This window comes from Dendronalium sp. ChiSLP03b, from assembly GCF_034531165.2.
Classification (GTDB): domain Bacteria; phylum Cyanobacteriota; class Cyanobacteriia; order Cyanobacteriales; family Nostocaceae; genus Dendronalium; species Dendronalium minutum.
The window spans coordinates 1-57671 of sequence record NZ_JAVRBR020000105.1 but is presented as its reverse complement, the minus strand read 5'-3'; the positions used below and the strand labels follow the sequence as shown (position 1 = coordinate 57671).

Sequence of the window (57671 nt, the reverse complement as noted above, 5' to 3'; positions counted from 1 at the left end):
AGTCCTACCACAGTAGCTACACCTCTTTTAATATCACTTGTAGACCTACTACATTTCTGTCAGTCTGATATACATACTTCGGGAAATTTGTGAATAGTAAGACTTAAATTTTTGGTAAATTTTGGAAAATCAAATATTACCTTACTATATTTACTTTTTTGTGCTAATATTTTCTATTAGACAACTCATGCGGATGTGGCGGAATTGGTATACGCGCACGTTTGAGGGGCGTGTGGCTTTGCCTTGCGAGTTCGAGTCTCGCCATCCGCATTTTTTAGAGACGCGATTAATCGTGTCTGTGCAAGAGTTAGGATTTCTCACCATTTCCTAATCAGCCTATCTCCTTCTTCCAATAGGAAGCATGGTTTTTGTGCTTTTATAGAGATAGGTGAACTTTTGTAAAGAACATTGACTGCAACTTTTACTCCCAAAGAAAACTCAACACTGCCAGCAGCGTGGCATCGTCTGACTCCGATTTGGCAAGGTGGTGAGGAAGTAATTCAACAGAGTTTGCCTCACACTCATCTAGCACCGACTTGGCAAATGCTGCTTTTGGGTGACGGTTCGCCGACAAGGCACTTAGAGTTGCTTACAGGCGAGCCTACAGAAGTAGACGTGATTGACATGTCATTGATTGGCATGGACTCAGATGCTGCCCCCGACCTGATTCAAGCTGTACCAGGGCCGCGATTGCGACGACAGGTGTGGCTGCGTACCGCCTCTGGTCAGCGATTGGCTTATGCTACTTCCTGGTGGGAAGCTAGTCATGTAGATGAGTACTTGCAAAATCGTTCATTGCCAATTTGGGCGAGTTTAGCGCGTCTCCGCACCGAGTTGTATCGGGATGTGCGAGGAATTTACCACGGTTACTCAGCTGCGCTCCAGTCAGGTTTTGAAGTGCCTGGGCCTTTTTGGGGTCGTCACTATCTGTTTTGGCATCACGGACAGCCCTTAACTCTGATTTATGAAGTTTTCTCGCCTTATTTAACCAAATATTTAGGACCGATGCAGCTGAGTTCCACTAATGGAAAGGTTTAGTAGTGAGAACAGGGGAAGCAGTGTGTTGCGGAGCCAGTCTCATGGGCGGCTCTGCTTGAGAGAACTGGCGTGGAGATAAGGAGAAAATCCAGAAATCGAATTAGGTTTTAGATTTACCTAGATTATGGAAAAGAATTAAAATATTCCACAAAACTTAATATGTAACTGGTTGAGTGGGTTATTTTTAGATCTCAGATGCAAATATCGCCATATAAGCATTATTTAAGCCGAAAATCTTGATACATTGCAAATTATTTTGATTTTTGCTCGCTCTGAAAAAAATTGCGATCGCACATCCTAAAAATCACAACTGCTGTTTTACATACAAAAAATGTAGTGGCAGAAAGAGGATGATTAAATATAGTATGTAACTGTGAAAATTGCTTATCAATGCTCAAGTCTAGAAGTTCATGACTTGAAATTTGACAAATTAAATACAACAAATATAAGTTTTGTCAACAGAAGGCAATACAGGTTACTGACGACTTGCAGCTTTCTCAAGTTAGTTATATTCTCAGATTGCTTGAAGTGATGGATTCATCTGCCAGGGAATTACTGGCAAAGGAAGCCATGATAGAAAGTGACCTGCAAAATTTAATAAAGCATGTTAAAAAGGTTAACTAGCTATAAACGCAACGCTTTTGCATAAACAAATCCAGCAAATAATGAGTTTGCAAGTATGACGTAGAGGTGTCAATGGCACTGCCTGTTGTGTCTGTTCCCATGAAGAAAAAAAAGAAACCATCTCTGGTGTTGACGCTCTCGGTTGCTGGGTTATTGATTGGTGTGGGGAGTGCTGCATACTGGTTTTTAACCCAAGGACAAAGATTTTCCAGAGATTTGCCAGTAGGTGCAAATATTATTCCGCAAGACGCTCTATTTACGGTTTCTCTAACCACAGATCCCAAACAATGGCAGAAATTGCATGAGTTTGGGACAAAAGAAACCCAAGCAGAACTTAATAAAAATTTAGTACAGTTGCGCGATCGCTTTCTCACTAGTAATGGTTACGACTTCGAGAAAGACATTCAACCTTGGGTTGGCGAAGAAGTCACCCTAGCGATTTTAGCTCCAGAAACCAGTAAACCTACACTCAAACCAGTGGCAACCAATAAAGATGCTGCTGGTAGTCAGCAGTCAATGGTAATGGTGTTGCCTGTGAAGAACCCAGAAATGGCTAAAAGCATTTGGGCACAACCCAAACCTCTTAAACAAGGTAAATGGATTGACCGCACATATCAAGGATTCACCATCAAACAAACCGATAGACAAGCTGGAGAACATCTCTCTGCCACATTAATAGATCGGCGTTTCCTAGTCATCACCGATAATCCTAAAAACACAGAACGAGCAATTGATGCCTATAAAAGTAAAGCATCTCTAGCGACAACAGGAGGCTTTGCCGAAAATATGGCCAAAATCTCCAGTTATCAACCTTTTGCTCAGTTTTATGTCAATGTGCCAACGGCAGCCAAAATAGCTACTGCTTCTCCAAGCCGCCATTTGCCCGCTCAAGTTTTAGCTCAACTGCAAAATAACCAAGGTTTGGCAGGAACAATTACTCTAGAACCTGAAGGAATAAGCTTAAAGGGTGTTTCATGGCTGAACCCCAATAGTCAGCGTGTGTTGGCAGTAGATAACAAAGCAGGGAAAATGCAAAACCGCTTGCCAGCAGAAACATTGATGATGTTGTCTGGTGGAAATTTACAAAGGTTGTGGGGAGATTATGTTTTAACATCTCAGGGAAATCCTCTCTCACCCATAGCACCAGAACAGCTAAGAGGTGGCGTGAAATCTCTGACCAATCTCGATTTAGATCGGGATTTGCTTAGTTGGATGAAAGGTGAGTTTTCTGTCTCAGTGATTCCCAGTAGCCCAAAAGATGGTTCACCAGAGAATTTTCGGGCGGGTTTGGTGTTTATGGTACAGGCAAGCGATCGCAAATTAGCTGAAGCATCCATAGAAAAACTGGATGATGTGATGCAAAATCAATACCAGTTCCAAATCCAGTCGAGAACAGTAGCAGGTCAACCCATCATCAACTGGATTGCACCGTATGGTACTTTAACTGCAACCCACGGTTGGCTAGATGAAAATATCGCTTTTTTTATCCTAGGCGCTCCTGTTATGGATAAAATTTTTCCCAAACCCAATAACACACTAGCTAACACTCTTGCTTTTCAACAAACAGTTCCCACAGAACTCAACCCAAATAACGGCCAATTTTTCCTAGATGTGGAACGCACTACGAAAAATTTTCCCATACCACGTCTGTTCTCCAATCAAAAAACTTTACTAGCAGCAACACGTTCAATTGGGGTAACAGCTGCTGTCAGCGACAATCGCAGTAACCGTTACGACATTTTTTTTGCACTCAAAAAAGCTGGTAACTCAGCTATACCTAGTTCCAGCAACAATGCACCTACACCAACTGCTACCCCATCTCCGTGGAGAGGACGCGGGGAAAGATGAGAAAACTATTGTTGCCTGTTGTCTGTTCCCTTGCTCTCCTGACTACTGACTACTGACCATTGACTTTTCCATGTCCCGTTAGCCTCTAAGCAGATAGGATCAGAACAGTCAGAATCTATGTTTTAAAGAATCCACTGGGGAGAACGCTTTATGAATCTGGTTGGACTCCAGAATTGGCTGGACAATGCTTCCTTTGCCATTTTATTCCTAACCATGCTGCTTTATTGGGTGGGGGCTGCTTTTCCGACTTTGTCGGCAACTGCCGCGTTGGGAACAGCAGGAATGGCGATCGCTAATTTGTGCATAGCTACCCTTCTTGGGGCACGATGGATAGAAGCTGGTTATTTTCCCCTGAGTAATCTGTATGAATCTTTATTTTTCTTAACTTGGGGAATTACCACAATTCATTTAATTGCTGAAAATACCAGTGGTAGCCGCTTAGTAGGAGTTGTCACTGCTCCTGTGGCTATGGGTATCGCTGCTTTTGCCACCCTGACACTACCATCAGAAATGCAAGTGGCAGAACCTTTAGTGCCTGCATTGAAGTCGAATTGGCTGATGATGCACGTCAGTGTGATGATGTTGAGTTATGCTGCTTTAATGGTGGGTTCTTTGTTAGCGATCGCTTTTCTGGTCGTCACTCGCGGTCAAAACATTCAACTACAAGGCAGTTCTGTGGGTACGGGTGGCTATCGTAGCAATGGCTACCGCTTGCAAAAAGCTGGCGAGCTAATTTCTCAACCACAAACATCTCTTGGAGATAATAATGGCTTTGCTCGTCTTGAAAGTAATAAAAACGGCAACAGTAACACCGCTGTTTTGGGGGCAGTACTCACAACCCCAATCCAAAATCAACAATCCACAGTTCAAAATTCAGAACCACTTTCACCTCAGCGCCTGAGCCTAGCTGAAACTCTTGATAACATCAGCTATCGCATCATTGGATTGGGATTTCCCTTACTGACGATTGGGATTATTGCTGGTGCTGTTTGGGCTAACGAAGCTTGGGGTTCCTACTGGAGTTGGGATCCTAAAGAAACATGGGCGTTAATTACTTGGTTAGTTTTCGCTGCCTACCTACATACCCGCATTACTCGTGGTTGGCAAGGGCGTAGTCCGGCGATTTTAGCTGCCAGTGGCTTTGTCGTTGTCTGGGTTTGCTATCTTGGTGTGAATCTTTTGGGTAAAGGTTTGCATTCTTACGGTTGGTTTTTCTAAAAAACTTGAGGTAAATGAATGCACTGAGCGATCGCAAATATATTGTGAATCTTTAACATTAATTTAGCGATCGCCCGGAAGTGAAAAAACTTTTCAATCTACTCAACTCAGCTAAGTAGTATCAGGATTAACATCAAGTATTCGCAAATTTTATACTTAAAATTATAACTGTATAAAATACATGTCATTTTGCCTGCCATCTGATAACTTCCCTTTTCCAAATCCTGACCAACTACAGCAATGGCATCAGGGTATAAAAAACGCAAACCGCAATAATATTTTTTGTTGCTGTCGCGCTTGCGGTTATGAGTGGATGGATTCAAAATTTGATGTTACTTGTATTAAATGTAGTAGCAAAGATGTAGAAAGTATTTCATCTTGGCAATTTCCAGATGATTAAATTAGAGCATTCCTGCATATGAAACCAAATTGGTCGCAAGAAACTTATATTAAAGCTTATAAATTTGCAGCACAGGCACATCAAGGCCAAAAAATGCCAGGTTCAGAAATACCCTACATTATGCACTTGAGTTTTGTGAGCATGGAAGTAATTGCTGCCTTAAATGTAGAAGCAAAAAGTGATGGAGACTTAGCTCTTCAATGTAGTCTTTTACATGACACCATTGAAGATACTGATGTAACATTTGAGCAAGTAAAAACTAAATTTGGGGAATCAGTAGCTAATGGTGTACTTGCATTAACTAAAGATGAAAGTTTAGCAAAACATCTACAAATGGCAGATAGTTTAAGAAGGATAAAAGAGCAACCGCAAGAAATATGGATGGTGAAGTTAGCGGATAGAATTACCAATCTACAAGCACCACCATATTATTGGACTCAAGAAAAAATTATTCGATATCGAGAAGAAGGTATTCAGATTTACGAATATTTGCGTGATGCAAGTTCGTTTCTAGCTTCACGTTTGGCAAGTAAAATTGAGGATTACAAAGCATTTATTCAGTAAATATCTATTAATACATCATGCAATAAATTTATTACCATAAGTACTATTAATAGTTAAATGATTTTATATGGAAACTAAAAATTTTTCTAAGCACTGCAAAATCTGAGTATCAGCGATCGCTTGGGAGAATAGATTTATGATTGCTGCTGTTGCAACCAAGCGATTAAATCAGCTTCAGTGGAGAAATCTAGTAAGGCTTCCGCTAAATCCTCTAACTGAGTTAACGATAACCCACGTACTTGCTCTTGTAATTCAGGAGCGATCGCACCGATTCGCCGTGTTAATTGACGCTCGATTATTTTTAACTCTCTTTGTTGTATCCCTTCTTCCATCCAACTGGTGACGATTTGCATTACTACCTCCTGTTGAGTTGGTTCAAATTGAGCAATTTCAGCCTGGAAAATTTCTTGTTCTTGGGCATTTAGTCGCAGGTAGGTATCAAAAGAAGGTTGTGAGTAGTTCTTTAAATAGGCGATCGTGGTCTATCATTTCAAATTTATATCATCTTATTCATGAGCGTAGGCGCAGCCCGCCGCAGGCATCGCTGTTTTTAACGAACCGCCAAGGCGCAGAGAACGCAGAGGAAGAAGGGGAGCGATCGCTTGGCGAGTTTTGGAAAAAGCCTTGTATACCGCTGCTAGACTAAAAGCAACGATGAGACAATAGCAGATGGTTTCCAGCGTTGGAATTACTGACACCATTAAAAGCTTGAACGATTTACAGACTCGTTGTAATTTAACTCAAGCTGATAGCGATCGCTTTTTCTACGAGTGGATTGACGAATTACCCGAACTCAACCAACAAGAACAGGCGAGTATTACTCGAATTAAGCAGCGTTATGACTACCACCGCGTTGATAGTCTACTGTTAGAAGGTACGATTAATCTGTTAGTGGTTTCACCATTATTAGAGCTTGCAGGCTTTCTCGATCCACCATACAGAATTCGCTCACCCTATGGTGTTGGATTAGAACTTGAAAATCCTGATGAAACGATTCGCGGCTTTATTGACACACTAGTTGTGCAGGAAAGGTTGTGGATTTTGGTTGTGGAGTCGAAACGAAATAGCATTCCAGTACCAGCAGCATTACCGCAATTATTAGCTTACATGCTGACTAATCCTCACGATAAATCTGTGTTTGGAATGGCAACAAACGGCGATGAGTTTGTATTTCTCAAGCTCACTCTCATAGACACTCCACAGTATGATGTATCGCGGACATTTTCTTTATTTCCTCGAAGACATGAGTTAGCTGAAGTTTTGCGGATTTTGAAGCGATTGGGACAAGCTGTGTTGGAGTGAGGATTTCCCTATCTTTTTAACGAACCACAGAGACGCAGAGAACGCAGAGGAAGAAGGAGAGCGATCGCTTTTAATTTATAAAGTTAAATACAATATATGAAAAAATTATTTAATTTGATAAATATTTTCTACGCGACTCAGGTTTAATGAAGGTTTATTTCACTTTTGCTTAAGGATAATTACTGAGGTATTTTGACCTTACCTATTCCAAAATTGTTGATTGATGACAATAATATTTAGATTTAACGGTTCAGTAAAGCTTCTAGATAGATTTGTCACAAACTAACAACTACTTATCTAACTGGAAAGAGTCTTGAACACTTACACAGTAATTATGTTAGGGCCATCTCTTGAGAGTGATAATAAGAGTTGTACTCTAGATTCCCGAACTAATCCGCTACTAAAATTGTGTGATGTACTAAAATTGGGTTATGTACTAAAATTTGGTGATGAACTCCGGATCTGGTTAGATAGATCCAAATATTAAATTCGAGAAAACTAGCTCATTCATTAAAAAAACTTGCCTCAGAAGCATCACACCCCCAAAGCAAGCTAACTCTCTAAATTATTTCTTTACTTTGCGCCGTTTGCGCCTTTTGCGTTTCGTTTAAAGTTGCTTCACTTCCGAAACCAACTTCGACACCATATCTTTAGCGCTACCAAAGAGCATCGTAGTTTTATCTTTGTAGAACAATTCATTATCTACACCAGCAAAACCCGTACTCATGCCGCGCTTAATTACAATCGTTTGCTTTGCCCGATCTACTTCCAGAATCGGCATACCATAAATCGGGCTATTGGTATCGCTACGCGCCGCTGGATTTACCACATCATTAGCCCCAATTACTAAAGCCACATCCGCTTGCTCAAACTGGGGATTAATATCATCCATGTCATACAGCTGCGTATAAGCCACATTTGCCTCTGCCAGTAACACATTCATATGCCCCGGCATTCTCCCAGCAACAGGGTGAATGGCATACTTAACATCAACACCCATGCGTTCTAGCTGATCTGCCAACTCTCGCACGCTATGTTGCGCCTGTGCTACAGCCATACCATAACCAGGCACAATTACTACAGAACGGGCATAACCCAACATCATCGCGCCTTCTTCGGGATCGATGCTGCGGACGGTTTGATCGCCTGTACTACCTGCTGCACCACCACCACTAGCAGCCGCTGAACCAAAAGCGCTGAACAGCACGCTAAAGAGTGAGCGGTTCATAGCTTTACACATAATCTCGGTAAGGATAATACCAGAGGCTCCCACTAATGCCCCAGCGATGATCAACATATTGTTCATCACCACGAAACCAGCTGCGGATGCTGCTACACCTGATAAGGAGTTCAACAGCGAAATTACCACGGGCATATCGCCACCACCAATGGGGATGACGAACATTACACCCAGCACTAAGGAAACCGCAACCACTGCTAAGAATATGGGTAGGCTATCTGGTGTGACGATCAAGTAGGCACTACCCACTACATAAGCACCCAACAACAAGAGGTTAAATGGTTGCTGGAAAGGAAATGTAATCGGGGAACCGCTGATTAAACCTTGCAACTTTGCAAAAGCAAGAAAACTACCTGTGAAGGTAACACCACCGATTAACACATCCAACAGCATGGAAATGTTGACATCGAGGGGTATCGCTTGAGAGCTATCCAACAATCGCCAGAATTCAGCAACGGCAACTAGTGCGGAAGCTGCACCGCCCAAACCGTTAAGTAAACCCACCATCTGGGGCATTTCTGTCATTTGAACTTTGTAGGCTGCGATCGCACCAATTGCCGAACCAATCGCCAAGCCTAACAAAATCATTTCATAATTCAATACATGCTGATCGAGCATTGTCGCCACAATTGCCAACAGCATTCCTACGGCTGCAATGACATTACCGTTGCGCGCTGTAGCTGGCGATCCCAGCTTTTTCAAACCCAAAATGAATAAAGATGCAGCGACTAAGTACGTCAGCTGAATCCCAGTTGGTAGAAAGTCGCTCACGCCTTAATCTCCTTTTTCTTGAACATTTGCAACATTCTGTCGGTGACTAGAAAACCACCCACGACGTTGACTGTTGCCAGTACCACGGCAATCAAACCGAGAATCACCGAAACACTAGTCTCTCTAGCACCAGCAGCCACTATCGCCCCAAGTACCGCAATGCCAGAAATCGCATTTGAGCCTGACATTAAGGGTGTATGCAGAGTCGGTGGGACTTTGTTGATCACTTCAAAGCCGATAAAAGATGCCAAAACAAATACAAACAAAGCAGCAAGTAATGCCTCTGTCATGAAAAAACTCCTTATGATAATTGGCTAGTAGTAAGCGCTGAAGCGCTTACTACTAACCTATTGAGCCGCACCGACACCGCTTACTGCTTGTAGCGCATCCCGCACTCGTTGATTGCGAATTTCACCTGCATGGGTAATGCAAGCTGCATCAACGATGTCATCAGCAAAGTCCACTTGTAAAGCTTTGTCTTTTATTAGCAGTTGGACTAACGATGTCACGTTCTTGGAATACAGTTGGCTGGCGTGGACTGGCATCGATGACGGTAAATTGATAGGGCCAATAATTGTCACGCCGTTCCATACAATATCTTTGCCGGGTTCTGTACAGGCACAGTTACCACCTTGTTCGGCGGCCATATCCACAATTACCGAACCTGGTTTCATTTGTGCCACCATTTCTTCTGTGACTAGCAATGGTGCTTTTTTCCCAGGAACTAAGGCCGTAGTAATCACGACATCAGCATTTTTGACGTGTTCGGCGACGACTTCTTGGGTACGTTGTTTGCTAGCTTCGGAAATTTCTTTGGCGTAGCCCCCGGCGGCGGTTGTTTCTTCTTCGAGTTGGACTTCGACGAATTTTGCCCCTAAGCTTTGCACTTCTTCTTTGACAGCAGGACGGATATCAAAGGCTTCTACTACTGCTCCCAAGCGTCTGGCGGTGGCGATCGCTTGCAATCCTGCTACACCAGCACCCATGATAAATATTTTGGCGGGAGCGATCGTGCCTGCGGCAGTTGTCAGCATCGGGAAATATTTTGGTAACGCCGCAGCAGCAATCAAAACTGCCTTATAACCTGCTAGCGATGCTTGAGAGGATAAAGCATCCATACTTTGTGCCCTCGTGGTACGGGGGATCAATTCCATACTCAAGGCTGTGACTTTGCGATTAGCTAGTTGCTGCGCCACCACAGGATTTCCCAAAGGATTCAGGAAACTGATTAAGACAGCTCCTTCCCGCAGTAAGTCAACTTCTGAACGTCCATCTTCTCGCTCTTGCGGTGGGCTGACTTTCAATAAAATATCTGCTTCACCCCATAATTGAGCGGGATCGTCGATAATTTTAGCTCCTGCTGCTTCATAGGCAGAATCGCTAAAAAAAGATCGCTCTCCCGCACCGGTTTCTACCTGCACTTCTAAGCCTTGTTTTACTAATCGGGCAACGGTGTCAGGATTTAATGCCACACGACGCTCACAAACTTCTATTTCTTTAGCAACTGCTATTCTCATGAAATCTCCTAGAGATAAATACTTAATCTCTGCTAAATATGCAATTTCCCAATTAGGGAAGTCTCGAACTTAATAATTCAGGACAGAAACTTTCGGCGATTTTTTCCTAGTAGATTGAGCCTTGAATTCCTCTCCCACTCTTGGTTTTCCAGACAAAGCCTCGCTTTCCTGCTCGCAGACTCACGCTTGCTGATAGTTACAAATAGGTTTACATGCTATTGCAAATCCTATGTTGATTCCCAAATTTACATCCTGGTCTTCAGCTTGTTTTAGGGATTGAAAAATTTTGGTCTTCTTTTTATTACATAGTGCAATATTTACCAATTTTTTGAAGCTTGATAATTTTTCAATTAATTTTTGAGGATTCTCGCTTTGATTCAAGCTTATTTTAATCAATTTATCTCAAGTTCATTGGCGATCGCTATTGACATGGCTCAATTTTTATAACAAAAATCTTAAATTAAGATACACTTATACATATTTAGAAACACAATCAAAACCGTACTGTGTTTATATCTAGTTCAAATTTGACTCTTCGGGAGATAGAAATGGCTATTCTACAAAGGTCATGCAAACAATACAGTATGCGTTAAATCCACTACAGCGTATTTTTACTGATAAACAACCATCTAGAGTAAATGGCACTATTTGTTGACATCTAACGTCCAATGTCAGGAAGTCAGTAGTAAAGTTTAGTTACGAATACTGAATCTTAGTTATTTAAATAACAAAACCTAATTGTTGTGAGAGGAGTTTAACTATGCGACGTTTGCTTTCTGCTTTAGCTGTGACTAGCTGTTTGCTGGCTGGATTTCCAGCCATGACCTGGGGGCAAACCTTACCTGGACTCACACTGTTCAGCGGTGTCAAAAACGAAAATCAGCTACCCTTCCGGTTAGACTTTGGTGGACAAACTAATAGCTGGGATAGATACATCTTAAGAATTCCAGAGAAAAAGATGAAGTTGGCAGTTGCTCAGTTTGCTATTACCTATCCAAATTATTACAAAGGAACCTTTGACCCCAAAAAGGTAGAGGTGAGGGTTAAAGGTAAAAAAGTTCCCCTGTCTGAAGTGAAATGGAACAAAGAAAGTCGCGTATTAGAAATTTTTCCTCAAGAGCCGGTGCCAGCAGGTAATAAGGTAGAAGTAGTATTATCTAACGTGAAAAACCCAGCATTCGGCGGTACTTACTATTTTAACTGCCAAATTCTTTCTCCTGGGGATGTGCCACTGCTGCGTTACTTGGGAACCTGGATTATCAGCGTTAGTTAAGTTAGTTGTGAGGCAGTGCGTTGGGGAGACACTGCGTTGCGCGGGTTAAGAGCGTTGTAGACGCGCTTTGCGCGGTGAACCAGCGCGGTCTTGGGGAGCCACTGCGTTGGGCGGCTCTGCCGACTTGTACCGCTAAAGCGGAACCCGCAGGGTAGCAAGTGGCGTGGTTTCCCCCATGAGCGACTGGTGTTAGCGTAGCAGTAGCGACGTTAGGAGCGTCACCCGAAGCGCTTTCCGCAGGGTAGCAAGAGCAAGTGTCGTCGGGTTTCCCAACTTGTAAACGCTTCTGCTGCTTCCCGCAGGGTAGCAACTGCCGTTAGCGACGCAGGAGCGTTACCCGTAAGGGTCAGTTGTTAGTGACTACTAACCACTGACTATTGACTTTTTTACCGGAATCTTCATTTTATAAACGTAAAGTGATACAATAATAGATTGTGACTTTTTATAGAAATCGCCTAGCAGGAGAACGTTATGCAGAGAACCTTGGGCGGCACTTGCCGCAAGAGAAAAAGAACTTCTGGTTTTCGTGCCAGAATGCGGACACCAGATGGAAGAAACGTAATTCGGGCTAGGAGAAAAAGAGGACGTTATCGTCTAAGCGTTTAGGGTATCTCCAGCTAAAACGACTGTGGCTTTGCCCAAGGCGAATCGACTCAAATCTCGCAAAGATTTTCAGGCAGTTTTCCGGGAAGGAATTCGGCGACAGAGTTCTCATATCACCTTGAGAGCTTTACGACCATCGTGTTCAACAGAGCCATCTCTGGATGCTGCCACAAATAAACCTTTAACGAACTCAGGACAGCTTGCAAGCACACAAATTGGCATTTCGATTAGTACAAAAGTTAGCAAAAGAGCAGTAGTTCGCAACCGAATAAAACGTCAGATTACTGCTGTTTTACATAACTTTTTGCCGAAATTGTCCCCAGGCTGGCGGCTAGTGTTCGTTGTAAAACCAACAGCAGCAGAATCTAAGTGCGTAAGCCAACAATTTCTGCAAGAATTAGAGCAGTTGTTGGCACAAGCTGAGGTATTCCATGGGAATTCGTGAAGAAATTTATTATGAAGGCGGTCCTCACGTTGGGGACTTGATTCTAAACCTGTTAATCGGGCTAACCGTCGTCGGAATACCATTGACAGTAGGGGCAATCGTTAGGGCATTGTGGCTGCGTTACAGGATCACAGATCGCCGGATTTCTGTGATGGGAGGTTGGATGGGGCGCGATCGCACTGACGTGATTTACTCAGAAATTGTCAAAATTGTCAAAGTCCCGCGCGGTCTTGGTATTTGGGGAGATATGGTAATAACTCTGAGAAATGGTAGTCGTCTGGAAATGCGGGCTATTCCCAAATTTCGGGAAGTCTATGACTACATCAATGAAAAAGTCACTGCCAAAAATCCTCAATACAGTAGTGTAGCCAACAAGTGATAGTAAGTAGGGAGTAGGGGACAAATTAAAAATTCCTAACTCAGCGCTCATCACTTTGAAGTGCGGCTATCCGTAGCGTAGGATAGTCGCAGACTAAGTCATGATTTAGATAAATTAGATTCAGTTCAGTTTACAGTACCTCAGGTTGGATTCAGAATAATGGATTTTGGTATCGGGTTTCTCTCGAACAACGTAATGCTGCCAATCATAGACTTCTTCTATAGCATTGTGCCTAGCTATGGATTGGCGATCGTTGCCTTGACATTGATAATCCGCTTCGCGCTCTATCCCCTGAGTGCTGGTTCAATTCGCAGTATGCGGCGGATGCGAATTGTACAACCTCTGATGCAAAAGCGGATGGCAGAAATCAAGGAGCGTTATAAGGACGATCCGCAAAAGCAGCAAGAGGAAATGGTCAATGTTCAAAAAGAATTTGGCAACCCACTAGCAGGATGTTTGCCACTCCTATTGCAAATGCCAGTTCTGTTAGCGCTATTTGCAACATTGCGGGGTTCGCCTTTTGCTGGGGTTAACTACTCTGTTAACTTGCAAGTCTTCCCTTCTGAACAAATCGAACGAATTCAACCACAAGCCTTTGCGACTCCTCCCCAAAACATCTACATTGCTGATGGAGATCATGTTAAAGTAAGTGCCATTCTTCCTAGTGGCAACAAATTAACAGTAGGCGAACAAACCAAAATACAATATCAGACTCTTGAAGGCAAACCATTTCAGGTTCTCTTAGCAGAACACCCAGAAAATAAGTTGGTTCCTGAATGGAAAGTCATAAAAGGCGAAGATAGGATCAAAATTGATGCTGAGGGTAATATAGAAGCCCTACAACCGGGAGATGTCACAATTCAAGGCACAATCCCCGGACTGGCAGCAGACAAAGGATTTTTATTCATTGATGCTTTAGGTAGGGTTGGCGCAATAGATCCCGACAGCACAATCCACTGGGATATCGTCGCAATGATAGTCTTCTTTGGGATTAGCCTCTATGTTAGCCAAATGCTTTCCGGGCAAAATTCGAGTGGTGGCAACCCACAGCAGGAAACAGTCAACAAAATTACCCCAGTCATCTTTTCTGGGATGTTTTTGTTCTTTCCTCTACCAGCTGGGGTACTGATGTATATGGTGATTGGTAATATTTTCCAAACACTGCAAACCTACATTCTTTCCCGCGAACCCCTACCAGAGGAACTACAAAAAATAGTAGACTCCCAAGAGAAAGAAGTAGCGGCAGAACAAAAGTCATTACCTTTTGAGCCAAAAAGTTCTAAGAAAAAGACTACAGGTTGATAGATGAGCGACAATCCCATGCAGCGAGGTCAGCAGTGGTTAAAAACACTGCTGGAACTCACTGGAGTATCCACTGAGATTAAAAGCAAATTAGAAACTGCCCAATCTCAAGAAGGTGATTCCTCAGAACCAGATAATTACTGGTTGACAATTGATGAAAATAACTTGACACCAGAAGAAATTCAAGTTCTTATTGGTGCTGATGGTTCTGTGCTAGATGCGATTCAGTATCTAGCTAATTCAGTTTTAAATCTGAGCCAACCACACGAGGACCAAGCTTTTTATACCATTGAGTTGAATGGCTACCGCATCAAAAGACAAGCGGAAATTTGTTCATTAGCAGAAGCCGCAGCTGATGAGGTGCGTTCTACAGGTCAAGAAGTGGAAATCAAATCTCTCAGTTCAGCCGAACGCCGTCAAATCCACACATTCTTGAAGGAATTTAGAGATTTAGAAACCTTTAGTCGTGGTAAAGAACCACATCGTCATCTGGTGGTTCGTCCGGCTTTGGTGGAATGAGTTAAAAGATAGAAGTTAGGAGTTAAGTAGATGAATATAAGATATTTTGTCATTACGTACTCCTTTGGAGAACCCGAAGGGTACGAAGTGAAGCCATCGCAAAGACTGAGATTGCTTCACTTTACTGCGTTACGCTCGCAATGACATTTTATATTTAATTTCGCCCAGCTACTTAGGAGTTAATTGAAAGCTCGTAACCACATCATAATTTCAAAATTTCTATTGTTCCTAAGAGATAAACTAAAAATAAAGTATCAGCAAAATTGCTGATAACTAGCATAAATTTTCGTGAGGACATCTCACAAATCCTATGGACGCAATTTTTATTCCGCAGCTAACTAAAGCCCCGGAGCGGACAGAGGAATTTCAGGTGAAAGAGTTTCTGCCTGGTCTGGAAACGTTGACACCAGTTCGCGGTCGCGTCCGCGTCCAGCATCAAGGCAATTACCTGGAAGTGTCCGGTCAGGCAGAGGCAATTATTACTTGTACCTGCAACCGCTGTTTGCAACAGTACAATCATCGTTTGATGGTTGATACTAAGGAAATCATCTGGTTAGACGAAACTGTTAATCAAGCACAGGACTTGCCTTTAGAAAGGGAAGTGGCGATGGAAGATTTGGTAGAAACTCTACCACCCGATGGTTACTTTTACCCCAGCGAATGGCTGTATGAGCAGATGTGCTTGGAATTTCCTCAGCGTCAACTATGTGACCTCAATTGCCCAGGTATTCTAAGTTCTGCTGCTGATAGTTCAGAAAAGCCTGTTGATAACCGCTGGGCTTCTTTGGAAGCTTTAAAAAAGCAACTTCCAGGATAATGGGAATAGGATACGTTACGGCGCACATGCTCTAATTACTTTAAGAAAATGTTTGAAAAGTCTAAATTGTTACTCAACTAAGCGACTAGAAGTCGCGCGCCACTTGCTACCCTGCGGGTTCCGCTTTAGCGGTACAAGTCGGGAAACCCGCCCAACGCAGTGGCTTGGCTACACAGACAAAACACGCTTGCGCGGGTTGAAAAACCTCAATTAAAGCCATGATGCAAGGGAAAAGCTGCCTTACCCCAATCGTTTTGACCAAGAAATCCTGCTTGCCATCTATAAGGCTAAGTTACACCTTGAACAAGTAATAGACTTTTTAAACCAGTAAACTCATACTCTAAACAACGCGATCGCGGTATGGCGATCGCTTATATCCTGACAAGGGATTAACATTACTGGGGTTATAGGGTTAACAGCAGCACATACCCTGAAAGCTTTAGGTACGCTAGGAGACGTAGAAAAATAAAAGGTAAAAAGATGAATTTTGCCTTTTTGCTCCATCCTTTTACCTTTTTATGTACCTGATGCTTATTTAATGTTAGCCCTTGCATCCCTCACTGCGGCAATAAAAAATAATCCTGTTAGAGGAATACTCAACCCTAGGATAATTGCAGTTGCTGGAACGCCCAAATCTGGCTGTCCGTAACTAAGTTCAAAAATTGAACCGACGGCTGCGATCGCTGTTATACAAGAACCACCGAGAAATAAACCGCTTTTTGGAGTTAAATACACTACTAGCCCCCTATGCTACTGGTTTCACAGCTTGATATGAGAAGCCATTCTTAGATAACTCCTGTGCCAAAGTCAAGGAGTTTTCTACGCGGTCTACAAATACTACCCCGTTCAGATGATCCATCTCGTGCTGAATGCAGCGTCCTAGTAAGTCATTAGCCTTTAATGTCCGAGGACGACCATATTCATCTTTATAAGCAATTTCCACTTCTTCGGGACGCTTAACGTCCATGTAAATGTTAGGAATGCTCAAACATCCTTCTTGGGCAACGCAGATTTCTTTACTCACCTGTTTAATCGTGGGATTAATCAATACCAGTGGTGGATTGACAGCGTTATCTGGTTCAAGGTCAATGACAATTAGTTGTTTATGAATTCCCACTTGGGGAGCAGCCAAACCAATACCATCGTTGCTGTACATAGTTTGCAGCATTTCGCGTATCAGTTGGCGAAGTTCATCATCTACTTTAGTAATACGCTTTGCGGGTTGACGCAGAACGCGATCGCCTAAATAGTGCAGTTCCAAAGGCGGATTTTTTAACTTTTTTTTCTCAACAGCAATTTCAGAGGGCATGGTTCTCAATGGCTAAACTGTGCAAATTCCTACTAATTCAATTCTATCAATCTCGTTAGTGGTCAGTTGTTAGTTTTAGTTGTACTCCCCACTTACTAGTTTTTTGGCTCTCAGTCCATCTAAAAGTTTGCTCCGTCGAGTATAAATGGTGATGTTATCTCACGCAAAGACGCAAATCCGAACTTTGCGCCTGAGCGCGAAGTTTAGATTTTGGGGTGATGTGTGTTTAAATTTCTCACAAAACTTGACTACTTACTTAAAGAAACTTTCCTGGGTTTGCTACGCGGAGGGTGGATGAATTGGGCAGCTGTGAGTACTGTGACAGTGTTACTATTTTTATTCGGCTTGAGTTTACAAACTTCCTGGCAAGTAGAAAAACTCCTTAACCAATTCGGTAGCCAGTTGGAAGTATCAGTTTATCTTGAGCCAGGTATCCAAGCCCAAGCCATTGAGCCATTTGTGGCGAAAATGCCAGAGGTGGTAGGGATAGAAACAATTACTAAAGAGCAAGCTTGGACTAAGTTAGTCAAGGAACTGGGAATTTCGGATATTGATGGTGCTACCCAACAGTTAGGGGATAATCCTTTGGTGGATGAGATGAAGGTGAAAGCCCGTAACTCTCAAGTTGTACCGACTTTAGCAACTCAATTGGCTAAGTTGCAGGGAGTTGATACAGTACAGTACGTAGATGAAGCAGTTAAACGCATCGCCCAGTTACATCAAGGTCTAAACTGGATTACTTTGACAATTACAATTATTCTTACTTCGACCGCGATCGCTGTTACTACCACAACCATTCGACTAATAGTCATGGCGCGACGGCGGGAAATTGAAATCATGCAACTGGTGGGAGCAACTGCTGTTTGGATTTATCTGCCGTTTATTTTGCAAGGAATAGCCTTTGGCTTGCTTGGCGGTGCGATCGCTTGGAGTTTTATTTCTGTCATTCAACAGTTTCTGAGTAAATTAATAGCTAATCAACCTGAATTTATCCAATTTATTACCAATGGTTTGCAACTCACTCCCACACAAATTTTACTATTGCCACTGATTCTCTTAAGTTTTGGTGCAGCGGTAGGATTAATGGGGAGCTTGTTTGCTGTGCAGCGTTTTGCCAAAGGATAGTCAGTGGTCATTGGACAAATGTCTTATTTACGAATTACGAATTATTATGAAATCTCAATGGGAAAGTTTTTTACAAAATCTCGGTGTATGGGAAGGTTCATTCACCGTGTTTTCGCCTCAAGGTACATTTGTCAAGGATATCCCTAGCCGTCTCACTCTAGAAAAGCTGAACGACAACGACAAAATTCGGCTGACTCTATGTCGTTCGGGGCTAAACGATATGGTATTAGATTTTACTTCTGTGGGTGGAAGCCTGCTGTTTTTTGAAAATGGGGCCTTTTCTCAAGGTTCAATTCAGCTTGCACCATTTACCGAATTTGGATCAGAATTTAGTTTTATCTATGAAAATCGCCGCTTACGTCTGGTGCAAATTTTCGACCAAAACGGTCATTTAGACAGACTCACCTTAATTCGAGAACACTTAGCTGATACTCCAAAAGCAGAACGTCCAGCGTTGCAGGTAGAAGACTTGTTAGGGACATGGCAAGGCGAAGCAGTGACAATATATCGAGATTGGCGATCGCCTGAAATTTACTCTACAACTCTGCAATTACAACTTGATGAAACTGGGCGATTAATTCAAAGTTTGAGTTTTGGCGAACGGACAATTACTTCAACTGCCACCATCAAAGGTTCTATCATCCACTTCGATCGAGATCCACAAAAGCAGATGCAAGTATTGCTATTACCTGATGGCGCTTCTGCAACTTCTCCCTTGCATGTGCAATTGCGTCAATCCCTCTTCCTAGAGGTGGGTTGGTTAATTCAGCCAAATCTGCGCCAGCGGATGGTTCGCAGCTACAACGATAAAGGTGAATGGACTAGCCTGACATTAGTTACTGAAGAAAAAACACAGCATTAGCTTGATGCAGAATGATTTTATAGTCCGTTGAAACAGACTGAGGCTAATCACCTCAGTTCAAGCCGAGGCGGACAATAACAAATTAGCATTGTGAAAAATGTTTCAGACTTAAGCAATAACTCTCTGAAACTTTTATTCATTCGTGTCTTACTCTTCAAAAAATTGCCACTATAGCCTTCGGCAAGACAAGTTTGCTTTGCACTACGCGTAAACGCGTTCTTTGTAGTCAAGCCTTATCTATATATGAATATGAGAATGGCTAATTAATAGCCATGCTTGATTAAAACCTAATCTCTCTACTTCCTCAGTCCGCAGTTAGTATCTTTGATTGCACTCACCATAAAAACTTTACTGTACGCATCTAGCAATATGAATAACGTTTTTATACTAAGATATTGTCAATAAATACTTGAAATTTTCGTTACTTAAATTAAAAATTTTAAGTATCATTACGGAGGCAATATATTTTCTAGAGGAGTTAAATTCTAGTTGCAGTGCATTCGGAAGGAGAAACTTTAAAAATAAATCAAAATGTTAGAGAGATACATAACACACAATTACTTCGTACTGGGTCGTGTAAATTTGTAACAAGATTAGCTAGTGACTGTAAATAATCTGGGTAACTTAGTATAAACGTTTTCTGTCTGATATCTAGTTTTCAATGAATTAAACTAAATTAACAGCTAATTTAGAAACTTGGAAAATTAGACCGTATATTTTGAACTCGACTCCTATATCTAAATCAGGGTAGATAGGTATTTGCATATATGCAACAAATATATCTGATAGTGTTGCAAACAACGATTCTTGTACTAGACGTTCCTCGTCACTGGCTATAACTCAAAATTTAAAACATTTCGCATCTATCAAACCATACACAACCAGTTAAATTACAAAAGCAGAAATGAGACTTCTGAGCGGGTTGCATCTTCACACAATAAACTATGGCTTTGACAGAAGTAAAAGTAATTTTTGGTTGATAAATAGTATTTAGTTTTTATTGCCGCACTATCACTAACTTGCAGTCACCATAATATTTAAAGTTTTAGAGAAAAAACTATGCCATCACCCTATTCAGGATTTCCAGATCCAGGAAGTAGCAAAAGTGCAGCTTTAGACACTACATCTGCATCATATATTAATGGCCCCCTTAGCAGTACCCCAAATATTTTTCAGGACTCCGTTAGTGGTACTGATATTAGCGATTATTACAAATTTCGCATTGGTGCGAGTAGCAGCGATCCCGATAGTGTGGTGACGCTGAGATTGGATGGTCTGACTGGTGATGCAAGTTTGACACTATATAACGAAACTAGTAGTACTGCTCTCCAAACTGCGAATGCTAATGGTACGACACCAGAATTAATAGCTCATAGCCTCAATCCAGGTATCTACTACGTTCGCGTTGGGTCTGTGAGTGGTGCTAGCACTAATTACAACCTCAGTCTCTCAGCTAATCCAATTACTACAAATAAACCCAATGATGACACACAAGCGCAAGCATTCAGTATTGGCACTTTAACTAGCAACTACAATACTAGTGATTATGTTGGCAATAGAGGTGTCATCCTCGACAACAATGACTACTACACATTTAACGTAGTCAGTAATGGAACGTTTAGCTTGACCTTAGATGGTCTAGGCGGCAATGCCAATGTAGAATTGCTGAATAGCTCTGGCACAAAAATTACCAATTCAACGCAAGCAGATACTAATCCAGAGTCGATTAATACTAGTCTTGCCAGCGGTACTTACTACGTTCGGGTGTTTCCTGGTGGGTTCGGTTCCACAAACTACACCTTGAACCTTGGCTTTACCACAGACCCAGCAGACAATGCTGGGAACACTCTGGTAACGGCTCGTAATATCAATACCTTAACCTCCACTCCTTCAGAGTTCACAGACTATGTAAATAGCGTTGACACTAACGATTATTACCGTTTTGATTTAACATCCAGCGCCCTAATTGACCTGAAAGTAACACCTGAAATAGCAAACGCCAATGTCCAACTGCTCAACAGCAGTGGTGGGTTAATAGTCAGTTCTACTCAGAGTGCTACTAATCTAGATATCATCCGACGCAGCTTGAATGCAGGTACATACTATATTCGGGTGTATCCTGCTTCCGGTGCGGCAACAAACTACGATTTGAGTGTCTCTGCTACAGCCATTGGCCCTGACATAGCACCCAACGCAAAACCTACAGCTAACAACATCGGTACGCTGAATGGTTCTCAGAACTTTAGTGATTTTGTTGGCACTATCGACACTAACGACTATTACAAGTTTAATCTGACTCACACAAGTACTTTCAATCTTACCCTTAGCGGTCTATCTGATAATGCCGATGTAGAGTTGCTCAATAACTCTGGGGTAATTATTCAAAGTTCAGTCCTGATGGGAAATGCTAGCGAGAATATCAATACCACCCTAACAGCAGGTACTTATTACATTTATATTAAGCCTGTTAGCAATGCTGAGACTTTCTATAATCTGAGTCTATCTGCCGAGATTCCAAGCACCATGCTGGAAATTTCCCCAGGTTCTGGCAGTTCCGACCCCAAAAATCTCACGGCGCTAGGTAATACGTTGTACTTTACTGCCAATGATGCTGTCAATGGTATCCAACTCTGGAAGAGTGATGGCTCTGTGGCGGGTACAACCAAAGTCACTAATATTAATCCTGGTAGCTTTAACCCTGACAAGCTCACGGCTTTTGGTAGCAAGTTGCTCTTCAGTGCTGATGATGGTACTAACGGGAGAGAACTGTGGGTTTACAATGGCACGACAGCCACATTGGTAAGTAACATCAATCCTGGCTCTGCGAGTTCAAACCCCAAAAATCTGACCGTAGTTGGTAACAAAGCATTCTTCACTGCCGACGATGGTACTAACGGCGTTGAACTGTGGGTTTATGATGGTACAACAGTGAGTCTGGTTAAAGATATCTACTCAGGTTCCACGAGTTCTAGCCCTGAGAATCTTATCGCCTTTAACGGCAAGCTTTATTTTTCTGCTCGTGACTCAGCTAACGGCATTGAGCTATGGTCAAGTGATGGCACAACAGGAGGAACCGGTCTTGTCAAAGACATTAGAATCGGTGGACAAAGTTCAGCTCCTGCCAAGCTCACTGCTGTTGGTAACAGCCTCTACTTTACTGCTAATGATGGCACTAACGGCGTTGAGCTATGGAAGAGTGACGGCACAGCAGGGGGAACCAGTCTTGTCCAAAATATTACCCCAGGTACGGGTGGTTTTGGGCCGAGCGAACTCACAGCTGTAGGCAGTACCTTATATTTCGTCACAGATAGCAACAATGACTTCAAGCAGGAACTATGGAAGATTGATAGTAATGGCGTAGGGCGGGTCAAAAATGACCTGAACGCAGCCCCAAATATCGGTTTTGGCCCGCTCAATATGACTACTGTCGGTAGCACCCTCTACTTTACAGCCTACGACAGCACAACCGGGCTGGAACTGTGGAAGAGTGACGGCAGTGATGTGGGCACAATTCTAGTTAAAGATATTTGGTCTGGTGCAGACCCTAACAACAGTATTCCCGATAGTCTCGTTAATTTTGGTGGCACTCTCTATTTTGCGGCTTCCGAGCCTACAAACGGTAGAGAAATATGGAGCAGTGACGGCACAGCTGTAGGTACGCGCAGGGTTAATAACATTAATTCTGGAACGGGCAATGCTAACCCTGCCCAGTTGACTGTCGTTGGTACGCGGCTGTTCTTGACTGCCACAAACGGGACAAATGGCACAGAATTGTGGGTTTTATGAAAAGGAGGTGATGTTTATAAAGTTTTGAGTAATTAGCGCCAGTTAAATAATTGCATTCTCATTTGAAAAAAACTCTGGACCGATTAGGAAATCTCTTCTAAATAGCGATCTCAAAATCAAAACCAAGAGGAAAAGCCGCGAAATTCAAAAGTAACCAAATTGACACAAAAACACGAGGGAGAGATTTTCATGAAAAGCAAAATTCTAGCTATTGCCGTTGCCGCAGGTACCGTTGTTGCAGGTAGCTTGTTCTCTGCACCAGCCCACGCTCAATTAACTGCTAACCAAGACGTGGACGTTGAAATTAACGTGCCAGAAGTACTCTTCTTGCGGACTTTCCAAACAATTTCGTTGGATATTTCTGAAGCAGAATTAGGAGGAGTTACTACAGGTGGAGTTGGTCAAGATTACAACAATCCTGCCTTGACAGACGGTACTACTACTATCGATCAAACCAGTCCATTTGCTGCTTTGTCAGCTGGCACTATCACAAAAAATGTGGCTGAGTTATACGCAGTTTGGTCTAACAACCCTGGCGGTGCTACCATTACCTTGACTGCCTCTACCCCTGGTCTGACAAGCGCTGGTGGTGCCACTGCAACCATTGCCAATGTCACCAACACTGGTACTGACCCAACTACTGCAATTGGTTTACAAACACCTTATGTTGGCGGTGCAGATATCGAGTTTGACTTGAGTACTGCTACGGAAGCTGGTCTCTACAATGGAGGTATCATCAACGTTAGCGTAGCAACTCCATAGCTCCAATGCTACTAGTGCAGGCATCTTGCCTGCTGCCAGATCGGGCAAGCAGGATGCCTTTCTCAGTGCAAGAGGTCTATTACGTAGCCAGAATTTTGGGAAAAATCCAGTCAAATGGTCAGCAATCAGACAACTAGCCACCAACCTAATCTTAAATACTGCCTGGGTATGCTAGTGGCACTTCTGGCTTGGCCGCAGCCTGAAGCTATAGCACAATCGTTGAATGTAGCAGAGCCAACACAAATTTATCAGCTCTCCACACCTCAACAAGTAATTGTTCCTCCCCAACAGTTAGGAGAAATCACACCTGCTCCTGTCAGTGAGACAGTGACGAATCCGCAAGATTTACTAGCTCCTCCTCAGTTTAATACGGTGATTACCCGCGAATTACCAGGGCTTTGGCAGATGCGGGTTCCTCTAGACCAAGTCGCTTCTCTGTATGCCACTTATGAACTTAAAGCAGGAAATGGACAAAGCGATCGGTTTAGCAACAATGAACGTTCTGAACAGACAGTGCGGGTTGTTGTCGAACCGTTACCTATTATCGAAATCTCCCGCGATGAAAACACCAATACAGCTTTAGTTGAGGGGGGCGCGCGGTTGCATTTTGATCTCGCGAATGCTCACTCTGCGGGTGGATACGGGGGTGTATTAACTGTAACGGTCAATCAACGTTAGTTAGTAATACTCCACGTAAAAGGAGTATGTAAAGGTTAAAAATTTATCACAATGTTTCGTAAAGCCACAACTTTAGCCTTAAGTTTAATAGGGGCATTTGTCCTAGGGATACCAAGCGCCACTGCTCTCAATATTGGCGTTAGTCCAGCCCGAATTGAACTGGAAATTAATCGCAAAACTCGCACGCAAGCAATTCGTGTACTCAACATGTCTTCTGAGCCGATTGAACTCAAGGCTTATGTCCGAACTTGGAAGATGAGTGAAGACAATAAGCTTGTAGAGGTTCCCCCTACTGAAGAATCATTGGAACAGTGGGTTGTCTTTACTCCATCTCAATTTACTATTCCTGGGCGCAGCGCTCAGACTATACGTTTTGCTATTCGTCCCAGAATTCAGCCTAAATCTGGCGAACACCGCGCTGTGATTTATTTTCAAGAAATTCCCGCCACTAATGAAAAAGTGAAGGATGTGCGTACAGTTGGACGTATAGGTGTTGTTCTCTACGGCTATGTAGGAGACATCAAACGAGTTGGTGTAGTCAATTCAATTACTGTAGATTCTAAACCTAATGGTGCTACAGCCCTATTTGATGTATCTAGCAAAGGTACTGGTTACGTCCGTTTAAACGGTCAATATGGCATTTGGCCCGCTGCTAAATATCCGGGAGCTAATGCCACGAAACCTATAAACGACGTGGAAAAACCCGGAAAAAAACTCCCAGAGAATGTATTAGCTGCGGGAACTTTACCCTTGTTACCCGTGTTACCTGATACTCGTCGTCGTCTGCAATTGCCCATCCCTAAGACATTAGCTCCTGGTAAATACGTATTAGATATTAACGGCGAGTTGAATGGGGTGAAAATCAACCAAGGCATTCCCTTTGTTATTCCAGAAGCTACTGCAAACGCATCAAATCAAACTAAGCCTGCTGCTCGCAATCTGAGAAATCGTCTTCAGAAGAAATAGCTTTTCTCATATCTTGCACCTCTGCGTATAATCCTTGTTTTAGGGGATAAGTCCTAATAAATTTACATGATTTTTCTGAGCTTTTACCGCTAAATCAAGGACTTTAAATTTGCTAATTAGTGCTTAAATAACATCATTTTTTGTGCAAGATGTGAGGTTCATCGCAAGGCAAAGTTGATTTTTACTAAGCCTGAAATTATTTACTGCCAAAGATTATTTCGGCAGTAAATATTCGCTTACTCACTTTCCCAATTTTATGTAATTTTTGTGCTTAACTAAATATGCTGCATCTCGCTTTACCACCTACGCCACCTATAGTTGTTATTACCCTACAGTCAGAAAATGTTTTTGATCAACATTTGGATGACAAAAATCTTAATTTTATTAAGCAACAAAAAGGGACGGTAGCCGCCTCAGAGAATGGCGGTAATGCTACATCAGCAAAAGCCCAGAACTTAGATGCTGTTGGGGAAGAAATACAGTACCAAAATTCAACGCGAGGTATTACCACTACTAGCAATAACGAAAAATTTCCACCTGAATTTTCTACTGGTAATCCTGCTAATACAGATTTAACACTTTCATCAGAAGTTGTGAATTCAACTGATGAAGTAGTTGCAGAAGTTCCATCAGTTTCAAAAAATGCTGATCAATCTGCTAATGAATTAGTTGCTGAAGTTCCGGCAGGTTCAAAAAATGTTAATCAACCCGCTGATGAAGTAGTTGCGGAAGTTCCATCAGTTTCAAAAAACAGCAATCAACCAGCAGAAAATTCTTCTAATAGTGCAGTATCTTCTTTAGAAGCTGGTACAAAATCTAGCAGCGATCTTAAACCAACAGAAAATAATAATAGTAGTCCTGTACCTGCAAGTCCAGATTCGTCTACTATTACTCAAAATATCAAAGCGGTAGACGGCAATTTTCTTGTTGGTGTAATTATTAATAGACGAGAAGTCGGTAGCTTAGATATTCGCATTGATGGCAATTCTATTGTAGTTCCCCTGGGAGCATTTGCAGAAATTGCTGATTTCACTGTTGAAAATATTGATGGTAAGACTAGACTAAAAACGCCTTTAGGAGTTGTTGACTTACTAGCAAGTAACCTCAAAGAAATTGATGGCATCACTTATCTTAGTGAGGCAACACTCAAAGAAAAATTATCTATATTATTAAAGTTTGATTCTGCTAATTTAGCATTGGTTGTTGACCTACCTTGGCGGCGCGGTAGTGGTGAATCTCAACAAACAGCATCTGCTTTGCAACCTGAAGTTCTAGCTCCTATTAGCGGGCTTTCTAGTTTAAGGCAAGAATTACAAATCACCAACTCTTCTGGAGATACACGCTTTCGTAGTTCTACCCTTTTAGGAGGAAGACTAGCAGGAGGAAATTGGCGGGTTCGTCTGAATAATAATTTTGTAAATCAACCTGATATTTCTGAATATTTTTTCTATAAACGTAGTAATCAATTACGTTATCAAGTAGGTAGGCAACAGATTGGTTTGCATCCTCTATTGAATGGGATGAATTTGACAGGGGCACAAATCGGTTATAGTAATTTACCAGCTGATAGATTTAGACAACAGTATAGTGCATCTGAACTTTTACCTAGACGCTCTCAACCTTTACAAAGCTTTAGAGGTGAAGTACCACCAGCAAGTTTTGTGCAACTCAGAGTCAGTGGAATTATAGTTGCACAGCAACAGGTTGGACTTAATGGAATATATGAGTTTATTGATGTCAACTTACCTACAGGTAACAACAATGATATTGAATTGTTGATTTTCGATCGCAACAATATCAACATTCCTGTTGAAATTCGCTCTTTACGAATCAATGCTTCTGATTTGTTGCTACCAGCAGGAGGTAATGTGCAACTAGGGGGCTTGGGTTTAAGTGGGAACTTAGCCCAAGATTCTTTATTTGGAGATTTCGGTTCAGAATCAGGTAAGCTAGTCGGATTTTATCAATTACGTCAAGGTCTTTCTGAGAACTTAACTTTTGAAGGTTCTGTACAATCAATTCCCGGTACTGTACAGACGCAAGCTGGCTTCATTTGGCGATTAGCAAATCCAGCTGTTCTAGCTACTAGTCTTGGCACATCTCGCGGTCAAGTTGGTTATACAACCGATTTAGATATCAATTTCGGTAAGTTAGAAATTCTTGGTAATTCGCAGTTATTTCCTACTGGCTATAACTCAAGCAGTCAATCACGCGATCGCTTCAATCATAGCCTGGAAACAAATTATAAATTCAGCAATAATTTTAAACTGGGATTTATTGCCCGCAGCCGCCAAGATGAAAGTAGAAATGCTAGCTATATTATACCTACTTTTACTCTAAATCCTTTTAATAACTTATCTTTAAGGGGTAGACCCGACCTGGACGGGCGATATTTATTCAGTAGTTACTATTACCCCAGTCGAGCAACTAGACTGGCTTTCAACACCTTTGGTGATATATACACTTCAGATATTACTCATAATCTAAACCGCAACTATCAGTTTTCTCTTGGTGGCGAATTTGGTGGCGATTTAGAGCCTCGTTACTCTACGACCCTTAATTACAATTCTCGTAATATCAGTGGTCTGAGTTGGCGGGTGGGACTTGCCTACAGTGATGGTGATGTCGGACCAATTGTAGGTGCTAGTATGCAAGTACTTCCTGGCTTATTTGCTAGGGCAGAATATCAAGGCATTCCTTCTAGAAGTAGAAGTCTTTTAGGAGGATTCGGAGACGATCGCCTCACTGTTTTACTGGTATCAGATTTGTCTTTTGCTGGAGGTGGTGTTGCTCCTGCTAGTTCTTATGGTTTGGGGCAGGAAAAAGGTGGCATCTCTGGACAAATTGTTGTAGAAGGAGGCAAGAAAGACTTTAATTTAGGTGGAGCCAATATCCGTGTTCTAGATAGTCGTAACAACAGAGTCGGTACAGCTAAAACGGACTCTGCTGGTAACTTCTTTGTTGGCAACTTACGAGAAGGTATCTACATAGTTGAACTCGATCCAGACAGGTTACCCATAGAACTGGCAGTCGGTAAAACCACCATAGTAGCTGAGGTTGCAGGTGCTGCAATCACTCGTTTAAGTTTCGCTGTGACAGAAGAATATGGTTTGGCTGGACGCATCACCGATGTAGCAGGTAAGCCGATGACAGAAGTGCGAGTAGAACTTATTAATCCCGCTGGCGCGCGTGTCTTATCAACTATGACTGACCAATTTGGTCTTTACCGTCTAGATGGAGTCCCCATTGGTAACTATACATTGCGGGTTCCTAGCCAAGATGGTATTACTAACAGTGAAACTCTCCCCAAACTAGAAGTCGCGATTAACAAAGATTTCGTCTACGACCAGAATCTGCAATTGCCGATTACCGCAGCAGCTAAGGACACAAAAGAGAAATAATTGAGAAGCGATCGCTTCCTCAAGTAAGTCTGCACACATCACTCAAATTCTGTTTCGCAGAAAGATTTTAACAACTCGATACAGTTAGCGATCGCTCCTAAATGGGCAATTTCATAGCCGTGGGTGTTTTGTGTAGGAAATGCCAAACAAGCAGCACGACCAACATGACCAAATTTCATGGCGATGGAAGCATCACTGCCAAATTGACTTAGAGTTGTTAGCTGTACTGGCATCTCTAGTTTTTTGGCACTATGGCGCAACTGACCATTTAGTGTCTCATCATAAATGCCATACGCATCTTGAGAAAGAATTACCGGGCTTTTCCCGTCCTCAACTGGGTATTCATTCGCTAGCGGACAAATTTCTAAAGCAATTAAAGCATCCAAGCGCTGATTTTGGGTAAAAAATAAAGCCCCAATTGCTCCTACTTCTTCTTTGGCTGACGCTACCAGATAAACATCAACTACTGGCTGTTTCAATGTTTGAGCCAAAGCTAGCAATATAGCAACAGAAGCTTTGTTATCTAGGGTGTAACTAGCAATGTGATCCTTTAAACGAATGGGATGTTTGCGATGCTTACCAATCACCATTCTGGTTCCGGGTCGAATGCCAGCTGCTTCTAGTTCAGCTGTGGTGAGTTTCGTTTCAATCCAGGCATTTTCCCACTTGAGAATAGTATCTTCCTGCTGGACTTTTTGGGGGGATTCGTGGGAAACGTGGCGAGAACCAAAACTAAGAATACCGTTGATAGTTTCGTTATCTCCCAGTAAATCGACAACGCCTTCACCATAAACCCAAGGGAAAGCACCCCCAAGCTTGCGAACTTCCACACGACCTTCATCGCCGACAGTTTTGACAATTGCCCCAATTTCGTCTTTGTGTGCTGTGATTGCGATTGCTTGCTCTGGATTTTTACCAGGAATTTTAGCAATAATATTATCGGCGCGATCGCACCAAACTTCTACACCCAGTGCGGCAAATTTCTGCATCAAAAACTGGTTGATTTCGGCTTCTGCACCACTCGGAGAATGGTGCATGACTAATTTTTCGATGATTTCAAATAGGCGATCGTAGTTCCACATGGATGTATTATTAAAGTCAAAAACTAAGTATAAAGATTTTTACTTTAAATCATATACCCAAGGGCAATATACAAGCTATAGCCAAAGAAAAACCAAACTGTTTTCAGCAACCAACCTTTACTTTCTTTGTGAGAGTTGATTGTACATTAGGAACTTGACTTGTTGCCGTCAGCAGTGACTTTTTGCGTTTGTATTTCATAAAGGCGATCGCACCCAGAGTACCAATTCCCAATGTTCCCAATGCTGTTGAAGGTTCGGGGACAGGCTGGGCTGATTTTGCAATTGTTTGAAAAGCCCTATCTCCTATGATCTTGTGAGCAGTAGTTGTAGGATGGATTCCATCCCAAAATAAATATTCATCCTGCTTTGATTGGTCAATTGCACAAGATGGAATCGATTGGTCGAATAGACAAGGTTTTGTCACTTCCTTGAAGCCATATTTACTCGGGCGATCGATTACATCTTCTAACACAGAATTAACATCAAAAGAGATTAGTTTCACGTCAGGAGCTAGGACGTTGTCTAAATCTTCAATGACTTTGGATAAGTCCTCGTTATGCTGTTCAGTCAAATCACTTAAAATTTGGGAAGTGCCGTTGGGTACGGGCAAAGTAGGATCGAAATTCTGAGCGCGAGGGGTTAGACCTAAATCGGGTAAGTTGACTAGCAGAATATTTTTAGCACCGACACTGGCCAGAGATGCAACTGCCGTCTTTAAATTATTGATTGTTTGTGTAGTATCAGTAAAAGGCTGGAAATAATTAGGGTTAGCGTCGGTAGGTAAATAATCATTAGCACCAGCCCACAATACATACAATCCATTTGAGTCAGCTTTCTGATTAGTTTGAATTAGCGGTTGTGCAAAAGCTCCAATTTGTTGTTGCAAGCCTGGTAGAAGTGGCGAGACTGTGTTGATACTTGTGGTGGTAGCTCCTCCGAAGGCAAAGTTAATGCCATTCTTGGGGGTAGCGCCATTTACGACATTAATATATGGAGTCGGAGAACTATCTAATTCTAGCTTTTGGGCAAGCTCCTCTATCCAGATAGGTCCATTGGAAAAGCGTCCTTGAGAGTATGGGGGAGGAGGAATGGTTTGCCCGGAAGCAGCAAATACGTTACCAGTATCTGAAAGACTATCACCGAACACATAAATGCTATCAATACCAAAAGTGCCAGCCGAAGCTTTTAGCGGCAGCATAAAAGAGAAGAGGACAAATCCTGCCGCCATAAGTTGCTGTTTCATATTTATCTTAATTGTTGTATTATTTGCTGCTTTTTTAAATTCAGAACTAGGTAAATCTATCGTGTTACTTGACTAGTTATTATAAAGTCAAGCACTTTTAATCAGCTTTATGTGCGTAATTCTATTGAATAGATAACCAATACTAAATATACAGGTTAGGATTGCTCTCAATCTAGAGATTTATCTGATTTTTATCATTAAACAGGTATCTTGCAAAGAAATTGTAAAGCTGGCACGCAAAAATTAGTAGGGTAGGCAAATAGCCCACCCTACCGTTAGCTTTAAACTAGCTACAATAGAATTCAGTTTGGCGATCGCTTTAACTTCAAAGCATCAACAGCCGACACACCTTCACCCTGCGTACCGAAATACCACAAAGCCCCAGCAGCTTCAGCGCGAGTAACTGGTTTTTTCGGTTGCAACAGTGTTGTATAGCCAAACACCCGCCGAATATTCGACTGTTCGCCATTTTGGAAATCAGCTAAGACTGCACGTAAAGCCTTGGGGTCAATCTTCCCTATATCTTGAAAACCCCAAGTTTGCTTGACTGCATCCAAATTGGCAGCGGGTAAAGCTTGGCGGGTATCCAAAGGTACTTTCCACAATAGCAACTGCTCCCGCGTCAGGGGTGCATCCGGACGAAACAAAACTGTTGTCGAATCACCAGACAAAGGACTGGGAACTAACCCAGCTTCAGCTAATCCCTGAATTTCTGAAAAATTCGGGTCGGTTTTCGAGACATCACTAAAAGCAGGTTGAGTACTTTCCGCAGCTGAACGAATCTGCTTAGCTGGATTATTAACATACATAGCATTATTAGCAGCAACTAACCAACGGGCATATTCCCGGCGGGTAATAATTTTACTTGGTTCAAATTGGTTAGTTGTAGCATTATTGCTCTTAGTTGCTGGAGAGCCTACAGACAAAACTCCTAAAGACGCTAAATCTTGGATATATTGCCGCAGTTCTTGCGGTGCTTTGTTGAGATCGTTAAATTCCTGAGATGCCGCTGTAGCATTTGTTTGGTTATTAGACGTGCTTCCTGGCTGTGTTGCCAAGTTTGAAGGCGGTACAGGGCCAATAAACTGAGGATCGCCCGGTTGGGGAACGTTGTTAGTAGTTTCAGTCGGACTGTTGGTTGGGTTGGGTTGTGCCGTTGCTGTACTATTGGGTATGTACTCAATTAGTAATGCAGTGGCTGTTTGTGGTTCATTGGGAGCAGGGTTAGTAACTGATTGAGCTTGAATCGACACCTTCACCAGCAAATCGTTACGACGTGCCTCAAAATCTCCTCCCACCTCATCTGTTGGCTGTTGCAAAATCTGCCAGTTGTTTGTCTGAAACTGGGTGCGATAAAAGCTAGTGATAAAATTGCTGGGGTCAGAACTCAACCAGCGCGTAGATACTTTATTTTCTGAACCACTAGTAGGTGTAATTTCCTGTAATTTGGCGTTGGGATATAACGGGATATCTTTGGGAAAGTCAGCTGGCAACTCAACTGTGGGTTCATTTTGCCCCGTTTGTGTTTCACCCGCTTTCGCTTCCCCAAAGATACCAGTGGTATTTTGCAATCTAGGATCTGCCGCCAAAGATTGTTCGAGGTTTTTGGCGGTTGGACTGTTAGCGCAGGCTGTTAAAGAAGAAAGGAAAACAGCCAAACTCAGAAAGACAGCTGGATGTTTAAAGGGAAGCACAGGCAGTCAAAAATTGCGTGTCAATTCCTACCCTAGCGCAGATTGTCAATAATTTATTAAGTTGTATGTATTTTCAGCTATATGTAATTGCCAATACTTTATTTAAACTTGCAACGACAATTGTCGAAGAACGGCGAAACTGATGAGCCTCGCAGGTACACTAGAACCTCGGATAACTTTCACTCTCAGAAAGCGTCCAGTTACCAGGCGAGCAATTCCTTTGAGACGAGCCTTTAACCTCACCGTTAGCAACTTCAGTTTTCTGCTTCTTGCATGGGCAGCGTACAAGGGCGTAAAAGTCAGTTTACCGTAGAGTACATCAGCGCGATGAGTTCTACTCAGCTTGTTTTGGTAATGCTCAGGATTTGGTAAACCCCCATGTTCGCCATAGTTCCGCCATACAATGTAGTTCTTCAGCTTTCTGTGACGCAGAAAAGAGTCAACAGTAGAATCCCAAGTTGAGTAGTTAGCAGCTCCTACTTTTTCTCTAACTTCCTCTACCAGTTCTATTAGATAGCGGGCACTTTTCGAGGTTACTGTATAAGCTACCGTTGAAGTTGAAAACCCTTCGGCATAGCCATCAACTGAGACATGGTACACCTGGGGCGCACAAGTGTATAACCAACTAACTCCAACATCAGTTTGATTGGGATTAAAGGGTAGGGGAAGCTTGCCAAAATTAACTACTGGAACAAAATCTGCCTCAATAATGATAGTTGGTCTATCCTCTTGAGCGGCTTTTGCCCAGGCTCGTCGATGGTTCATCAAACATAAATAACTCCGAGAAAAATGCTGAAATTCGGGTTTATTTCCTTGTCTGAGAACTTCGTACTGCAACTTTTCTTGAGTTAATACTTCTTCAAGTTGCTGAGTTGATTCTTGATAGGCAATTATCAAGACTCTACTAATACAGTTAACTAGGTGATTTTTACCAAGTTTTTGGTTAGCAACTGTCGCTGCAATTGCCCTCATGTTAATACGATTAAGCTTTATGAGAGTAAAATCTGGCAAAAATCATTATACAGATATTTACTCTACATCTACAATTTGCGGTGCGGGTAACTGATTTAAAACTCGCCAAAGTACAGTGTAGCTGCCATCAGAACGGCGACGAACTGCTCGGAAGGCAAGGAGCGTATCACTGCTTTGTATCTGCTGTAATTGGTTTAGATAATAAGGACGTTCTGGCTGGGAAATTGGTTGACCGATCGCAATCGTCTTTGGAATGTGGAATTGTAGCGATCGCACCAGATAAGTATGATTTAATTCAGCAGTCGCACCTGCTAAAATCGCTTGGCTTTGATTCCAGTTCTGGTCTTTGCCAGTCAAAAAACGCCGCCTTTCTACTTGTAAAGCATCTAACTGCTTGGGAGGTTGGTAGTTGAGAAAAAATTGTCGCGTCGGTGATGCCACAGTTTGCAACTTCCCATCCAACTGTTCTAATGGGACATCGCCGACATCCAACATGAAGCTATAATCTACTCCTTGATGTCCTAGTTGGAAGCGATCGCCAACTAGCTGAAGTGCTAGACTGGGATTAAATTCCCCCTGAGCATCACCCAACAAAGGAAAAGGATAGCGCTCACTGACGCTGGGTTGCAATCGATTCTGGAGAGTATTCAGCGGACGTTGGTAAGCTGAAGAATGCAACACACGGAAAATACCAGTGTGAGGCAATTCCAGAAACTTGGCGTAAGTTTGTGATTCTTGGGGATCGAGGTCGTAGGCGAAACGGTCGAGTGTCACCGCAGTTTCCTGAGGATCTGTAAATTTAATCTCTGGGGGAAATGCCTGTTGTGTTGCGGTTAAAATCTGTTTGGCATTTGCCAGAGTCGTGAGTGCTTCTACTGGCGGTGCGATCGCAGGTTGCAAGGGCGGTGTATAGTTAGCTATGGCTGTTTTTGCAGTCCTAGCGACAATCACTGATGGGGAAAATATCTCTGTAAACTGCTGCTCGGTTGCCAAAGTGTCCGTCGATATATTTGGTTCCCCTGTAGAGAAAGGTGTCGCTACCTGACTTAGATTCGGATGCTGTATGGGCGCAATAGAAAGCACTGGGTCAAATTGGCGTTCGCCAGTAACCAAGGGTAGCTGTCTGACTAAGGCTAATTCGCCGCGTCGAGATAACAGCCTATCCAGCATCGGAGAAAGTTTCAATAATTCCTGGCTAGAAGTGTACAAAGAGCAGTAAATTTGTGCTTGTGACTTGGTTAATTGGTTTGGTAAGGGGGAAACCGATAAATCCACTCTGGGAACACACAAAGTCACGGGACTTGTGTACTGGCGGTTGACAAATCCTTCCACGGACTTGGTTTGGACGATTAACTGCCCTCGAACAGATCGCAAGCGATTAGCATCTGGGTCAGTGAGTGCTTGTTCAATGCGAGCTATCAAGTCAATTTGTTGCTGCACTAGCTGACTTGCCCTAGTATAAAAAGTCTCATCTATTGACTTGGAAGCAAAGTTATGATTCTGAGTATGTTCGGACTTATATTCAAGGGCGAGAGTGCTTGTGGGAGACGAAGTTAGGCAAAAAGGAAGCAAAAGGCTGAAAAAGATGTATCTCATGTTAAAAACGCAGATCGGATAGGAGTACGAAAAATCTAAAATAGATATTAAATTGAAAAAAAAGAACGACCATCGACAACCGTCAGTCCATTTTACTTTCTGCAAAGCGTTGCCAGGTTGTTACCAGTGCCGAAACACGATTACATGCAAGTTTCCCAGGATCAGCCGATTTATTCTGAGGCTCCACTACAGCTGTTGCTATTTGTCGATGGACGACCCAAGTCCCGACAACAAGTACAGCGACTACGTGCTTACTTAAAAGAATTGCAGGCTGAGTATCATTTTGAACTACAAATCATAGATGTCGGGCAACAACCCTACTTGGCGGAACACTTTAAATTGGTAGCGACACCAGCTTTAATTAAAATCCACCCGGAGCCTAGGCAGATTTTAGCTGGGAGCAACATCATTGCCCAATTGAAAAACTGGTGGCCTCGCTGGCAAACTGCCGTAGACACTTACTTAAAGTTGCAGGAAGACTTACAAGAACGTATTGATGAAAATGGTCGAGTGTCATCTCCCAAATCAACAATCAGTTCTGTTGCTGTTTCTGCGGAACTCATGCGGCTCTCAGACGAAATTTTTCGTTTGAAACAAGAAAAAGATAAACTTCAAGAGCAGCTACAATTTAAAGACCGGGTGATCGCTATGCTGGCACACGACCTCCGCAATCCCCTAACTGCTGCCGCGATCGCTATAGAAACTTTGCAATCTAACTACAGTACAGAAACAGGAGAATTCAAGCGCCTAAAACCAGCAATGTCGGCGCATTTATTAAAACAGGCCCGCAGTCAAACAAAGATCATCGATCGGATGATCGCCGACCTTTTGCAAGTGGCCCGAGGTAACGATACAGAGTTACCAATTATACCGCAAAAAATAGAACTAGGTCAACTCTGCTTGGATGTACTTGAGGAATTGCGCGATCGCTACACTGCCAAATTACTGCAAGTAGAAACGGATATTCCCAAAGACTTACCAAACGTATACGCCGATCCCGAACGGATACGTCAAGTGATAGTTAATTTATTGGACAATGCTATTAAATACACCCCACAAGGTGGTAAGATTAGCGTCGCCGGATTACACCGTACAACCCAAAAAGTTCAGTTTAGCGTTGGCGATAATGGGCCTGGTATTCCTATAGAAAATCGCGATCGCATCTTTGAAAACCACTTCCGCCTGCAACGAGATGAAGGTACAGAAGGTTACGGCATTGGTCTTTGTTTATGTCAACGCATAATTAGGGCACACTACGGTCAAATTTGGGTGGACACTGCCCCCAATGGCGGAGCATGGTTTCACTTCACATTGCCAGTATATCCTTCTTAGTCAATAGTCAAAATTAATTACTATGGACTTTGGACTCTACAAAGTAGTTCACTTGAGAATAATACGGTTCCGTCCCTCTGCTTTTGCTTGATAAAGTGCCTTGTCCGCTGCCACAATCAAATCTGAAGGTGAAGTTTCCCAGGTAGGAACAATAGTAGCTACTCCTATACTCAGGGTGACATACTGACTGACCATAGAGCCATCGTGAGCAATTTGTAAATTTCTGACTCCATCTTGCATCGCCTTAGCAACGTAAATTGCACCATTTGCATGGGTATATGGCATAATCACAGCAAATTCTTCACCACCATAACGCGCCACTAAATCTTGATGCTTCTGTGCTTTATGGCTCAAAATGCCACCCACTTTTTGTATACACAGATCGCCAGCCGGATGACCATATTGGTCATTATAAAATTTAAAGAAGTCTATATCACATAAAATTAGTGACAGGGGAGCTTCTTCCTGGGCGAGATTAATCCATTGTGTATTTAGATAATCGTCAAAGCGGCGACGATTAGCCAGTCCGGTTAAGCCATCCACATTAGCGAGGTGTTGCAAAGCCATATTTGCCGCCTCTAACTGTTTGTATATTTGCGCTTGTTGCAGCAGCCTTCGCAACCGTTGGCGTAATACTGCCCAGTGAATTGGCTTGGTAACATAATCTGTTGCGCCTGCCTCAAAAGCACGGTCTACTGACTCCTCATCGTCTAGGCTGGTAATCATCAATATGGGAGTGCGTTCCCATATTTTGGAAATTACAGTATTGCCTGAGGCTGAGTCAGTATCAAGGCTTGCAAGTGCTGACATCAAGTTATTTCTGGCAATTTGGAGTAATTGCTTACAGCAAGTAAACCCATCCATCACGGGCATGAGAGCATCTAGTAAAACTATATCTGGTTTGACTGTCTCATAAGCATCTAAACACTGCTTTCCGTCAGTAACCTCGACCACTCGATAGCCTTCTTGTTCCATAGCTTCACGCAACAATACTCGGATGGTCTTGTCATCATCAGCCACTAGAATCACCGGAGGTTGTTTGGAAAGAGAAAATGGGCTTATGCCTGACATGGGTTGCGTTCCACAGAAAATGAAAGTATCGGGGAGCGGTAAACCAGGGAAAACCTGGACTGTTAACCAAATCGCCTACAAGCGAGAGTTTTTTTACAGCAGTCAGAATCCTACTGAAAGAACTATGAGTGAAACGGTTCGGTTATTACCAAATTGCAAGAAACAGGCGAGGTATCCCCCCAGATGACTCGTTTGTTGAATGTCTGATGGCACTAAGTTCTGGTTGGATAATTGATCTGGCCAGCGACGTGCAGGAATATCTGGAAAACAGTCTATGATGCGATCGCATAAGGACAATTGCTTCCCTATTAGGGCTATAACTCGTAGCAAAGGTGTGTATGCCTTCGCAATCAATTTGTTTCGGACAATAGACTGCTCAATGGTTTTAAGCCAAGAAAAAGGTAAATAACTAGTTTGCATAGACAATTTATTGAGAACGCAAAGGTAATTATTACCTTTTTGTCCAGATGCAGTTCTGTGAGGAAATGTTACTTTTATATTTCCCTGGCGATAAAGTGTAATTACAATTATGAGCAAAACTTCAAATGCACACCTTACTTCTTTGGTTCTGTAGTTACTTTGGACACCAACGAAAAGAAGTAAAACAGTTGTGGAACTGTAGTCAAAATATAGCTAATACTAGATCCTGCGATCGCTCAACTTCGACTCATTCAAACTAGTCGACAGGTCTTACTAGACTAGAATTTTGGGATAATTACATAAAATACATAAGGTTAATATCAAGCTGAAAGCAAAACTTGATTTTCTGGTTACTTTTATGCTACTGAATTTAAGTAAAATTTCTTATGTTCAGGCGATATAACTAATCTATGCTGATCAAATCCATGTGACTTTTTCTAAAAAATGAATATAATATACTGTCTAAATGATATGAGAATGCTCAATAAAGCTAAGTTTGCTTGACAAATAAAACTGCTAATTTATAAGCAAGTGGAACGTTATACTGTTGTATTCCTAGGCAAAAACAGCCAAAATTCATTTACATTAACCAAATTCTTCAATGCCAGACTCATTAATGTATCAACAGGATAATTTTGTCGTCCTAGAAACAAACCAACCAGAACAATTCCTAACGGCATCAGAATTATTAGAGAAACTCAAAATTGTTTTACAAAAAATTAATTATCAGGATTTGCCACCAGACTTACACAAGTTTAATTCTGTGGAAGCTAAAGCCCAATATTTAATCGATACAAGTTGCGAGTTAGATATTGGACCTGGGGAATACTTACAGTGGTATGCAGTGCGCTTAGAAAAGTGAATTTTGATGCCAGTCCATATTAGGAAGCAGAGGAGCAGGGGGAGAAATAATAACTACTTTTGCCTTTTGACCACTGACTACTAACTGTTTATAAGTTACTCTTTTTGAGTAGCAATCAAAGATAATTCAATTTGATTTTCATCTGGCTGCGTTATTTTAACTTCTACTCCAGGTCCAAAATAACTGGTCATTTTTTCCTGCTTTTCCCGCCAATCTTTAAGTGATATGAATGGCGAATCAAATTCTAAAATTAAGGTATAAGCGCCATTAATTTCTGTTTCTCGCAAAGCTGTAACTGTTGGTCGTTCCTTATCTGTGGGACTCAGACCGAGGTAAGAGAGTGCCCCATCTAAATGAGCGTCTTGACCATAGCAATATCGGGTGATATCTTTGCGGATTTTATTTTGAGTAACAGTTGCTTGCTGCTCCCGTAGGAGCAACACTGCGGAAGTTGTAGTTTGGCCGAAGGGTATAGGCTTTAGTTCATTGGCTTTGAGTGCCAGTCCTCCCAGCAATAGGGGAAACCCGTAAAAAAATCCTACAAGATTTAGCGTGGCATTATCAGCAGCATAAGCAACGAAGCCGACAATCGTTAATACGCTACCGACGGTTAAACCGAGTGTTCCCAAGGAAATTTGGCGTAACATGAGCTTAGGATAGTATAAATTCTTCACACATTAGTTTTACTATCATCGGCTATGAGTAACAACTTAGGGAAGAGCAGCACCCTAAATTGAGTAGTAAGGGGAGTAAGAGAGCAGGAGGAGTAAGGCAGGCAGGGGACGCAAAGACGCGGAGAATTATCATTGACTCTTGCCTATTGCCTTCTAATAACTGACAACCCTTACCAGTTAACTTTAAACTAAAAGATATTGAAGCACTCAGAGAAAACAAATGGATCTACAGACTATCAAAGAAAGAATTGCCGTCGTTCAAAGTAAACGCGAGTACCTGCTAAGCCTATTAGAACAACCAAACTTGGGAATTTTAAGAGTTGATGTCAATCAAGCCTTAGAAGAACTAGATGAGTTAATTGACGAATTTAAACGCACTATTCCGGAAACAGGCAATAATTAGGCTAAACTAAGCCGCAGATTAAGATAAAATATGCGTCGGTAAAACCATTAACTAACAGTTATACCGACGCTTTTAAGCCATGCATTATTCACAAGTCTCCAGAATTGAACTAAATCTGGGCTAATCCACCAGCAACTTTGCAGCATCATTTATCATGTAACTGAAGCGTCTCCTGCACGATGCCCTAGCTGCCTCACCAAAGCAATGAGTTCGGTCGTAGGTAAATCTTTCTTGCAAACATCGTCAAAATTAAGCATTGACTTTGCCTGGGGAAAGTTTGCTTCTTCTACTGACGAGTAAGCCAGTATCTGAGTATTTGGAGATATAGCTTTAATATGGCAGGAAGCACTCCAGCCATCCATAACTGGCATCTGTAAATCTAGAACTATCACATCAGGGTGACAGCGTTTAACCATTTCTATAGCTTCTTTACCATTACTGGCTAACCCTACTACTTGAATATTTTCCTGGCAAGAAAAAGCTAATTGTAGGGTTAAACGAGTTAATTCGTGGTCATCAACCACTAAAACGCGCAAGGTAGAAGACTCATAAGAGAACATTAACATTCAAAGAAAAAAATATATTTTGATGACCTTTACAGTTTATGGGAACAAGTACCAGCAATTACTCTATCCTATGGTTGAATAACTTGTGTTTACCCATAGCAATTAATTAAATAAATTGTGAAAAAATTAAAGTTTGCTAAAAAAATCAAGTTAAGCTATTTGTCAGTATAAAAGGAACTTTTCTTTGAATCAATCAGGTTGGAGGATATACTAGTTGAACGTAATGCCATATTTATGAGAGTTTGTTGTGAGTTAGCTTCTGGACAATCATCGCCGGGACGGCGTTGAATATAACTGCCATCAGGTTGTAAATCCCAAGCTTGACGGTTATCTGCCAGCAAAATCCCCAGTATTTCTTGCAAATCTTTTGCAATATCTTGGTCTTTCACAGGAGTGATTACTTCCACTCGGCGATCTAAGTTACGGCGCATCCAGTCAGCACTGCCAATATAGATTTCTTCTTGTCCATTGTTATGGAAATAAAAAATGCGAGAGTGTTCTAAAAAGCGACCGATAATGCTGATGATACGAATATTTTCACTGATATCTTTGAGTCCAGGACGTAAACAACAAATGCCCCGAACAATGAGATCGATTTGCACTCCAGTACGCGAAGCTTCATATAAAGTAGCGATGATTTGGGGATCGACGAGGGAATTCATTTTGGCAACAATGCGCCCGGAAAATCCATTTTTCACATTTTCGATTTCGCGATGAATTAATGCTAGAAAGCGATCGCGCATATTCACAGGTGCAACCAGCACTTCCCGATAAGCTTTTTGGCGGGAGTAGCCTGTCAAGAAATTAAATAAATCTGTGATGTCGGCACCTAATTCTTCCCGACAACTGAACAATCCTAAATCAGTATAAAGTCGTGCTGTTTTCTGGTTATAGTTGCCAGTGCCAATATGCACGTAGCGACGCATACAGTCTTTTTCCCGCCGTACCACCATGACGGTTTTGCAATGGGTCTTCAGCCCGACCAAACCATAGACAACATGCACGCCAACTCTTTCTAGTCGCCTTGCCCAGTAAATATTATTCTCCTCATCAAATCGCGCCTTTAATTCTACCAGTACAGATACCTGCTTGCCGTTTTCGGCAGCAGCAATTAAGGCATTGACTATGGGCGAGTCTCCCGAAGTCCGGTAAAGAGTCATCTTGATTGCCAGCACATTCGGATCGTGGGCAGCATGAGTAATAAAGCGCACTACTGTTGACGAAAATGATTGATAAGGATGGTGTACTAGCAAATCTTTTTCCCGAATCACAGCAAAAAAGTCATTTCCTTCATCCAGTTCATCACTTGGTTCTCTCAATCTTTGCAGGCGCGAAGGCACAACAGACTGGCGTGGTGGGTCTTTAAGTTCGGGCAACGGCAATGCCATGAAATACATCAAATCCCGCAGTCCCAAAAGACCATCTACTTCGTAAACATCGCTTTCTGTTAAGTCCAAATCTTGCAACAACCTTGCACGTACTGGTTCTGGAGTCTGGGATTGAATTTCCAGTCTGACTGGAGACCCACCTATGCGTCGTTTTCGCAGTTCTTGTTCAATCGCTAACAGCAGGTCATCCGCTTCATCTTCTTCCAGTGCTAAGTCAGCATTACGGGTAATCCGGAAAGGATGATATTCCTGAATATTCATGCCTGGAAATAAAGACTCCAGGTTATGAGCGATCGCCTGTTCTAAAGGTACTCCTGTCCAGTGAGCAGGTTGTTCGTTTTCTTGAATTCCCAACTCTGGTGGTAAAGGTAAAAATCGGGGCAGAACTTTAGGGACTTTGACTCTGGCAAAAAATTCTTCTTCAGTATCTGGGTTTTTAACCACAACTGCCAAATTCAGGCTGAGATTGGAAATATAGGGAAAGGGATGGCTAGGGTCAACCGCCAGAGGAGTTAAAACAGGAAAGATTTGTTCTTCATAGTAGTTGTCTAAATAAGTCCGCTGTTTTTGGGACAAATTGATGTAATCCAGGATATGAATACCTTGATTTGCTAGCAATGGTTGCAGTACTCGATCGAAATGTTGGTGCTGTTTTGCTACCTGAGGGACAAGGGTAGACCAAATCTCGTCCAATTGTTGTTGTGGCGTGCGACCATCAGGAGTTAATAGACTAACTTTTGCTTCTACCTGTTGCTTTAAAGCTGCGACGCGCACCATAAAAAACTCATCCAAGTTCGAGCTGAATATTGCTAAAAACTTCAGCCGTTCGAGTAGCGGTGTTCGTGGGTCACAGGCTTCGTGCAATACTCTATTGTTAAATTCCAACCAGCTTAACTCTCGGTTAAGATAATATTGTGGTTCGTTTAAATTGATGGGATTGGCGCTCTTTTTAGCTTTCGGCATGACGATCTCAAGGTAGCCAGATGTAGCCCATACAGCTGGAGAACAATAAATATAGTAGATGAAATAGGGTATAGATGTAAGTAGGGGAACAAGGAGACAAATAGACAAGGTATATTTAGTTTACAATTACCCAAAAAGAAAGACTACGATCGTGCTTACTAAACCACCTAGAACTTGATTGTAGGCAACATAAATTTCGCGACCCAATTTAACATCTAAATACTTACATTTAACAGCAAATTTCAGCCATGTTCGAGTTTCAACCGCCTCAGGCTCACAATCATTAAATTTACCCCTAAAAGCTACTTGATAACGCCTTTCTCGGCACGCCCCGGCTAAACCGAACGAGACGATTGACGAATCAGATCTGTTAACGCATATTTTGCTTGTACAGGAAATTTTTTGGAGAGTTCAAAAATTTGCATAGCAGTATCAAACATCATTAATCAAAACAGGCGATCGCTTCTTCAAAACTATTTGGTTACAAGCTTGATGTACAGTGACTAATTAAATGTCGCCGTGACAAATTAATGTCATCCATTAAATTTTTACTCAGTATAGGTTATAGCGGTTTAGCAGTACTAGAATAACATCATTGACAGTGACAGATTAGCTGTCATTTTCTGTAATGGTGACAAATTAGCTGTCGCTTAATTAGAGAGAAAAAAGCTTTTATGTATTTTCATAATGACAAATTGACTGTCGCTTTGTATATAGATAGAATAACAATATGTTTTTATAAAAAAAATTTTATATTATGAACAGTCAGCAAAATCCTGATTTAGCTGTTCATCCCTCGGCAATTCCTATGGAAGGCTTACTAGGAGAAAGTGCTACAACTCTTGAGAAGAATGTAATTGCCACACAACTCTCAGAGGAAGCCCAAGTAAAGCTAGAGGTAATCCAAAGTTTACTGGAACCCTGCGATCGCACAACTTATGGGCAAAAGTTGCGGAAAGCAGCAGAGAAACTAGGTGTATCGTTGCGAACGGTACAAAGATTGGTGAAAAAGTGGGAACAAGATGGTTTAGTCGGACTCGCTCAAACAGGTAGGGCTGATAAAGGAACACATCGCATTGGTGAGTTTTGGGAAAAATTCATTACCAAAACTTACAAGGAGGGGAACAAGGGTAGTAAACGTATGACCCCTAAACAAGTTGCTCTCAGAGTCCAGGCTAAAGCCCGTGAGTTGGAGGACTCTAAGCCGCCCAATTACAGAACTGTGTTACGGGTATTAGCGCCCATATTAGAAAAGCAAGAAAAAGCCAAGAGTATTCTTAGCCCTGGATGGAGAGGAACTACGCTTTCAGTTAAAACGCGTGAAGGGAAAGATTTATCGGTTGATTACAGTAACCATGTTTGGCAATGCGATCATACCCGCGTAGATGTTTTGCTAGTAGACCAACATGCTGAACTGCTCAGCCGCCCTTGGCTAACAACAGTAATCGATACTTACTCTCGTTGCATTATAGGTATCAATTTGGGATTTGATGCTCCTAGTTCTCAATTAGTAGCATTAGCGTTACGTCAGGCGATTTTGCCAAAGCGATACGGTTCCGAGTACAAACTGCATTGCGAGTGGGGAACTTATGGGAAACCAGAACACTTTTATACTGATGGCGGTAAAGACTTTCGCTCTAACCATTTAAGTCAGATTGGGGCGCAGTTAGGGTTTGTCTGTCATTTACGCGATCGCCCTTCTGAAGGTGGAGTAGTAGAACGTCCTTTCAAAACATTGAATGAGCAACTATTTTCAACGCTTCCTGGATACACCGGATCTAATGTACAGGAACGCCCAGAAGATGCGGAGAAAGACGCAAGACTTACTTTGCGAGAACTAGAACAGTTACTTGTACGTTACATCGTAGATCGTTACAACCAAAGTATTGATGCGCGGATGGGCGACCAAACTCGCTTTGAGCGTTGGGAAGCAGGATTGCCTACAGTGCCAGTACCAATCCCAGAACGAGATTTGGATATTTGTTTAATGAAGCAGTCACGGCGAACTGTACAAAGAGGTGGTTGCTTACAGTTCCAGAATTTGATGTATCGAGGAGAATATCTGGCAGGTTATGCAGGGGAAACTGTCAACTTAAGGTTTGACCCCAGAGACATTACAACAATTTTGGTTTATCGCCAAGAAAAGAATCAGGAAGTATTTCTGACTCGCGCTCACGCTCAAGGTTTGGAGACAGAGCAACTGGCATTAGATGAGGCTGAAGCAGCAAGTCGCAGACTCCGTACCGCAGGGAAAACTATCAGTAACCAATCATTATTGCTCACTGTTCGCGCAATCGAGGATGAGTTTGGTGAAATAGATGAAACAAGGGAGAGTATCTAAGCAGGCGATCGTTTTCGGCATCCCTTGTGTCATAAAGAAAGTTGTGTAGATTGTAACACTTTAATAGTAAGTGTGAGAAATGGCACATTTACCCCAACAAATAATCTCAGAAAGAATTGATGATGTTGTTCTGCTGCTAGAGGTGATGAAAAAAATGGGGCTGCCAGAAATCCTCAACGACTGTTTGCCACGGCACTGGAAACAAGAAGGACTAGATTGGGGATGGGTAGCTTGTATTTGGTTAGCCTACATCATCTCACAGGGAGACCACCGAAAAGTACGTGTAAGAGAATGGGTAGAACAACGACGCTACACCATAGAGCAAGTATGCGGATTCAACATTCGAGAAACCGACTTTACAGATGACCGCCTAGGAATACTTTTGAAGCGGTTAAGCAAGCCCGAAACCTGGGAACAAATAGAACGGTTTCTCACGCAAAACACCATCCGAGCCGATGAATTAGCGGTGGAGCAAGTGCGTTTAGACGCAACAACAATCAGTGGGCATCATCTAATCAGCGAGTCAGGTTTATTCCAATTTGGACACAGCAAGGATGACCCGAATCTACCACAGGTAAAATTGATGATGGGGATGATTGACCCATTAGGGATGCCCCTTGTCACCCAGGTAGTATCTGGAGAACAAGCAGATGATAAGTTGTACATTCCCGCCTACCAACAAATAGCAGCCACGCTGAACAAAAAAGGGTTGTTGTTTGTTGGCGACTGTAAAATGAGTTCACTATCAACACGCTGCAACATACATATTCAGGGAGATTATTACCTATGCCCATTATCTTTGGTGGGTAAAACTCCAGAACTTCTGGCTGGCTGGATAGATGATGCTGTCATGGGTAAATCTCCACTTGTTGATATCAAGCGAACCAGTTTTCATCACAACACCGAAACCAGCCCAGACTTAGATGTCCTCGAAACAACTATAGCCACTGGCTATGAGCTGTGTCGTCGTGTCGAGGTTGTTGATGAACAATTGCCATTACTATGCTGGCAAGAAAGGGTATTGATTGTTCACTCACCAACACTTGCAAAACAACTCTTTCAGGGGTTAGAGACCCGACTTCACAACGCACAGCAGAAGTTGATGGCGTTAACTCCACAAAAAGGTCGTGGTAAACGACAAATCAACGACCTACAGGTTTTATTGCAAAAAGCTACAGAAATTCTGCGCCTTCATCGAGTCGAAGGCTTACTAAGTTTCGACTATGAGTGCCAAGAAACTGTTGAAGAAACCTACATTGGTCGAGGTCGTCCCACATCTCGCCCCAAACAAATTACACCCAAAATTAGGTATCAAATCCAGACCGTTATCCGCAATGAAACTGCTATTGCCCAAGCTCAAAAAACTTTTGGTTGGAGAGCTTTTGCTACTCAATGCTCCAAAGAGTCACTTATCTGTTGAACAAGCTGTTCTGACTTATCGAGACGAATGGATTGCTGAACGTGGTTTTCATCGTCTCAAGGGTGCGTCACTTTCCATTGCTCCCATGTTTGTGCAACGTGACGACCAAATTACCGGGCTGATTAATTTACTGAGTCTAGCCCTACGTTTGCTGACAATCATCGAGTTTGTTGTCAGACGACAACTGACTGTACACGAGGTCAACTCTCTTGCTGGACTGTATCCCGAACATCCAAAAAAACGGACTGCTCAACCTACTGCTGAACGGTTGTTACGTGCTTTTTCTAATATCACTTTGACGATTATTGAAGCCCGTGGTCAGCGTTTTGGTTATGTTCCTCCTTTAAACCCTCTACAGCAGGAAATTATTAGTTTGCTTGGTCTTCCTCCTGATATTTATAGCAATCTTGTAGATAATTCCTCTTAGTCAAATTCTATTACGCGAACGGTGAGATAAAAGATATTGGTCAATTATTTGATGGGCCTCATGCAACTCCTCCGTTAGCAAATGAAGGGGCAATTTTTCTTGGGATTAAAAATATTAGTGAAGATGGTCACTTAAACTTTTCTGAAATTCGTTATGTTTCCGAGCAAGATTTTCCTCTTTGGATACGTCGAGTCACTCCTCAAAAGGGCGATATAGTTTTCACCTATGAAGCAACCTTACACAGATATGCAATTATTCCAGAAGGATTTCGTGGTTGTCTCGGACGAAGAGTAGCATTGCTACGCCCAAAACCTGATTCTGTTGATACCCATTATCTTTTCTATTACTTTCGCTCTCACATGTGGAAGGCTAAAGTAGAAGCTAATATCTTAGTAGGTGCTACAGTTGACCGTGTTCCAATTGCTAGGTTCCCTGATTTCACATTAAATCTTCCCCCACTTGCAACTCAACAACGCATAGCTGATATCCTCTCAACCTACGATCGCCTCATCGACAACAACAACCGCCGAATAGCACTGCTGGAAGAATCCATCCACCAGCTTTACAAAGAATGGTTTGTGCGATCGCGCTTCCCTGGTTATGAGTCGGTGAAGGTAGTTGATGGTATTCCAGAGGGGTGGAATCGTATAGATTTTAGTGAAGCTTTGATACTTCAGAGAGGTTTTGATCTTCCAAATAAAGACCGAAAACCTGGAGATATCCCTGTATATGCGTCAACTGGAATTAATGGATATCATGATACATCTAAAGTCAAAGCTCCTGGTGTTGTCACCGGAAGAAGTGGAAGTTTAGGTTCTGTAATGTACGTGCAGAAAGATTTTTGGCCATTGAATACAACATTATGGGTAAAGGAGTTTAAAAAGGTTACACCACCTTTTGCTTATTGCTTACTTTCGCAGATGGACTTAAACAGCTATCAAGCAGGTGCAGCCGTACCAACTTTAAATAGAAATGTAATCCACGGAGTTAAAATTCTTGTTCCTTGCGAACAACTTCAAAGTAAATTTGATAATTTTGCTAACTCAATTATTATACAGATTGAAGTATTAAAAAAATACAACTATAATCTTCGCCAAGCCCGTGATTTACTGCTTCCTCGCCTGATGAACGGAAGCATCGCCGTGTAGAAAACAAATAGCGATCGCATTCTACTTGACAAAATGTTTTTATAATGATACAAGCTTTTAATCCAGAAACTTACGTACTTTTACTAGCTAAGGGGTAGGCGTAGGTTGGGTTGAGGAACGTAGCTTGCTTCCCGCAGGGTAACCCAACATTATCAAGGCTTTCGTTCAGAAAACAAGTACTTTCGTTCAGAACACAAGTGCTTTGGTTCAGAACACAAGTGCTTTCGTTTAGAAAACAAGTGCCTTCGTTCAGAACACGAGGGCTTTCGTTCAGAACACAAGTCAATACGGTTCGGATAAGGTTTTTTAATCACACGCCCTACATCGCAAATTAGAAATCATGTTAAATGAAACTACTATTGAGCAACGCTTGGTAAATCTTGAACGTACAGTTACCGAACTCAAACGTCTGCTGATAGCATCTCCCACCCCTAGCAATTGGTTGGAAAAAGTGACTGGTTCCATTTCTGATGAGCAAACTTTCCTTGAAGTTTTGGAATATGGAAAATCGTTACGTTACGCAGACAAACCCGTATACGAAACGAGTGAATAAGTGTCAAGTACCTTTTTAATACCGACCAGCTGCAAATTCAATTTGCCGGGGCTTAAGTTGACTTTTGATCTATGATGGTTCTGAAAGCTTTTTCTTAGGAATTACTGCAAAATAGAGTTGTGAGCGGTAAAAGCAAACGTCAAACTCGATAAAAAAATTCACTTGTCCTAAAATCAGAGGAACTTGCACAGATTTTGTCCAAGCAAATACAAGTTGTACAGGTTCAAACTGACGAATCACTCCTTGAATCACTACAACACGAGCTTCAAATTGAGCAAGATTACCTGTCAAGTTCAAAGTTGCTGTCTGATGTTCCCAAATGTATCCAAGTTCAATTCCAGCTTGATAAGGTAACACATTTACTGTTGCTCCTGTATCTAACAAAGCGGATGCTGTTATTGAATATTGCTGACTCACAAGCTGAATTGGCATATATGGACGAAAACCAGCCTCACCTAATGTTGTGTCAGCATTGACAAAAGGAAATTGCTCGACGCTAGACATTGTTTTGATTTTTGGTTGCTTGCAAAACTTCTAGCATTGTATTTGCGGCTTCAAAGGCATCATAAGGAGACCAAACAGGATAAGATTGTCCAGGTTTGATTAGTTCAGTCTCTTGTTGAGCTAACTCTGATACTAAAACCTGCACAATATAAAGTTTATCAGCGCGGTTAAGCCCTTGCAGTGTATTAAGTAATTCGACTGAAACCATCTTTAATTACCAATTGTCATTTATGCTCACACATCCATCATCGCTTAAAACTTGAAATTGTTTTAAAGGCGATACTTGCTACTTAGCCAATCTCAAAGCTATCAATATAATAGCTACCTGTATCACCTATCACCCCCATGAGTGCCGAATATTCCGAAGACCGCCTGGTGCAACAAACTACCGCTAATTTTTTTGAGCAATCCCTGAAATGGCACTCAGTTTACGCATACAAAAAAGAAACCTTCGGCACTAACGGTACACTAGGACGCAAAGATAAACGAGAAGTTGTCCTCACACGCTATCTTCGCCAAGCATTAGAGAAATTTAATCCTGGTCATCCACAGCAAGTATACGATGATGCGATCGTCAAACAAGTTGCTCAATCCTTGATTGAAGCCGTGAAATCACAATTACAGCAACTAGAAAACTGGCGAGATAAGGAATCTACAAGAGCCACAATTAAGAGTTTTATTTATGATTACTTGTACAACGAAGACACAGGTTTACCTGTAGATGCCTATGATGATAGCGATGTAGACAACTTGAGTAATATAGTATTTCTCCATATTTATCAGCAGTATAAAAGTGCTAATAACCATCCTTATGCAGCGTAATAGTACTTAATATTACTCGCTAAAGCGTTTGAGGTTTTGGTGTAAGACTTCGTGAATGCGATCGCACCAAAAGGGAATCACAGTTTGTCCTTGACAAAGTGCCTCTAGGGCAGCTTGTTTATCAAACTCTACCATTTGCAAAGCTTGTTCATGCGATCGCGTGGGTAATAACATTAGCCGCTTCATCTTTTCTTCGGGGACAGACTCATCAAATAACCAAGGTTCCCGTTCGCGCAGTGTTTCTAATACTGCATGGCAAACCTCAAAATTTAAACCGATTGATAGCAACTGTTCCATTACTGTTAACGCCAACAGGTCAGCTTTGGAGTAGTAAACATTACGACCTTTGCCAGTACTGTTAACCGTAGGTACTATAACTCCCTTCTCCCGCCAATACTGCAACTGGCGGCGAGAGCAATGAGTAATTTCTGCTGCTTCTGTGCTTGTGTAGAACTTTCCTTCCATAAGAATCATCCTATAGAAGCATCTCCTGAAACACATCAGTTTTCTTTACAACATAGTGTGTTTTTATGGTATTTTATTTTTATGAGCCAGATTACTATTCAATGTCGCCTAATTGCCAATGAATCTACCCGCCAAAAACTCTGGAAGTTAATGGCAGAATTGAACACACCCCTAATTAACGAACTGCTTCAACAACTTAGTAAACATCCAGATTTTGAGAAATGGCGAAAAAACGGCAAACTGCCCTCAACAGTTGTTAACCAGCTTTGCCAACCCCTAAAAACTGACCCTAGCTTTACAGGTCAGCCCAGCCGTTTGTATCTATCAGCAATTCATGTTGTGGATTACATCTATAAATCTTGGCTGGCTATACAGAAACGGCTACAGCAGCAGCTTGATGGCAAGATACGCTGGCTAGAAATGCTCAACAGCGATGCTGAATTAGTAGAAATTAGCGGTTGTAGCTTAGAGGCAATTCGTACCAAAGCTGCTGAGATTTTAGCAATGGCTACGCCAAAATCTGACGTAGCTGCTCCTTTGACTAAAAGAGGAAAGACTAAAAAATCCAAAAAATCATCCGCTTCCAATCCTGACCGTAGCTTATCTCATAAATTATTTGATGCTTACCAAGAAACGGACGACATACTCAGCCGTAGCGCCATCAGTTATCTGCTGAAAAATGGCTGCAAACTTAATGACAAAGAAGAAGACCTCGAAAAATTTGCTAAACGCTGCCGTAAGCTTGAAATCCAAATTCAACGGCTAACAGACAAGCTAACAAGTCGAATTCCCAAGGGTCGAGACTTAACCAATGCTAAATGGTTGGAAACACTCTTCACTGCTACAACTACTGTTCCAGAAGACAATACTGAAGCTAAACGCTGGCAGGATATTTTGTTAACCCGGTCAAGTTCTCTCCCTTTTCCCTTGATTTTTGAAACGAACGAAGACCTTGTTTGGTCAACAAACGAAAAAGGTAGGTTATGTCTTCACTTCAATGGCTTAAGCGATTTAACTTTTGATGTGTACTGCGATAGTCGTCAACTGCACTGGTTTAAACGCTTCTTAGAAGATCAACAAACTAAACGCCAAAGCAAAAATCAGTATTCTAGCGGTTTGTTCACCCTCAGGAATGGCCGTCTAGCTTGGGAGGAAGGCGAAGGTAAAGGCGAACCTTGGAATCTTCACCACTTAACTCTCTATTGCTGTGTTGACAATCGCCTCTGGACTGCTGAAGGAACAGAACAGGTTCGCCAAGAGAAAGCAGAGGAGATTACCAAATTCATCACCAAGATGAACGAGAAAAGTGACCTCATACCAATTTAATATGAAGCTGCATAGAAAAGAGCTTCTAGGATAAAGTTATAAGAAGAAACAGACATTACTTGCTCAAATGTTAGTTGGTTGAATAATTCTTGAATGCGATCGCGTAAAGCTTGTAAAGAAGAGAAAAGTTGATTTTTAAGTGGCTTCTTGAGCAATTGCCAAAGCCGTTCGATGGGATTGAGTTCAGGGGCTGATGGCGGTTGAAAAAGAGGAATAATATTTTCTGGCCAACAAATTGCTGAACTTGTATGAGCAGGTGCTTGGTCAATCTGCAAAATTGCATAATCCGAGCCTAATTCCTGGGATAGCCAGTCTAAGAATTGTTGAAAACACTCGCCATTCAATTTCGGATATTCATAAAGGAAGTGATCTCCAGTTAACGGTTCAATAGCACAATTTCTTGCTGTTGATTGACTTGACCACTCTTGAGCCACCACAACATTTGTAATTTTTCTTTCTGAATTCCTGAAGACACTGTTTGTAGGCGTTGTTTTAGTTCCTCTTCGCTTTCAGCGATTTCAATCTTAAATGGGCGGCTCATGGGTATATCAACTTACCGACTTTGCTTCTCTCTATTATATGCAGCTTCATATTAAATTGGTATCAGCGACACACAGCTTGCTTTTATTAAACGTAAAGAATCAACACTGGCCCGCATCAATAATTCTTTTGATCGTCCTAGTGAACCCCTGTACCAAGGACAATCACACATTTTGCTTGGAGTAAGCTTGGGGCTAGAAAAACCTGCAACTGTTGCTGTAGTAGATGCGATCGCTGGCAGAGTTTTAGCTTACCGAAGTATCCGCCAGTTACTTGGTGACAATTACGAACTCCTCAATCGGCAAAGACGACAACAGCGATCGTTATCCCATGAACGTCACAAAGCACAAAAAAGCTTCTCTCCCAATCAATTTGGTACATCTGAGTTAGGGCAGTATGTAGACAGATTATTGGCTAAAGAAATTATTGCGATCGCACAAACCTACAAAGCTGGCAGCATCGTTTTGCCTAAATTAGGGGATATGCGGGAGATTGTCCAAAGTGAAATTCAAGCTATAGCCGAAGCAAAATGTCCTGGCTCTGTAGAAGTTCAGCAAAAATATGCCAAACAGTATCGAGTTAACGTCCATTCCTGGAGCTACGGCAGATTAATTCAAAGTATTCAAAGTAAAGCAGCTCAGGTAGGAATCATGATTGAAGCGGGAAAACAACCTATCAGAGGGAGTCCCCAAGACAAAGCAAAGGAATTGGCACTTTCTGCATACCATGACCGCCTAGCTAGACGAAGTTGACAAATATCTGAACCTTGATAATAAAATAATCAATAGCGCCGCAGTTCATGCTGCTTGCAGCCTCTGAACTGTGTTAAATGAGGGTTAGTTTGACTGTAGCAATATAGTCTTGCTTTCTGACCCTAGTAGCTGCTCACCCTGATGCTGCTGTCTTCGGACAGGATAGGTGCGCTCCCAGCAATAAGGGCGCGGATGTACTGCTGTAGTGGCTACTGAATCACCTCCGATCAAGGGGGAACCCTCCCCAATTCTTGATTTGACGCACCAAAGAGAGGTCAAAATTCCGATTTAGGTTCGCGCAAATACTGAAAACCTTATCTTACAAGGAATTTATGAGTAAATTTCTTTTGTAGACAATTCAAAAATTACATCCTGGGAGACTATTTGATGAGGTTCGCGCAAGCCATATCTAGAAACCCTTCTGTACAAGGGTTTGAGATGACAGCAGTTGCAACCGTCCTCCCAGCAATGGGAGGGTTGAAAGGCTTAGAACCGCAATTCATTTTGACGGCTCTAGCACAACTAGTTGCAACCGTCCTCCCAGCAATGGGAGGGTTGAAAGTCGTAGCGCTTGGCTTGAGGCTGAAACTTTGGAGCAAGCGATGTTGCAACCGTCCTCCCAGCAATGGGAGGGTTGAAAGAGAATCAGAAGAAAGACAGCCCTTACCAACATACTTAGAGTTGCAACCGTCCTCCCAGCAATGGGAGGGTTGAAAGTGACGGATTAAGAGGTCTGGAGAATCAAATGGTTGCAACCGTCCTCCCAGCAATGGGATGGTTGAAAGAACCCCGTCTCAACATTAAATTGAGGAAGCTTCACTTGTTGTAACCCTCTTTCCAGCGATGGAGGGTAAAAAGTAACTTGAGATGAAACTGCCTTAGAGGATGCCTGAGAAGTCAAAAAGTATACTAATAACCTCTCTCCAAACCTCTACCCTAAACAGAGAAAGGCTTTGAAACCCCCATTGCTTTGTAGGGAAGGTGGGCTAGGGGGGTTATGTTTTTGAGGTTTTCATGTTAGCAATAATACTTTTCAGACATCCTCTTACCTGGATAATGTTGTAATTGATTACCAAGAATGAGAGGGTTGAAAGCAAATCCCGCCATCGGCTTTCAGCTAAGGTCATTAAGCTGAAGTTATCCATACAAGTTATCAAGTGGGTATGCAAAAATATTTATGTCATTGCCAACGAAGTGAAGCAATCCCAGACTCTTGCGACTGCTTCGCTTCGGGACGCTTCGCGAGCGCTATACTCGCAATGACAATATATAATTTCAACTTGTATGACTACTCAAAAGAGCTTTTTGAATTCAAAAGCGTAATAATAGGGGTTTAAATCTATCTAAGCTCCAATATAAATTGTTGCTTTTCAGAAAGATGACAATAACTTGTCACCAATAAATATGGAAGCGAATTACTAGGTTTGATGACAATAATTTGTCACAACGACATTAATCTGTCACCGACGACAAATAATTAGTCACTGTACATTATGCAACACTTTAGTATTAAACAATACTTTCTTCAAAGCCGATGGCGGGATTTGAACCCGCGACCGCTCGATTACGAATCGAGTGCTCTACCACTGAGCCACATCGGCACACGGCTAATAATTATAGCATTATTAACATTATGGTAGAACCAAATTCCAAAAATCGTCTGAATCCCGAACAATACGCCCGGCTCAAAGCAGAAATGACAACCCCTTATCGTGGCTTGCGACAATTTATTTATCTTGGTGCCGGTGCTTCTGGGTTGATTGGCGCATTTGTCTTCTTTTTTCAACTTCTGGCAAGACGAGATATAGACAGTGCTTTACCTAACTTAGCTCTCCAAGTGGGAATCGTTGCTTTAATGGTCTTCCTCTGGCGTTGGGAGCAACGTCGGCTACGACGTTGATAGTATTAAGTATAATTACTTTTGCTAAAAAGAAATTCATTTGATTTAGCTTTAACTTAGCTTTATATATCTTTAGATTTGTCAAAAAAATTCACCTTTTTGTAAAATCCGAAATATAAAGAGAGAAAAAATAAAAAAAATATTATGAAATTTGAAAATGTGAAAATTTCTGAGAAACTGGAAATTGTTCAAACGGGGTCAGCCAATATAAAGACCCTGAATATAAATTTACACATTTAAATGGGGTCACCTAAATTTAAAGACCCTAGAGTAAAAAAAACTCACAATGCTAGAAACGCCAAGACTAACAAACCATTAGTCTTGGCGCTTTTTATTTTCCTAAGATAGTTTACTGAACTGTTACCAAATAGGTTGAGGGAATTGGTTGGGCGCGTCCAGCATTAACTAGTGCCTGGTAAACAAAGGCAGCAACTTCTGCTCTAGTCGCTTCACGATTAGGATTGAGTTGCTTAGGTGTAGGATAGTTAATTACTAGTTGCCGTGCAGTTGCAGCTGCTACTGGGGCGATCGCATAATTAGGAATCTGGGCAGCATCAGTATAAACGGAAATAACACTCTGATTATTCGCACTTAAGCCCAGACCATTAGCTAAAGCAACTAAAGCCTGGACTCTAGGAATTTGCTGCTGTGGTTTAAAAGTACCATCAGGATACCCAGATACAAATTGACTCTGGTAAGCAGATTTAATAGCAGCGTAAGCCCAGAAATTACTTTTTACATCCTTAAACTCAATGGCTGAACGTTTCGCTGGTGGTGTTAAGGCTTTAGTAATAATGGTGGCAAACTGGGCACGAGTTACAGGATCGTTAGGTTTAAAGCTGCCATCAGGAAAGCCTGCAATAATATTTTGGGAAGCTAGGGCTTCAATGTAGCTTTTTGCCCAGTAATTAGCTGACACATCTTTGAACGCAACAGGCCCTCCTGGGGGTGGCTCAACAGTTGCAGCCACAAAATCTACTTGACCAACAATTCGTTTCTGATCGATATCGTTACCAATAGCAACAATCCTATTGCTTGTGGTAGCGTTGTTCAAGTCATAACGAGTGTTGTTGCGGATAAGATTGCCACCAGGATCTTCATTGGTGCCGAGGTTGGGTAAAGCCTTAACCGTCGCCACAATACCATCCTGCGTATTGTTCTGAATTACATTCTTACGCAGTACGGGCTGAGCAGATTCCGAGATATAAATACCGACTTTGTTTTGGACGATTTGATTTTCGGCAATTAGAGGTGTGGATGTGCCACCGATCGCTAGACCAAAACCTGTATCCTGAAATAAGTTGTTGCGAATTTCTCCTTGGGCAGATTTAGCTACTGAAATCCCATTACCCTTGTTTTGCACAAAGATGTTACTTTCAATTTTGGGATTACCTGTACCCGTGACAAAAACCCCCTCTCTGCCACTGGCAGTAAAAGTACTGTTTTTGATAGTGGGATTAGTAGATTCTACCCAAACAGCAGTACCGCGCTGAGTCGGGTTGGTGACACTCACGCCTGTAACAGTTGTATTTTGTTCGGCAAGAATAGTAATATCCTGTCTAGCAAATGTTTTACTAGTGTAGAAACCACTACCTGTAATCAATATTGCCTGACCTTTACTTGCTTCATCACCCTGCAAAGTCATGCCTTGTTTGAGTAAGAGTGGAAATTGTTCCCCTGTGTCGGCGTTATAAGTTCCAGGAGCTAGTTGAATAACTGTACCAGCTTGAGCTTGACTGAGAGCGGCTGTAATAGTCTTGTAGGGCGCTGCTGCTGTTGTACCAGCACCAGCTGTATCTGCACCAGTTGTTGAGTTTACATAAATTACTGTTGCAGTTGTAGGGACTTGTGCGTTTAAAGTTGGGGTAATTGCTTTTTGGTTGGTAATACCAGCATTTGCCTCTCTAAGCAGTAGCACAGATGTAGCAGAAATAAATAACAAAGCCGTTAGTCCGGCTCGCAACTGTAAGGTAGAACCGAGGTGAATACTAGAAAGAGGGCGAAAATTTTTTGCACAGAAAGTGTGAAAACCTCGATATTTCATTTTTGTGTTTGTGATGTGCTGAATAACAGTTGGTTAAACAGGGTTGAATGTAGCAGCCGTGTAGCTGTGAAACCCATGCAAAACTATACCGGATGACCAGCATTTAATCAGCTATGTTTCGCAAGAAAACACATAAATGATTTGCTCTGTTCGCAAAATTTTACCCAAGTATCCTACGAGCGATCGCACCCATAAAAGAGCAGGGAGAGATCGGGGAGACAAAAGCGTGTGAGGAAAGCGATTGCATTCCCAATGAATGTCAAGAAACAGAAATGTTTCTTGAAAGCAGCCCCACTGGCGGCGCACCACCCGTTATGAATGAAAGAAACAGTGTTGAATGGGACTGATTAACAGATAAATTTATAAGTGTCCTGACAGTTAAGACCGAAGTCTCAATAGTGTTTACAAAGCCTG

Annotated in this window: 57 protein-coding genes, 2 tRNA genes, 1 pseudogene and 1 CRISPR repeat array; of the genes and pseudogenes, 32 read left to right on the top strand and 28 right to left on the bottom strand. The window is 42.1% G+C overall.

Annotated features, from left to right (window positions below):
• Nucleotides 1–189: 189 nt before the first annotated feature.
• The 5 genes from RMY31_RS24835 to RMY31_RS24815 all read left to right on the top strand — a co-directional run bounded on the left by RMY31_RS24835 (nucleotide 190) and on the right by RMY31_RS24815 (nucleotide 5692).
• A tRNA-Leu gene (locus tag RMY31_RS24835) sits at nucleotides 190–270 on the top strand.
• A gap of 138 nt (nucleotides 271–408) precedes the next feature.
• Complete coding sequence (locus tag RMY31_RS24830; RefSeq protein WP_322661918.1) at nucleotides 409–1038, top strand: chorismate lyase; 630 nt, start codon at nucleotides 409–411, stop codon at nucleotides 1036–1038.
• 696 nt (nucleotides 1039–1734) lie between these two features.
• Nucleotides 1735–3510, top strand: a complete 1776-nt coding sequence (locus RMY31_RS24825; RefSeq protein ID WP_322661916.1) for a DUF3352 domain-containing protein — start codon at nucleotides 1735–1737, stop codon at nucleotides 3508–3510.
• Nucleotides 3511–3660: 150 nt separating this feature from the next.
• The gene (ccsB, locus tag RMY31_RS24820; protein ID WP_322661914.1) at nucleotides 3661–4728 is read left to right on the top strand and encodes a c-type cytochrome biogenesis protein CcsB; all 1068 of its coding nucleotides are present in this window, start codon (nucleotides 3661–3663) and stop codon (nucleotides 4726–4728) included.
• Between the two features lie 418 nt (nucleotides 4729–5146).
• Entirely contained in the window at nucleotides 5147–5692 is a 546-nt protein-coding gene (locus tag RMY31_RS24815) for an HD domain-containing protein (RefSeq protein WP_322661912.1), read from the top strand.
• 134 nt (nucleotides 5693–5826) lie between these two features.
• Here RMY31_RS24815 and RMY31_RS24810 read toward each other — a convergent pair whose 3' ends face one another.
• A complete protein-coding gene (locus tag RMY31_RS24810) occupies nucleotides 5827–6045 on the bottom strand; it encodes a DUF4351 domain-containing protein (RefSeq protein ID WP_322661910.1) in 219 nt (72 codons plus the stop codon).
• A gap of 153 nt (nucleotides 6046–6198) precedes the next feature.
• On the bottom strand, nucleotides 6199–6393 hold the full coding sequence (locus tag RMY31_RS24805; RefSeq protein WP_409878348.1) for a hypothetical protein: 195 nt from the start codon (nucleotides 6391–6393) through the stop codon (nucleotides 6199–6201).
• Between RMY31_RS24805 and RMY31_RS24800 the strand changes: the two genes are divergently transcribed.
• Nucleotides 6362–6994 (top strand): type I restriction endonuclease subunit R, encoded by a 633-nt coding sequence (locus tag RMY31_RS24800; RefSeq protein WP_322661907.1) that lies wholly within the window; start codon nucleotides 6362–6364, stop codon nucleotides 6992–6994. The genes RMY31_RS24805 and RMY31_RS24800 overlap by 32 nt on opposite strands.
• Before the next feature lie 607 nt (nucleotides 6995–7601).
• Here RMY31_RS24800 and RMY31_RS24795 read toward each other — a convergent pair.
• The 3 genes from RMY31_RS24795 to RMY31_RS24785 are packed head-to-tail and all read right to left on the bottom strand — an operon-like array spanning nucleotide 7602 to nucleotide 10522.
• Nucleotides 7602–9005, bottom strand: coding sequence for an NAD(P)(+) transhydrogenase (Re/Si-specific) subunit beta (locus RMY31_RS24795; protein ID WP_322661906.1), 1404 nt, complete (start codon nucleotides 9003–9005; stop codon nucleotides 7602–7604).
• Nucleotides 9002–9295, bottom strand: coding sequence for an NAD(P) transhydrogenase subunit alpha (locus tag RMY31_RS24790; RefSeq protein ID WP_096558236.1), 294 nt, complete (start codon nucleotides 9293–9295; stop codon nucleotides 9002–9004). Before RMY31_RS24790 ends, RMY31_RS24795 begins: the two co-directional genes overlap by 4 nt.
• 57 nt (nucleotides 9296–9352) lie before the next feature.
• Complete coding sequence (locus tag RMY31_RS24785) at nucleotides 9353–10522, bottom strand: Re/Si-specific NAD(P)(+) transhydrogenase subunit alpha (RefSeq protein ID WP_322661903.1); 1170 nt, start codon at nucleotides 10520–10522, stop codon at nucleotides 9353–9355.
• Nucleotides 10523–11282: 760 nt separating this feature from the next.
• Between RMY31_RS24785 and RMY31_RS24780 the strand changes: the two genes are divergently transcribed.
• Complete coding sequence (locus tag RMY31_RS24780) at nucleotides 11283–11795, top strand: DUF2808 domain-containing protein (RefSeq protein ID WP_322661901.1); 513 nt, start codon at nucleotides 11283–11285, stop codon at nucleotides 11793–11795.
• 1 nt (nucleotide 11796) lies between these two features.
• On the opposite strand, the gene RMY31_RS24775 is transcribed toward RMY31_RS24780, so the two are convergent.
• Nucleotides 11797–12105: a hypothetical protein gene (locus RMY31_RS24775; protein WP_322661899.1), complete on the bottom strand. Its 309-nt coding sequence runs from the start codon at nucleotides 12103–12105 to the stop codon at nucleotides 11797–11799.
• Nucleotides 12106–12266: 161 nt separating this feature from the next.
• On the opposite strand from RMY31_RS24775, the gene rpmH reads away from it, so the two are divergent.
• The 6 genes from rpmH to RMY31_RS24745 all read left to right on the top strand — a co-directional run bounded on the left by rpmH (nucleotide 12267) and on the right by RMY31_RS24745 (nucleotide 15860).
• Nucleotides 12267–12401 (top strand): 50S ribosomal protein L34, encoded by a 135-nt coding sequence (gene rpmH / locus RMY31_RS24770; RefSeq protein WP_096558233.1) that lies wholly within the window; start codon nucleotides 12267–12269, stop codon nucleotides 12399–12401.
• Between the two features lie 22 nt (nucleotides 12402–12423).
• Complete coding sequence (rnpA, locus tag RMY31_RS24765) at nucleotides 12424–12843, top strand: ribonuclease P protein component (RefSeq protein WP_322661893.1); 420 nt, start codon at nucleotides 12424–12426, stop codon at nucleotides 12841–12843.
• Complete coding sequence (locus tag RMY31_RS24760) at nucleotides 12830–13222, top strand: PH domain-containing protein (RefSeq protein WP_322661891.1); 393 nt, start codon at nucleotides 12830–12832, stop codon at nucleotides 13220–13222. The genes rnpA and RMY31_RS24760 overlap by 14 nt, the downstream gene beginning before the upstream one ends.
• 159 nt (nucleotides 13223–13381) lie before the next feature.
• Nucleotides 13382–14524 (top strand): membrane protein insertase YidC, encoded by a 1143-nt coding sequence (yidC, locus tag RMY31_RS24755; protein WP_322661889.1) that lies wholly within the window; start codon nucleotides 13382–13384, stop codon nucleotides 14522–14524.
• 3 nt (nucleotides 14525–14527) lie between these two features.
• Entirely contained in the window at nucleotides 14528–15043 is a 516-nt protein-coding gene (locus RMY31_RS24750) for a protein jag (protein WP_322661886.1), read from the top strand.
• 310 nt (nucleotides 15044–15353) lie between these two features.
• The gene (locus RMY31_RS24745; RefSeq protein ID WP_322661884.1) at nucleotides 15354–15860 is read left to right on the top strand and encodes a DUF177 domain-containing protein; all 507 of its coding nucleotides are present in this window, start codon (nucleotides 15354–15356) and stop codon (nucleotides 15858–15860) included.
• Nucleotides 15861–16193: 333 nt separating this feature from the next.
• On the opposite strand, the gene RMY31_RS24740 is transcribed toward RMY31_RS24745, so the two are convergent.
• The 3 genes from RMY31_RS24740 to def are packed head-to-tail and all read right to left on the bottom strand — an operon-like array spanning nucleotide 16194 to nucleotide 17169.
• Nucleotides 16194–16364, bottom strand: coding sequence for a hypothetical protein (locus tag RMY31_RS24740; protein ID WP_409878327.1), 171 nt, complete (start codon nucleotides 16362–16364; stop codon nucleotides 16194–16196).
• A 27-nt stretch (nucleotides 16365–16391) separates the two neighbouring features.
• Nucleotides 16392–16595: a hypothetical protein gene (locus tag RMY31_RS24735; RefSeq protein ID WP_322661883.1), complete on the bottom strand. Its 204-nt coding sequence runs from the start codon at nucleotides 16593–16595 to the stop codon at nucleotides 16392–16394.
• Nucleotides 16596–16605: 10 nt separating this feature from the next.
• A complete protein-coding gene (def, locus tag RMY31_RS24730) occupies nucleotides 16606–17169 on the bottom strand; it encodes a peptide deformylase (RefSeq protein ID WP_322661880.1) in 564 nt (187 codons plus the stop codon).
• Between the two features lie 222 nt (nucleotides 17170–17391).
• On the opposite strand from def, the gene RMY31_RS24725 reads away from it, so the two are divergent.
• The 7 genes from RMY31_RS24725 (at nucleotide 17392) to RMY31_RS24695 (ending at nucleotide 28749) form a co-directional block, all read left to right on the top strand.
• Nucleotides 17392–18294 (top strand): ABC transporter permease, encoded by a 903-nt coding sequence (locus RMY31_RS24725; RefSeq protein ID WP_322661878.1) that lies wholly within the window; start codon nucleotides 17392–17394, stop codon nucleotides 18292–18294.
• 46 nt (nucleotides 18295–18340) lie between these two features.
• Nucleotides 18341–19156: a DUF3598 family protein gene (locus RMY31_RS24720; protein ID WP_322661876.1), complete on the top strand. Its 816-nt coding sequence runs from the start codon at nucleotides 18341–18343 to the stop codon at nucleotides 19154–19156.
• A 1059-nt stretch (nucleotides 19157–20215) separates the two neighbouring features.
• Nucleotides 20216–22942, top strand: a complete 2727-nt coding sequence (locus RMY31_RS24715; protein ID WP_322661874.1) for an ELWxxDGT repeat protein — start codon at nucleotides 20216–20218, stop codon at nucleotides 22940–22942.
• Nucleotides 22943–23131: 189 nt separating this feature from the next.
• The gene (locus RMY31_RS24710) at nucleotides 23132–23704 is read left to right on the top strand and encodes a hypothetical protein (RefSeq protein ID WP_322661872.1); all 573 of its coding nucleotides are present in this window, start codon (nucleotides 23132–23134) and stop codon (nucleotides 23702–23704) included.
• A 114-nt stretch (nucleotides 23705–23818) separates the two neighbouring features.
• The gene (locus tag RMY31_RS24705; RefSeq protein ID WP_322661871.1) at nucleotides 23819–24382 is read left to right on the top strand and encodes a hypothetical protein; all 564 of its coding nucleotides are present in this window, start codon (nucleotides 23819–23821) and stop codon (nucleotides 24380–24382) included.
• Nucleotides 24383–24433: 51 nt separating this feature from the next.
• Complete coding sequence (locus RMY31_RS24700; protein ID WP_322661869.1) at nucleotides 24434–25348, top strand: molecular chaperone; 915 nt, start codon at nucleotides 24434–24436, stop codon at nucleotides 25346–25348.
• 281 nt (nucleotides 25349–25629) lie between these two features.
• Complete coding sequence (locus RMY31_RS24695) at nucleotides 25630–28749, top strand: carboxypeptidase regulatory-like domain-containing protein (protein ID WP_322661865.1); 3120 nt, start codon at nucleotides 25630–25632, stop codon at nucleotides 28747–28749.
• Nucleotides 28750–28787: 38 nt separating this feature from the next.
• Here the strand turns inward: RMY31_RS24695 and RMY31_RS24690 are convergent, their stop codons facing one another.
• The 5 genes from RMY31_RS24690 to RMY31_RS24670 all read right to left on the bottom strand — a co-directional run bounded on the left by RMY31_RS24690 (nucleotide 28788) and on the right by RMY31_RS24670 (nucleotide 35336).
• On the bottom strand, nucleotides 28788–29831 hold the full coding sequence (locus tag RMY31_RS24690) for a M28 family peptidase (RefSeq protein ID WP_322661863.1): 1044 nt from the start codon (nucleotides 29829–29831) through the stop codon (nucleotides 28788–28790).
• 103 nt (nucleotides 29832–29934) lie between these two features.
• Nucleotides 29935–31074 (bottom strand): SGNH/GDSL hydrolase family protein, encoded by a 1140-nt coding sequence (locus tag RMY31_RS24685; RefSeq protein WP_322661861.1) that lies wholly within the window; start codon nucleotides 31072–31074, stop codon nucleotides 29935–29937.
• 302 nt (nucleotides 31075–31376) lie between these two features.
• Nucleotides 31377–32768 carry an S-layer homology domain-containing protein gene (locus tag RMY31_RS24680; RefSeq protein ID WP_322661859.1) on the bottom strand — a complete coding sequence of 464 codons (1392 nt, stop codon included), beginning with the start codon at nucleotides 32766–32768 and terminating at the stop codon, nucleotides 31377–31379.
• A 102-nt stretch (nucleotides 32769–32870) separates the two neighbouring features.
• Nucleotides 32871–33740, bottom strand: coding sequence for an LPS biosynthesis glycosyltransferase (locus tag RMY31_RS24675; RefSeq protein WP_322661857.1), 870 nt, complete (start codon nucleotides 33738–33740; stop codon nucleotides 32871–32873).
• A 57-nt stretch (nucleotides 33741–33797) separates the two neighbouring features.
• Nucleotides 33798–35336, bottom strand: a complete 1539-nt coding sequence (locus RMY31_RS24670) for a hypothetical protein (RefSeq protein ID WP_322661855.1) — start codon at nucleotides 35334–35336, stop codon at nucleotides 33798–33800.
• Nucleotides 35337–35462: 126 nt separating this feature from the next.
• On the opposite strand from RMY31_RS24670, the gene RMY31_RS24665 reads away from it, so the two are divergent.
• A complete protein-coding gene (locus RMY31_RS24665) occupies nucleotides 35463–36668 on the top strand; it encodes a histidine kinase (protein WP_322661853.1) in 1206 nt (401 codons plus the stop codon).
• Between the two features lie 48 nt (nucleotides 36669–36716).
• On the opposite strand, the gene RMY31_RS24660 is transcribed toward RMY31_RS24665, so the two are convergent.
• Complete coding sequence (locus RMY31_RS24660) at nucleotides 36717–37739, bottom strand: PleD family two-component system response regulator (RefSeq protein WP_322661851.1); 1023 nt, start codon at nucleotides 37737–37739, stop codon at nucleotides 36717–36719.
• Between the two features lie 102 nt (nucleotides 37740–37841).
• Nucleotides 37842–38159, bottom strand: coding sequence for a hypothetical protein (locus RMY31_RS24655; protein WP_322661849.1), 318 nt, complete (start codon nucleotides 38157–38159; stop codon nucleotides 37842–37844).
• Between the two features lie 601 nt (nucleotides 38160–38760).
• Between RMY31_RS24655 and RMY31_RS24650 the strand changes: the two genes are divergently transcribed.
• Nucleotides 38761–39021, top strand: coding sequence for a chlororespiratory reduction protein 7 (locus RMY31_RS24650; RefSeq protein WP_322661847.1), 261 nt, complete (start codon nucleotides 38761–38763; stop codon nucleotides 39019–39021).
• 95 nt (nucleotides 39022–39116) lie between these two features.
• Here the strand turns inward: RMY31_RS24650 and RMY31_RS24645 are convergent, their stop codons facing one another.
• Entirely contained in the window at nucleotides 39117–39668 is a 552-nt protein-coding gene (locus tag RMY31_RS24645) for a DUF2854 domain-containing protein (RefSeq protein WP_322661938.1), read from the bottom strand.
• A 247-nt stretch (nucleotides 39669–39915) separates the two neighbouring features.
• On the opposite strand from RMY31_RS24645, the gene RMY31_RS24640 reads away from it, so the two are divergent.
• Nucleotides 39916–40098 carry a hypothetical protein gene (locus tag RMY31_RS24640; protein ID WP_322661846.1) on the top strand — a complete coding sequence of 61 codons (183 nt, stop codon included), beginning with the start codon at nucleotides 39916–39918 and terminating at the stop codon, nucleotides 40096–40098.
• 152 nt (nucleotides 40099–40250) lie between these two features.
• On the opposite strand, the gene RMY31_RS24635 is transcribed toward RMY31_RS24640, so the two are convergent.
• From RMY31_RS24635 to RMY31_RS24620, 4 genes are all read right to left on the bottom strand, one after another.
• Nucleotides 40251–40664 (bottom strand): response regulator transcription factor, encoded by a 414-nt coding sequence (locus tag RMY31_RS24635; RefSeq protein ID WP_322661844.1) that lies wholly within the window; start codon nucleotides 40662–40664, stop codon nucleotides 40251–40253.
• A 155-nt stretch (nucleotides 40665–40819) separates the two neighbouring features.
• Entirely contained in the window at nucleotides 40820–43015 is a 2196-nt protein-coding gene (gene ppk1, locus RMY31_RS24630) for a polyphosphate kinase 1 (RefSeq protein WP_322661842.1), read from the bottom strand.
• Between the two features lie 126 nt (nucleotides 43016–43141).
• Nucleotides 43142–43369 carry a four helix bundle protein gene (locus RMY31_RS24625; RefSeq protein ID WP_409878344.1) on the bottom strand — a complete coding sequence of 76 codons (228 nt, stop codon included), beginning with the start codon at nucleotides 43367–43369 and terminating at the stop codon, nucleotides 43142–43144.
• The gene (locus RMY31_RS24620) at nucleotides 43351–43440 is read right to left on the bottom strand and encodes a hypothetical protein (protein ID WP_409878342.1); all 90 of its coding nucleotides are present in this window, start codon (nucleotides 43438–43440) and stop codon (nucleotides 43351–43353) included. Before RMY31_RS24620 ends, RMY31_RS24625 begins: the two co-directional genes overlap by 19 nt.
• A gap of 332 nt (nucleotides 43441–43772) precedes the next feature.
• Here RMY31_RS24620 and RMY31_RS24615 point away from each other — a divergent pair, with 332 nt between their 5' ends.
• The 5 genes from RMY31_RS24615 to RMY31_RS24595 all read left to right on the top strand — a co-directional run bounded on the left by RMY31_RS24615 (nucleotide 43773) and on the right by RMY31_RS24595 (nucleotide 48904).
• Nucleotides 43773–45356 (top strand): Mu transposase C-terminal domain-containing protein, encoded by a 1584-nt coding sequence (locus RMY31_RS24615; RefSeq protein WP_322661841.1) that lies wholly within the window; start codon nucleotides 43773–43775, stop codon nucleotides 45354–45356.
• Nucleotides 45357–45435: 79 nt separating this feature from the next.
• Nucleotides 45436–46776, top strand: coding sequence for a hypothetical protein (locus RMY31_RS24610; protein WP_322661838.1), 1341 nt, complete (start codon nucleotides 45436–45438; stop codon nucleotides 46774–46776).
• Nucleotides 46739–47203 carry a hypothetical protein gene (locus RMY31_RS24605; protein ID WP_322661837.1) on the top strand — a complete coding sequence of 155 codons (465 nt, stop codon included), beginning with the start codon at nucleotides 46739–46741 and terminating at the stop codon, nucleotides 47201–47203. Before RMY31_RS24610 ends, RMY31_RS24605 begins: the two co-directional genes overlap by 38 nt.
• A 26-nt stretch (nucleotides 47204–47229) precedes the next feature.
• A complete protein-coding gene (locus RMY31_RS24600; protein ID WP_322661936.1) occupies nucleotides 47230–48351 on the top strand; it encodes a restriction endonuclease subunit S in 1122 nt (373 codons plus the stop codon).
• A 340-nt stretch (nucleotides 48352–48691) separates the two neighbouring features.
• Nucleotides 48692–48904: a transferase hexapeptide repeat containing protein gene (locus RMY31_RS24595; RefSeq protein ID WP_322661836.1), complete on the top strand. Its 213-nt coding sequence runs from the start codon at nucleotides 48692–48694 to the stop codon at nucleotides 48902–48904.
• 69 nt (nucleotides 48905–48973) lie between these two features.
• On the opposite strand, the gene RMY31_RS24590 is transcribed toward RMY31_RS24595, so the two are convergent.
• Nucleotides 48974–49408: a hypothetical protein gene (locus tag RMY31_RS24590; protein ID WP_322661835.1), complete on the bottom strand. Its 435-nt coding sequence runs from the start codon at nucleotides 49406–49408 to the stop codon at nucleotides 48974–48976.
• The gene (locus tag RMY31_RS24585; RefSeq protein ID WP_322661833.1) at nucleotides 49401–49616 is read right to left on the bottom strand and encodes a hypothetical protein; all 216 of its coding nucleotides are present in this window, start codon (nucleotides 49614–49616) and stop codon (nucleotides 49401–49403) included. Before RMY31_RS24585 ends, RMY31_RS24590 begins: the two co-directional genes overlap by 8 nt.
• A 137-nt stretch (nucleotides 49617–49753) precedes the next feature.
• Here RMY31_RS24585 and RMY31_RS24580 point away from each other — a divergent pair, with 137 nt between their 5' ends.
• Nucleotides 49754–50230 (top strand): hypothetical protein, encoded by a 477-nt coding sequence (locus RMY31_RS24580; protein ID WP_322661832.1) that lies wholly within the window; start codon nucleotides 49754–49756, stop codon nucleotides 50228–50230.
• Nucleotides 50231–50242: 12 nt separating this feature from the next.
• Here RMY31_RS24580 and RMY31_RS24575 read toward each other — a convergent pair whose 3' ends face one another.
• Nucleotides 50243–50695 (bottom strand): MerR family transcriptional regulator, encoded by a 453-nt coding sequence (locus tag RMY31_RS24575; protein WP_322661830.1) that lies wholly within the window; start codon nucleotides 50693–50695, stop codon nucleotides 50243–50245.
• An 81-nt stretch (nucleotides 50696–50776) separates the two neighbouring features.
• Here RMY31_RS24575 and cas12k (RMY31_RS24570) point away from each other — a divergent pair, with 81 nt between their 5' ends.
• The gene (cas12k, locus tag RMY31_RS24570) at nucleotides 50777–52021 is read left to right on the top strand and encodes a type V CRISPR-associated protein Cas12k (protein WP_322661828.1); all 1245 of its coding nucleotides are present in this window, start codon (nucleotides 50777–50779) and stop codon (nucleotides 52019–52021) included.
• On the opposite strand, the gene RMY31_RS24565 is transcribed toward cas12k (RMY31_RS24570), so the two are convergent.
• Nucleotides 52018–52458, bottom strand: coding sequence for a transposase (locus RMY31_RS24565; RefSeq protein WP_409878316.1), 441 nt, complete (start codon nucleotides 52456–52458; stop codon nucleotides 52018–52020). The genes cas12k (RMY31_RS24570) and RMY31_RS24565 overlap by 4 nt on opposite strands.
• Nucleotides 52398–52562, bottom strand: a complete 165-nt coding sequence (locus tag RMY31_RS24560; RefSeq protein ID WP_322661825.1) for a hypothetical protein — start codon at nucleotides 52560–52562, stop codon at nucleotides 52398–52400. The genes RMY31_RS24565 and RMY31_RS24560 overlap by 61 nt, the downstream gene beginning before the upstream one ends.
• Before the next feature lie 61 nt (nucleotides 52563–52623).
• On the opposite strand from RMY31_RS24560, the pseudogene cas12k (RMY31_RS24555) reads away from it, so the two are divergent.
• Nucleotides 52624–53313: pseudogene (cas12k, locus tag RMY31_RS24555) on the top strand (type V CRISPR-associated protein Cas12k); the annotation flags it as partial.
• 447 nt (nucleotides 53314–53760) lie between these two features.
• Nucleotides 53761–54098: direct repeats of the CRISPR family, unit length 37 nt; unit sequence GTTGCAACCGTCCTCCCAGCAATGGGAGGGTTGAAAG.
• 744 nt (nucleotides 54099–54842) lie between these two features.
• Here cas12k (RMY31_RS24555) and RMY31_RS24550 read toward each other — a convergent pair.
• Nucleotides 54843–54914: transfer RNA gene (locus RMY31_RS24550), tRNA-Thr, on the bottom strand.
• 32 nt (nucleotides 54915–54946) lie between these two features.
• On the opposite strand from RMY31_RS24550, the gene RMY31_RS24545 reads away from it, so the two are divergent.
• Entirely contained in the window at nucleotides 54947–55213 is a 267-nt protein-coding gene (locus tag RMY31_RS24545; protein ID WP_322661821.1) for a DUF3493 domain-containing protein, read from the top strand.
• Between the two features lie 349 nt (nucleotides 55214–55562).
• On the opposite strand, the gene RMY31_RS24540 is transcribed toward RMY31_RS24545, so the two are convergent.
• Nucleotides 55563–57257 (bottom strand): DUF1565 domain-containing protein, encoded by a 1695-nt coding sequence (locus tag RMY31_RS24540; protein WP_322661815.1) that lies wholly within the window; start codon nucleotides 57255–57257, stop codon nucleotides 55563–55565.
• Between the last annotated feature and the right edge of the window lie 414 nt (nucleotides 57258–57671).

Coding starts and splice junctions, on each gene's coding strand:
- RMY31_RS24585 (WP_322661833.1), bottom strand. CDS start 49,616: ATGGTTTCAGTCGAATTACTTAATACACTGCAAGGGCTTAACCGCGCT.
- RMY31_RS24805 (WP_409878348.1), bottom strand. CDS start 6,393: ATGGTGTCAGTAATTCCAACGCTGGAAACCATCTGCTATTGTCTCATC.
- def (WP_322661880.1), bottom strand. CDS start 17,169: ATGCCCTCTGAAATTGCTGTTGAGAAAAAAAAGTTAAAAAATCCGCCT.
- ccsB (WP_322661914.1), top strand. CDS start 3,661: ATGAATCTGGTTGGACTCCAGAATTGGCTGGACAATGCTTCCTTTGCC.
- RMY31_RS24810 (WP_322661910.1), bottom strand. CDS start 6,045: ATGCAAATCGTCACCAGTTGGATGGAAGAAGGGATACAACAAAGAGAG.
- RMY31_RS24655 (WP_322661849.1), bottom strand. CDS start 38,159: ATGCAAACTAGTTATTTACCTTTTTCTTGGCTTAAAACCATTGAGCAG.
- RMY31_RS24540 (WP_322661815.1), bottom strand. CDS start 57,257: ATGAAATATCGAGGTTTTCACACTTTCTGTGCAAAAAATTTTCGCCCT.
- RMY31_RS24800 (WP_322661907.1), top strand. CDS start 6,362: ATGGTTTCCAGCGTTGGAATTACTGACACCATTAAAAGCTTGAACGAT.
- RMY31_RS24785 (WP_322661903.1), bottom strand. CDS start 10,522: ATGAGAATAGCAGTTGCTAAAGAAATAGAAGTTTGTGAGCGTCGTGTG.
- RMY31_RS24695 (WP_322661865.1), top strand. CDS start 25,630: ATGCTGCATCTCGCTTTACCACCTACGCCACCTATAGTTGTTATTACC.
- RMY31_RS24750 (WP_322661886.1), top strand. CDS start 14,528: ATGAGCGACAATCCCATGCAGCGAGGTCAGCAGTGGTTAAAAACACTG.
- RMY31_RS24700 (WP_322661869.1), top strand. CDS start 24,434: ATGTTTCGTAAAGCCACAACTTTAGCCTTAAGTTTAATAGGGGCATTT.
- RMY31_RS24620 (WP_409878342.1), bottom strand. CDS start 43,440: ATGCAAATTTTTGAACTCTCCAAAAAATTTCCTGTACAAGCAAAATAT.
- RMY31_RS24650 (WP_322661847.1), top strand. CDS start 38,761: ATGCCAGACTCATTAATGTATCAACAGGATAATTTTGTCGTCCTAGAA.
- RMY31_RS24745 (WP_322661884.1), top strand. CDS start 15,354: ATGGACGCAATTTTTATTCCGCAGCTAACTAAAGCCCCGGAGCGGACA.
- RMY31_RS24740 (WP_409878327.1), bottom strand. CDS start 16,364: ATGGAGCAAAAAGGCAAAATTCATCTTTTTACCTTTTATTTTTCTACG.
- RMY31_RS24675 (WP_322661857.1), bottom strand. CDS start 33,740: ATGAGGGCAATTGCAGCGACAGTTGCTAACCAAAAACTTGGTAAAAAT.
- RMY31_RS24660 (WP_322661851.1), bottom strand. CDS start 37,739: ATGTCAGGCATAAGCCCATTTTCTCTTTCCAAACAACCTCCGGTGATT.
- rpmH (WP_096558233.1), top strand. CDS start 12,267: ATGCAGAGAACCTTGGGCGGCACTTGCCGCAAGAGAAAAAGAACTTCT.
- RMY31_RS24595 (WP_322661836.1), top strand. CDS start 48,692: ATGTTAAATGAAACTACTATTGAGCAACGCTTGGTAAATCTTGAACGT.
- yidC (WP_322661889.1), top strand. CDS start 13,382: ATGGATTTTGGTATCGGGTTTCTCTCGAACAACGTAATGCTGCCAATC.
- RMY31_RS24545 (WP_322661821.1), top strand. CDS start 54,947: ATGGTAGAACCAAATTCCAAAAATCGTCTGAATCCCGAACAATACGCC.
- RMY31_RS24690 (WP_322661863.1), bottom strand. CDS start 29,831: ATGTGGAACTACGATCGCCTATTTGAAATCATCGAAAAATTAGTCATG.
- RMY31_RS24710 (WP_322661872.1), top strand. CDS start 23,132: ATGAAAAGCAAAATTCTAGCTATTGCCGTTGCCGCAGGTACCGTTGTT.
- RMY31_RS24815 (WP_322661912.1), top strand. CDS start 5,147: ATGAAACCAAATTGGTCGCAAGAAACTTATATTAAAGCTTATAAATTT.
- RMY31_RS24715 (WP_322661874.1), top strand. CDS start 20,216: ATGCCATCACCCTATTCAGGATTTCCAGATCCAGGAAGTAGCAAAAGT.
- RMY31_RS24670 (WP_322661855.1), bottom strand. CDS start 35,336: ATGAGATACATCTTTTTCAGCCTTTTGCTTCCTTTTTGCCTAACTTCG.
- RMY31_RS24640 (WP_322661846.1), top strand. CDS start 39,916: ATGGATCTACAGACTATCAAAGAAAGAATTGCCGTCGTTCAAAGTAAA.
- RMY31_RS24635 (WP_322661844.1), bottom strand. CDS start 40,664: ATGTTAATGTTCTCTTATGAGTCTTCTACCTTGCGCGTTTTAGTGGTT.
- RMY31_RS24760 (WP_322661891.1), top strand. CDS start 12,830: ATGGGAATTCGTGAAGAAATTTATTATGAAGGCGGTCCTCACGTTGGG.
- RMY31_RS24610 (WP_322661838.1), top strand. CDS start 45,436: ATGGCACATTTACCCCAACAAATAATCTCAGAAAGAATTGATGATGTT.
- cas12k (WP_322661828.1), top strand. CDS start 50,777: ATGAGCCAGATTACTATTCAATGTCGCCTAATTGCCAATGAATCTACC.
- RMY31_RS24645 (WP_322661938.1), bottom strand. CDS start 39,668: ATGTTACGCCAAATTTCCTTGGGAACACTCGGTTTAACCGTCGGTAGC.
- RMY31_RS24590 (WP_322661835.1), bottom strand. CDS start 49,408: ATGTCTAGCGTCGAGCAATTTCCTTTTGTCAATGCTGACACAACATTA.
- RMY31_RS24560 (WP_322661825.1), bottom strand. CDS start 52,562: ATGAGCCGCCCATTTAAGATTGAAATCGCTGAAAGCGAAGAGGAACTA.
- RMY31_RS24825 (WP_322661916.1), top strand. CDS start 1,735: ATGGCACTGCCTGTTGTGTCTGTTCCCATGAAGAAAAAAAAGAAACCA.
- ppk1 (WP_322661842.1), bottom strand. CDS start 43,015: ATGCCGAAAGCTAAAAAGAGCGCCAATCCCATCAATTTAAACGAACCA.
- RMY31_RS24720 (WP_322661876.1), top strand. CDS start 18,341: ATGAAATCTCAATGGGAAAGTTTTTTACAAAATCTCGGTGTATGGGAA.
- RMY31_RS24790 (WP_096558236.1), bottom strand. CDS start 9,295: ATGACAGAGGCATTACTTGCTGCTTTGTTTGTATTTGTTTTGGCATCT.
- RMY31_RS24575 (WP_322661830.1), bottom strand. CDS start 50,695: ATGGAAGGAAAGTTCTACACAAGCACAGAAGCAGCAGAAATTACTCAT.
- RMY31_RS24780 (WP_322661901.1), top strand. CDS start 11,283: ATGCGACGTTTGCTTTCTGCTTTAGCTGTGACTAGCTGTTTGCTGGCT.
- RMY31_RS24580 (WP_322661832.1), top strand. CDS start 49,754: ATGAGTGCCGAATATTCCGAAGACCGCCTGGTGCAACAAACTACCGCT.
- RMY31_RS24705 (WP_322661871.1), top strand. CDS start 23,819: ATGGTCAGCAATCAGACAACTAGCCACCAACCTAATCTTAAATACTGC.
- RMY31_RS24685 (WP_322661861.1), bottom strand. CDS start 31,074: ATGAAACAGCAACTTATGGCGGCAGGATTTGTCCTCTTCTCTTTTATG.
- RMY31_RS24615 (WP_322661841.1), top strand. CDS start 43,773: ATGAACAGTCAGCAAAATCCTGATTTAGCTGTTCATCCCTCGGCAATT.